Annotated in this window: 49 protein-coding genes and 1 pseudogene (1 of these 50 cut by a window edge); 27 read left to right on the top strand and 23 right to left on the bottom strand. The window is 64.1% G+C overall.

Annotated elements, in window-relative coordinates:
- Window positions 1-54: the 3' portion of a PDR/VanB family oxidoreductase gene (locus BTH42_RS08440; RefSeq protein ID WP_075297790.1), read on the top strand. Its footprint begins 912 nt before the window's first position; only the last 54 of its 966 coding nucleotides appear in the window; the start codon falls outside the window, past its left edge; it ends in the stop codon at window positions 52-54.
- A 35-nt stretch (window positions 55-89) separates the two neighbouring features.
- On the opposite strand, the gene BTH42_RS08435 is transcribed toward BTH42_RS08440, so the two are convergent.
- Genes BTH42_RS08435 through BTH42_RS08420 form a run of 4 tightly spaced genes read right to left on the bottom strand, consistent with a single transcriptional unit; the run spans window position 90 to window position 5,843 of the window.
- The gene (locus BTH42_RS08435) at window positions 90-2,135 is read right to left on the bottom strand and encodes an acetyl/propionyl/methylcrotonyl-CoA carboxylase subunit alpha (protein WP_075297788.1); all 2,046 of its coding nucleotides are present in this window, start codon (window positions 2,133-2,135) and stop codon (window positions 90-92) included.
- Between the two features lie 51 nt (window positions 2,136-2,186).
- Window positions 2,187-2,972 (bottom strand): enoyl-CoA hydratase/isomerase family protein, encoded by a 786-nt coding sequence (locus BTH42_RS08430; RefSeq protein WP_075297786.1) that lies wholly within the window; start codon window positions 2,970-2,972, stop codon window positions 2,187-2,189.
- Window positions 2,973-2,995: 23 nt separating this feature from the next.
- Entirely contained in the window at window positions 2,996-4,603 is a 1,608-nt protein-coding gene (locus BTH42_RS08425; RefSeq protein ID WP_075297784.1) for a carboxyl transferase domain-containing protein, read from the bottom strand.
- 58 nt (window positions 4,604-4,661) lie between these two features.
- The gene (locus BTH42_RS08420; RefSeq protein WP_075297781.1) at window positions 4,662-5,843 is read right to left on the bottom strand and encodes an isovaleryl-CoA dehydrogenase; all 1,182 of its coding nucleotides are present in this window, start codon (window positions 5,841-5,843) and stop codon (window positions 4,662-4,664) included.
- Between the two features lie 220 nt (window positions 5,844-6,063).
- Here BTH42_RS08420 and BTH42_RS08415 point away from each other — a divergent pair, with 220 nt between their 5' ends.
- From BTH42_RS08415 to BTH42_RS08405, 3 genes are all read left to right on the top strand, one after another.
- Window positions 6,064-6,876, top strand: a complete 813-nt coding sequence (locus tag BTH42_RS08415; RefSeq protein WP_178392135.1) for a TetR/AcrR family transcriptional regulator — start codon at window positions 6,064-6,066, stop codon at window positions 6,874-6,876.
- A 193-nt stretch (window positions 6,877-7,069) separates the two neighbouring features.
- Window positions 7,070-7,915, top strand: a complete 846-nt coding sequence (locus BTH42_RS08410) for a DUF72 domain-containing protein (protein WP_178392138.1) — start codon at window positions 7,070-7,072, stop codon at window positions 7,913-7,915.
- Window positions 7,916-8,166: 251 nt separating this feature from the next.
- Window positions 8,167-9,285, top strand: a complete 1,119-nt coding sequence (locus BTH42_RS08405; RefSeq protein ID WP_075297777.1) for a 3-deoxy-7-phosphoheptulonate synthase — start codon at window positions 8,167-8,169, stop codon at window positions 9,283-9,285.
- A 158-nt stretch (window positions 9,286-9,443) separates the two neighbouring features.
- On the opposite strand, the gene BTH42_RS08400 is transcribed toward BTH42_RS08405, so the two are convergent.
- A complete protein-coding gene (locus BTH42_RS08400) occupies window positions 9,444-9,722 on the bottom strand; it encodes an HU family DNA-binding protein (protein ID WP_013092091.1) in 279 nt (92 codons plus the stop codon).
- A gap of 350 nt (window positions 9,723-10,072) precedes the next feature.
- On the opposite strand from BTH42_RS08400, the gene BTH42_RS08395 reads away from it, so the two are divergent.
- Window positions 10,073-10,468, top strand: coding sequence for a hypothetical protein (locus BTH42_RS08395; protein ID WP_372237249.1), 396 nt, complete (start codon window positions 10,073-10,075; stop codon window positions 10,466-10,468).
- A 239-nt stretch (window positions 10,469-10,707) separates the two neighbouring features.
- Entirely contained in the window at window positions 10,708-12,681 is a 1,974-nt protein-coding gene (locus tag BTH42_RS08390) for a bifunctional diguanylate cyclase/phosphodiesterase (RefSeq protein WP_075297775.1), read from the top strand.
- A gap of 42 nt (window positions 12,682-12,723) precedes the next feature.
- On the opposite strand, the gene BTH42_RS08385 is transcribed toward BTH42_RS08390, so the two are convergent.
- Window positions 12,724-13,461: a DUF899 family protein gene (locus BTH42_RS08385; protein WP_075297773.1), complete on the bottom strand. Its 738-nt coding sequence runs from the start codon at window positions 13,459-13,461 to the stop codon at window positions 12,724-12,726.
- A gap of 212 nt (window positions 13,462-13,673) precedes the next feature.
- Here BTH42_RS08385 and BTH42_RS08380 point away from each other — a divergent pair, with 212 nt between their 5' ends.
- On the top strand, window positions 13,674-14,654 hold the full coding sequence (locus tag BTH42_RS08380; RefSeq protein WP_075297771.1) for a LysR substrate-binding domain-containing protein: 981 nt from the start codon (window positions 13,674-13,676) through the stop codon (window positions 14,652-14,654).
- 82 nt (window positions 14,655-14,736) lie between these two features.
- Window positions 14,737-16,080, top strand: coding sequence for an MFS transporter (locus BTH42_RS08375; RefSeq protein WP_075297769.1), 1,344 nt, complete (start codon window positions 14,737-14,739; stop codon window positions 16,078-16,080).
- A 64-nt stretch (window positions 16,081-16,144) separates the two neighbouring features.
- Here BTH42_RS08375 and BTH42_RS08370 read toward each other — a convergent pair whose 3' ends face one another.
- Window positions 16,145-16,750, bottom strand: coding sequence for a peroxidase-related enzyme (locus BTH42_RS08370; RefSeq protein WP_075297767.1), 606 nt, complete (start codon window positions 16,748-16,750; stop codon window positions 16,145-16,147).
- Between the two features lie 194 nt (window positions 16,751-16,944).
- On the opposite strand from BTH42_RS08370, the gene BTH42_RS08365 reads away from it, so the two are divergent.
- The 6 genes and pseudogenes from BTH42_RS08365 (at window position 16,945) to BTH42_RS08345 (ending at window position 23,325) form a co-directional block, all read left to right on the top strand.
- Window positions 16,945-17,361, top strand: a complete 417-nt coding sequence (locus BTH42_RS08365) for a cupin domain-containing protein (protein WP_075297765.1) — start codon at window positions 16,945-16,947, stop codon at window positions 17,359-17,361.
- Between the two features lie 197 nt (window positions 17,362-17,558).
- Entirely contained in the window at window positions 17,559-18,578 is a 1,020-nt protein-coding gene (locus BTH42_RS08360; protein ID WP_075297763.1) for a VTT domain-containing protein, read from the top strand.
- An 861-nt stretch (window positions 18,579-19,439) separates the two neighbouring features.
- A pseudogene (locus BTH42_RS34735) lies at window positions 19,440-19,583 on the top strand (gamma-glutamyl-gamma-aminobutyrate hydrolase family protein); the annotation flags it as partial.
- A gap of 33 nt (window positions 19,584-19,616) precedes the next feature.
- Window positions 19,617-20,951, top strand: coding sequence for a glutamine synthetase family protein (locus BTH42_RS08355; RefSeq protein WP_075297761.1), 1,335 nt, complete (start codon window positions 19,617-19,619; stop codon window positions 20,949-20,951).
- 49 nt (window positions 20,952-21,000) lie between these two features.
- Window positions 21,001-22,464, top strand: a complete 1,464-nt coding sequence (locus tag BTH42_RS08350; protein ID WP_075297759.1) for an aspartate aminotransferase family protein — start codon at window positions 21,001-21,003, stop codon at window positions 22,462-22,464.
- Between the two features lie 111 nt (window positions 22,465-22,575).
- On the top strand, window positions 22,576-23,325 hold the full coding sequence (locus BTH42_RS08345; protein WP_075297757.1) for a DUF2278 family protein: 750 nt from the start codon (window positions 22,576-22,578) through the stop codon (window positions 23,323-23,325).
- Between the two features lies 1 nt (window position 23,326).
- On the opposite strand, the gene BTH42_RS08340 is transcribed toward BTH42_RS08345, so the two are convergent.
- From BTH42_RS08340 to mdlC, 5 genes are all read right to left on the bottom strand, one after another.
- On the bottom strand, window positions 23,327-24,463 hold the full coding sequence (locus tag BTH42_RS08340) for a porin (protein ID WP_075297755.1): 1,137 nt from the start codon (window positions 24,461-24,463) through the stop codon (window positions 23,327-23,329).
- 170 nt (window positions 24,464-24,633) lie between these two features.
- A complete protein-coding gene (locus tag BTH42_RS08335; RefSeq protein WP_075297753.1) occupies window positions 24,634-26,046 on the bottom strand; it encodes an MFS transporter in 1,413 nt (470 codons plus the stop codon).
- Between the two features lie 96 nt (window positions 26,047-26,142).
- Entirely contained in the window at window positions 26,143-27,066 is a 924-nt protein-coding gene (locus BTH42_RS08330; protein WP_075297751.1) for a ketopantoate reductase family protein, read from the bottom strand.
- Window positions 27,067-27,091: 25 nt separating this feature from the next.
- Entirely contained in the window at window positions 27,092-28,543 is a 1,452-nt protein-coding gene (locus tag BTH42_RS08325) for an aldehyde dehydrogenase (RefSeq protein ID WP_075297749.1), read from the bottom strand.
- A gap of 92 nt (window positions 28,544-28,635) precedes the next feature.
- Entirely contained in the window at window positions 28,636-30,303 is a 1,668-nt protein-coding gene (gene mdlC, locus BTH42_RS08320; RefSeq protein WP_075297747.1) for a benzoylformate decarboxylase, read from the bottom strand.
- Window positions 30,304-30,408: 105 nt separating this feature from the next.
- On the opposite strand from mdlC, the gene BTH42_RS08315 reads away from it, so the two are divergent.
- The 5 genes from BTH42_RS08315 (at window position 30,409) to BTH42_RS08295 (ending at window position 35,732) form a co-directional block, all read left to right on the top strand.
- Window positions 30,409-31,326, top strand: a complete 918-nt coding sequence (locus tag BTH42_RS08315) for a LysR family transcriptional regulator (RefSeq protein WP_075297745.1) — start codon at window positions 30,409-30,411, stop codon at window positions 31,324-31,326.
- Between the two features lie 132 nt (window positions 31,327-31,458).
- Window positions 31,459-32,469 (top strand): DUF2891 domain-containing protein, encoded by a 1,011-nt coding sequence (locus BTH42_RS08310; RefSeq protein ID WP_075297743.1) that lies wholly within the window; start codon window positions 31,459-31,461, stop codon window positions 32,467-32,469.
- Between the two features lie 140 nt (window positions 32,470-32,609).
- Window positions 32,610-34,445: an ATP-binding protein gene (locus BTH42_RS08305; protein WP_075297741.1), complete on the top strand. Its 1,836-nt coding sequence runs from the start codon at window positions 32,610-32,612 to the stop codon at window positions 34,443-34,445.
- 181 nt (window positions 34,446-34,626) lie between these two features.
- Entirely contained in the window at window positions 34,627-35,232 is a 606-nt protein-coding gene (locus tag BTH42_RS08300) for a response regulator transcription factor (protein ID WP_075297739.1), read from the top strand.
- A 122-nt stretch (window positions 35,233-35,354) separates the two neighbouring features.
- Window positions 35,355-35,732: a response regulator transcription factor gene (locus BTH42_RS08295; protein ID WP_075297737.1), complete on the top strand. Its 378-nt coding sequence runs from the start codon at window positions 35,355-35,357 to the stop codon at window positions 35,730-35,732.
- Between the two features lie 79 nt (window positions 35,733-35,811).
- Here BTH42_RS08295 and BTH42_RS08290 read toward each other — a convergent pair whose 3' ends face one another.
- The 7 genes from BTH42_RS08290 to BTH42_RS08260 form a co-directional block, all read right to left on the bottom strand.
- Complete coding sequence (locus tag BTH42_RS08290; RefSeq protein ID WP_075297735.1) at window positions 35,812-36,273, bottom strand: YidH family protein; 462 nt, start codon at window positions 36,271-36,273, stop codon at window positions 35,812-35,814.
- Window positions 36,274-36,283: 10 nt separating this feature from the next.
- On the bottom strand, window positions 36,284-37,147 hold the full coding sequence (locus BTH42_RS08285) for a bile acid:sodium symporter family protein (protein WP_075297733.1): 864 nt from the start codon (window positions 37,145-37,147) through the stop codon (window positions 36,284-36,286).
- Window positions 37,148-37,233: 86 nt separating this feature from the next.
- Window positions 37,234-38,745: an arylsulfatase gene (locus BTH42_RS08280; protein WP_075297731.1), complete on the bottom strand. Its 1,512-nt coding sequence runs from the start codon at window positions 38,743-38,745 to the stop codon at window positions 37,234-37,236.
- Between the two features lie 97 nt (window positions 38,746-38,842).
- Complete coding sequence (locus BTH42_RS08275; protein ID WP_075297729.1) at window positions 38,843-39,760, bottom strand: formylglycine-generating enzyme family protein; 918 nt, start codon at window positions 39,758-39,760, stop codon at window positions 38,843-38,845.
- A gap of 78 nt (window positions 39,761-39,838) precedes the next feature.
- Window positions 39,839-40,366, bottom strand: a complete 528-nt coding sequence (locus BTH42_RS08270) for a hypothetical protein (RefSeq protein ID WP_075297727.1) — start codon at window positions 40,364-40,366, stop codon at window positions 39,839-39,841.
- A gap of 9 nt (window positions 40,367-40,375) precedes the next feature.
- Window positions 40,376-42,427: an alkyl/aryl-sulfatase gene (locus tag BTH42_RS08265; protein ID WP_083654697.1), complete on the bottom strand. Its 2,052-nt coding sequence runs from the start codon at window positions 42,425-42,427 to the stop codon at window positions 40,376-40,378.
- Window positions 42,428-42,584: 157 nt separating this feature from the next.
- Window positions 42,585-43,568 carry a hypothetical protein gene (locus BTH42_RS08260; protein WP_305954782.1) on the bottom strand — a complete coding sequence of 328 codons (984 nt, stop codon included), beginning with the start codon at window positions 43,566-43,568 and terminating at the stop codon, window positions 42,585-42,587.
- Between the two features lie 267 nt (window positions 43,569-43,835).
- Here BTH42_RS08260 and BTH42_RS08255 point away from each other — a divergent pair, with 267 nt between their 5' ends.
- The 6 genes from BTH42_RS08255 to BTH42_RS08230 all read left to right on the top strand — a co-directional run bounded on the left by BTH42_RS08255 (window position 43,836) and on the right by BTH42_RS08230 (window position 50,148).
- Window positions 43,836-44,687, top strand: a complete 852-nt coding sequence (locus BTH42_RS08255) for a hypothetical protein (RefSeq protein WP_143751997.1) — start codon at window positions 43,836-43,838, stop codon at window positions 44,685-44,687.
- Between the two features lie 37 nt (window positions 44,688-44,724).
- Window positions 44,725-45,819, top strand: a complete 1,095-nt coding sequence (locus BTH42_RS08250) for a transporter substrate-binding domain-containing protein (protein ID WP_075297723.1) — start codon at window positions 44,725-44,727, stop codon at window positions 45,817-45,819.
- 528 nt (window positions 45,820-46,347) lie between these two features.
- Window positions 46,348-47,454, top strand: coding sequence for a glycosyltransferase (locus tag BTH42_RS08245; RefSeq protein ID WP_256701882.1), 1,107 nt, complete (start codon window positions 46,348-46,350; stop codon window positions 47,452-47,454).
- Window positions 47,455-47,704: 250 nt separating this feature from the next.
- A complete protein-coding gene (locus tag BTH42_RS08240; protein WP_256701881.1) occupies window positions 47,705-49,090 on the top strand; it encodes a N,N-dimethylformamidase beta subunit family domain-containing protein in 1,386 nt (461 codons plus the stop codon).
- Between the two features lie 183 nt (window positions 49,091-49,273).
- On the top strand, window positions 49,274-49,807 hold the full coding sequence (locus BTH42_RS08235; RefSeq protein ID WP_075297717.1) for a MerR family transcriptional regulator: 534 nt from the start codon (window positions 49,274-49,276) through the stop codon (window positions 49,805-49,807).
- Window positions 49,741-50,148, top strand: coding sequence for a carboxymuconolactone decarboxylase family protein (locus tag BTH42_RS08230; protein ID WP_075297715.1), 408 nt, complete (start codon window positions 49,741-49,743; stop codon window positions 50,146-50,148). The genes BTH42_RS08235 and BTH42_RS08230 overlap by 67 nt, the downstream gene beginning before the upstream one ends.
- A gap of 127 nt (window positions 50,149-50,275) precedes the next feature.
- Here the strand turns inward: BTH42_RS08230 and BTH42_RS08225 are convergent, their stop codons facing one another.
- Both BTH42_RS08225 and BTH42_RS08220 read right to left on the bottom strand, forming a co-directional pair.
- Window positions 50,276-50,482: a hypothetical protein gene (locus tag BTH42_RS08225; protein WP_075297713.1), complete on the bottom strand. Its 207-nt coding sequence runs from the start codon at window positions 50,480-50,482 to the stop codon at window positions 50,276-50,278.
- Between the two features lie 106 nt (window positions 50,483-50,588).
- Window positions 50,589-51,461 carry a GyrI-like domain-containing protein gene (locus tag BTH42_RS08220; RefSeq protein WP_075297711.1) on the bottom strand — a complete coding sequence of 291 codons (873 nt, stop codon included), beginning with the start codon at window positions 51,459-51,461 and terminating at the stop codon, window positions 50,589-50,591.
- 132 nt (window positions 51,462-51,593) lie between these two features.
- Here BTH42_RS08220 and BTH42_RS08215 point away from each other — a divergent pair, with 132 nt between their 5' ends.
- Window positions 51,594-53,960: a DNA polymerase II gene (locus BTH42_RS08215; RefSeq protein ID WP_075297709.1), complete on the top strand. Its 2,367-nt coding sequence runs from the start codon at window positions 51,594-51,596 to the stop codon at window positions 53,958-53,960.
- A 118-nt stretch (window positions 53,961-54,078) separates the two neighbouring features.
- Here the strand turns inward: BTH42_RS08215 and BTH42_RS08210 are convergent, their stop codons facing one another.
- The gene (locus tag BTH42_RS08210; protein WP_256701880.1) at window positions 54,079-54,984 is read right to left on the bottom strand and encodes a dienelactone hydrolase family protein; all 906 of its coding nucleotides are present in this window, start codon (window positions 54,982-54,984) and stop codon (window positions 54,079-54,081) included.
- Between the two features lie 365 nt (window positions 54,985-55,349).
- Between BTH42_RS08210 and BTH42_RS08205 the strand changes: the two genes are divergently transcribed.
- A complete protein-coding gene (locus tag BTH42_RS08205; RefSeq protein ID WP_075297705.1) occupies window positions 55,350-56,042 on the top strand; it encodes an NnrU family protein in 693 nt (230 codons plus the stop codon).
- 57 nt (window positions 56,043-56,099) lie between these two features.
- Here the strand turns inward: BTH42_RS08205 and BTH42_RS08200 are convergent, their stop codons facing one another.
- A complete protein-coding gene (locus tag BTH42_RS08200) occupies window positions 56,100-57,575 on the bottom strand; it encodes an MFS transporter (RefSeq protein WP_075297703.1) in 1,476 nt (491 codons plus the stop codon).
- Window positions 57,576-57,671: the final 96 nt, after the last annotated feature.

Below are 57,671 nucleotides of genomic sequence, written 5' to 3'. Positions count from 1 at the left end.
ATTATGGTTTGTGTTTCCCGTGCAAAGTCACAAGAACTCGTCCTCGATCTCTAGACGGCGGCGCGAGCAAATCGGCCACCGCCCGCCCCTCACTCCACTTCAAGCACCAGCAACTGCGCGCCGTCGGCGACCTGATCGCCGACGCCGTACAGCACCTCGGCAACCTTGCCCGCGGCCGGCGCGCCGATCGTGTGCTCCATCTTCATCGCCTCCATCACCAGCAGCGGCGTGCCCTTTTCGACCACCGTGCCCGGTTCGACCAGCACCGCGATCACCTTGCCCGGCATCGGCGCGGTCAGGCGGCCTTCGCCGTGCTCCGCATCGGCCGCATGGGCGAGCAGGTTCTGCCATTCGAACGCGAGCGTTTCGCCGTGGCAGAACACATGGAAGCGGTCGCCGTCGACGAACACCCGGCCCGCCACGCGCGCATCGCCGATGGTCGCGCGGAACTCGTGTTCGCCCGGGCCTTCGGACCACGTGAAGCCGTCGCGCGCGCCGTCGTGTTCGAGCGTTTGCGCATCACCGTTGCGCGCGAATACGACGGTGAAGCCCGCCTCACTAGCGTCACTCGCATCGTCGCCGATCACGCGCCAGCCGAGCGTTTGCGTATAACCGCTGTTGAGCCGCCAGTGCGACAGCGCCTCCCACGGCGACGCGCCATGCGCGCTGCCGCCCTCGCGCGTGAGCAGCGCCGCGCACGCGAGCGCGAGCGCCTCCTTGAACGGCTTTTTCGCCGGCGCGAACAGCGCATCGTGATGCCGTTCGATCAAACCGGTATCGAGTTCGCCGCTCGCGAACGGCGCGCTCGTGACGATCCGTTGCAGGAACTCCACGTTCGTATGCGGCCCGACCACCTCGCACGCATGCAGCGCGCGCGAGAGCCGCGCCAGCGCCTCTTCGCGGGTTGCGCCGTGCACGATCAGCTTCGCGATCATCGGGTCGTAGAACGGCGTGATCGTGTCGCCCTCGCGCACGCCGCTGTCGATCCGCACCGGCGCCTTGCGGCCCGGCTCGCCGAGACCGGCCGCGTCGATTGCAAACTCGACGCCTTCCGGCATCCGCAGATGCTTGAGCGTACCGGTCGACGGCAGGAAGCCGCGCGCCGGATGCTCGGCGTAAATACGCGCTTCGATCGCGTGGCCGTCGAGCTTCAGTTGCTCTTGCGTGAGCGGCAGCGGCTCATCCGCCGCGACCCGCAATTGCCACTCGACGAGATCCTGCCCCGTCACCATCTCGGTGACCGGATGCTCGACCTGCAGGCGCGTGTTCATTTCCATGAAATAGAACTCGCCGGCCGGCGTCATGATGAACTCGACCGTGCCCGCGCCGACGTAGTTGACCGCGCGCGCGGCGGCCACCGCGGCCTCGCCCATCGCGCGCTTCACTTCGGCGTCGAGCCCCGGCGCCGGCGCTTCCTCGAGCACCTTCTGGTGACGGCGCTGCACCGAGCAGTCGCGGTCGAACAGATAGACCGCGCCGCCGTGCCGGTCCGCGAACACCTGCACTTCGACGTGGCGCGGCCGCATCAGGTACTTCTCGATCAGCACGCGGTCGTTGCCGAAGCTGCTCGCCGCTTCGCGCTTGCACGACAGCAGCGCCGCCGCGAAATCCGCGCCGCGCTCGACCACCCGCATACCCTTGCCGCCGCCGCCCGCGCTCGCCTTCAGCAGCACCGGGTAGCCGATCTCGTCCGCTTCGCGCTGCAACAGCTGCGGGTCCTGATCGTCGCCGTGATAGCCGGGCACGAGCGGCACCGCGGCAGCGTGCATCAGCGCCTTGGCGGCCGCCTTCGAACCCATCGCCGCAATCGCCTCGACCGGCGGGCCGATAAAGACGATCCCAGCCGCGTCGCACGCATGCGCGAAGTCTTCGTTCTCCGAAAGAAAGCCATAGCCCGGGTGCACAGCCTGGGCGCCGGTCGCGCGCGCGGCCTCGATGATGCGCTCGACCCGCAGATAACTTTCCGCCGCGGTCGAGCCGCCGATATGCACCGCTTCATCACAGGCGGCGACGTGTTTCGCGTTGGCGTCGGCGTCGGAATAGACGGCCACGCTCGCGATGCCGAGCCGCTTGCAGGTCGCCGCGACGCGGCAGGCGATCTCGCCGCGGTTCGCAATCAGGATCTTGTTGAACATGAGTGTCTCGATGTTATTAGGCGGTAGCGCGATGGCGATAGATGAGGCGCGTCAGTTGCGCCAGCCCGGCGTGCGTTTTTCGAGGAACGACGCGACGCCTTCGCGGCCTTCCGCGCCGGCTCGCGTCTGCGCGATGCGCGCCGCGGTGTCTTCGATCAGCGCGTCGCTCAATTCGCGGCCCGCGATGTCCTGCACGAGCCGCTTGCACGCGCGCACCGCTTGCGGGCCGTTCGCGCACAGCGTTTGCGCGAGTTGCGCGACCGTCGCGTCGAGCTGTTCCGCGCCGACCGCTTCGCTCACGAGGCCAAGGCGCAGCGCGCTCGCGCAGTCGAACGCCTCGGCGGTGACGAAATAGCGCCGCGACGCCTGTTCGCCGAGCGCGCGGATCACGTACGGCGCGATCGTCGCCGGAATCAGGCCGAGCCGCGCCTCCGACAGGCAGAAATGCGCGCTGTCCACCGCGACGACGATATCGCACGCGGCGATCAGGCCCATCCCGCCCGCGTACGCATCGCCGCTCACCCGTGCGATCACCGGCTTGTTGCAGCGATAGACGGCCGACAGCATGTTCGCGAGCCGCATCGCGTCGGCGCGATTTTCCGCGTCCGAGTAGCCGGCCATTTTCTTCATCCAGTTCAGGTCGGCGCCCGCGCAGAAGGCCTTGCCGTTCGCGGCGAGCACGACCGCGCGCACGTCGTCGCGCGAGTCGAGTTCGGTGAACGCGGCGGTCAGTTCCGCGATCATCGTCTCGTTGAACGCGTTGCGCACCTCGGGGCGATTCAGCGTGACGGTCGCGAGCGGGCCGGCGATCTCAAACTTCAGCGTTTCGTATTGCATGGGGTGGTCTCCGTTGCGACGCGTCACATTCTGAACACGCCGAAGCGCGTGTCCTCGATCGGCGCATTCATCGTCGCGGACAAACCGAGGCCGAGCACGTCGCGGGTTTGCGCCGGATCGATCACGCCGTCGTCCCACAGCCGCGCGCTCGCATAGTACGGATGGCCCTGATGCTCGTATTGCTCGCGGATCGGCTGCTTGAACGCGTCCTCTTCTTCCGCGCTCCACGAACCGCCCTTCGCTTCGATGCCGTCGCGCTTCACGGTGGCCAGCACCGACGCGGCCTGCTCGCCGCCCATCACCGAGATGCGCGCATTCGGCCACATCCACAGGAAGCGCGGCGAGTACGCGCGGCCGCACATCCCATAGTTGCCGGCACCGAACGAGCCGCCGATGATCACCGTGAACTTCGGCACCTTCGCGGTGGCGACCGCGGTCACCATCTTCGCGCCATTGCGCGCGATGCCTTCATTCTCGTATTTGCGGCCGACCATGAAGCCGGTGATGTTCTGCAGAAAGACCAGCGGAATCTTGCGCTGCGCGCACAGCTCGATAAAGTGCGCGCCCTTTAATGCGGACTCCGAAAACAGAATGCCGTTGTTCGCGACGATCCCGACCGGATGCCCCCAGATATGCGCGAAGCCGCACACGAGCGTGGTGCCGTAGCGCGCCTTGAATTCTTCGAATGCGGAATCGTCGACGATGCGCGCGATCACCTCGCGGATATCGAACGGCTTGCGCGTGTCGACCGGAATCACGCCGTAGATGCTCTTCGCGTCGTAGCGCGGCGGCTTCGGCTCCTGCAACACCAGCGGCGCCTGCTTCGCGCGATTCAGATTACCGACGATGCTGCGCGCGATCGCCAGCGCATGCGCGTCGTTCTGCGCGAGATGATCGACGACGCCCGACAGCCGCGTATGCACGTCGCCGCCGCCGAGGTCTTCCGCGCTGACCACTTCGCCGGTCGCCGCTTTCACGAGCGGCGGGCCGCCGAGAAAAATCGTCCCCTGGTTCTTCACGATGATCGATTCGTCGCTCATCGCCGGCACATACGCGCCGCCCGCGGTGCACGAACCCATCACGACCGCGATCTGCGGAATGCCCGCCGCCGACAGCGTCGCCTGGTTGTAGAAGATGCGGCCAAAGTGATCGCGATCGGGGAACACGTCGTCCTGATTCGGCAGATTCGCGCCGCCCGAGTCGACCAGATACACGCACGGCAGACGGTTTTCCGCGGCGATTTCCTGCGCGCGCAGATGCTTCTTCACGGTGACCGGATAGTAGGTGCCGCCCTTCACGGTCGCGTCGTTGCAGACGATCACGCATTCCTGCCCGGCGATCCGGCCGATCCCGGTGATCACGCCGGCGCCCGGCGCGTCGTCGTTGTACATCCCGTATGCGGCCAGTTGCGACAGTTCGAGAAACGGCGTGCCCGGGTCGAGCAGTTGCGCGACCCGCTCGCGCGGCAGCAGCTTGCCGCGGCTCGTGTGTTTATCGCGCGCGGCCTGGCCGCCGCCTTGCGCGATCTGTTCGATTTTCGCGCGCAGATCGGCGACCAGCGCGTCGAGCGCCGCCGCATTCGCGCGGAAGTCGTCCGAGCGCGGGTTCAGCTTTGATTCGATGATCGGCATGTTGTGGCTTCTCACGAGTGGCGTTTTTCAGGAGCTTTTAGCGTGTAAAAAGCTCGCCTCACATCGTTTCCGCAAACAGCTCGCGCCCGATCAGCATCCGGCGAATCTCACTGGTGCCCGCGCCGATTTCGTAGAGCTTCGCGTCGCGCCACAGACGTCCGACCGGATACTCGTTGATATAGCCGTTGCCGCCGAGAATCTGGATCGCCTCGCCGGCCATCCACGTCGCCTTCTCGGCCGTGTACAGAATCACGCCCGCGCAGTCCTTGCGCACCTGGCGCACGTGCTCGTTGCCGAGCGTGTCGAGCTGACGGCCGACCGCGTACAGATATGCGCGGCACGCCTGCAACGTGGTGTACAGATCGGCGACCTTGCCCTGGATCAGCTGGAATTCGCCGATCGACTGGCCGAACTGCTTGCGGTCGTGGATATACGGCACGACCGCGTCCATCACCGCGACCATGATGCCGGTCGGCCCGCCGGCGAGCACCGCGCGTTCGTAGTCGAGGCCGCTCATCAGCACCTTCACGCCGCCGTTCAACTGACCGAGGATGTTCTCTTCCGGCACTTCGACATCCTGGAACACGAGTTCGCCGGTGTGCGAGCCGCGCATGCCGAGCTTGTCGAGCTTCTGCGCGACCGAGAAACCCTTCATGCCCTTCTCGACGATAAACGCGGTGATGCCGCGCGAATTCGCTTCGGGATCGGTCTTCGCATAGACGACCAGCGTGTCGCAATCCGGGCCGTTGGTGATCCACATCTTGGTGCCGTTCAGCACGTAGCGGTCGCCCTTTTTCTCCGCGCGCAGCTTCATGCTGACCACATCCGAACCGGCGTTCGGCTCGCTCATCGCGAGCGCGCCGACGTGCTCGCCGGACACCAGCTTCGGCAGATACTTCTGCTTCTGCTGCTCGGTGCCGTTGCGATGGATCTGGTTCACGCACAGATTCGAATGCGCGCCGTACGACAGGCCGACCGACGCCGACGCGCGCGAGATTTCCTCCATCGCGATCATGTGCGCGGTGTAGCCCATGTTCGCGCCGCCGTATTCCTCGGCGACGGTCATCCCGAGCACGCCGAGGTCGCCGAACTTCTTCCACAGGTCCATCGGAAACTGGTCGGTGCGATCGATTTCCGCCGCGCGCGGCGCGATCTCTTTGGCCGCGAACGACGCGATGCTGTCACGCAGCATTTCGATTTCTTCGCCGAGCGGGAATTGCAAACCGGGCAGATTGGGCATTGCGGTGTCTCCAGGGTTCGGGGGCGGCCGTTCGGCTCTGGCCAGTCGGCGCGCGCATCATGAATCGTGTCAACGCGCATTTCACGCCAGATTGACGTAAGCGTCAATAGGTATTTTTGAGTGTTACTCATAAATCATACGGAACCGGCGTCCGGCGCTGAGTTTGGTGATAGGATCGCGTTCACGGGCATCGTCAGCCTTCCGCCGCGCCGTTATCGCCATGACAAATCTGACTTCGACTCATATTTCACCGCCGGAGCCTGCCGGACTTCCCGCATCGCGCCGCCAGCCGGCCGGACGCAAGTCGCAGCAGCGCGTGAAGGAGATCCTTCAGGCGGGGCGCGACGTGTTCTCCGAGAAGGGCTATGAACGCGCGACGACCGCCGAGATCGCGCAGCGCGTCGGCATCTCGGAAGCCACGGTGTTCAGCTACTTTCGCGGCAAGCGCGAGTTGTGCGCGCGCGTGATCGGCGACTGGTACGACGAGATCATCGACGCGATCGAAGCCGGCCTGCCGCGCGACGGCAGCGTGCGCCAGCAGTTCGCGTTCATCGTGCGGATGCATCTGCGGCTGATGCTGGTGAACGGCACCGATCTGTGCGCGCTGGTGTTGTCGGAGGGGCGCGCGCGGCATCACGAACTGAGTGAAGCGTTGACCGAATTGCAGCGCCGCTACACCGCGCCGCTGATGCGGGTGCTCGCGCACGGTCAGCAGAGAGGCGAGATTCGCGCGGACATGCCGCTGCGGCTGCTGCGCTCGATGGTATTCGGGCCGATGGAACACGTGCTGTGGGACGCGACGCTGACGAACCGGCAGATCGATATCGAGGCGACCGCGGATCGGCTGATCGACGTGCTATGGATTGCGCTGACGCCGCCGGATCTGGAGGTCGCCGCGTTGCAGCGGTTCCGGATGGAGGTGGCGGAGGCGAGCCGGCGGTTCGAGGAAGCCAGCGCGGCGGCCGATGAAAGCAAGGGTAAAGGCGGCTCAGCTGGCTCGACCAGGGCCGCGCGCCGCACGAAAAGCAGCTAATCTACGGGCTTCCCCGCCGCAGCGAAGGAGAGCCCAAGTGCCGGCAGCGAAAAGCGCGAAGCAGAGCAGAACGCGAAGCGAGAAGGTAGCCGACGAGCCGCTCAAGAAGCCCGTTGCCAAGCCGACTGCAAAGGCCGCAGCCAGGCCACCCGCGAAGAAGGCGCCGAAATCGCCCGCGAAGTCAGCCACAAAGCTGCCCGCAACGGCCGCCGCCAAGCCACCCGCGAAATCCGCCGCGAAGTCCCCTTCCTCCCCCCGCATCCTCATTGGCATCGGCGGCTGGACGTTCGCGCCGTGGCGCGGCCCGTTCTATCCGGACGACCTCACGCAAAGCCGCGAACTCGAATATGCGAGCCGGCAACTGACGTCGATCGAAATCAACGGCACGTTCTACGGTCTGCAAAAACCGGCCAGCTACGAGAAGTGGTACGCGGAAACACCCGACGACTTCGTGTTCTCACTGAAAGCCCCCCGCTATGCGACCAACCGCCGGGTACTTGCCGAAGCGGGCGAAACGATCGAACGTTTCTTCGCGAGCGGCGTGCTGCTGCTCAAACAGAAGCTCGGCCCGATCAACTGGCAGTTCGCGCCGACCAAGAAATTCGATCCCGACGATTTCGAAGCCTTCCTGAAACTGCTGCCGGCAAGCATCGAAGGACAGCCGCTGCGCCACGCGCTCGAGGTCCGTCACGAATCGTTCAGGACACCGGAGTTCATCGCGCTCGCGCGCAAGTATCAGGCCGCGGTGGTGCTCGCCGGCGACAGCGACTATCCGCAGATCGCCGACCTCACCGCGCCGTTCGTCTACGCACGCATCATGGGCACGAGCGACAAGGAAGCTAAAGGCTATTCGACCAAAGCACTGAACGCATGGGCCGAACGCGCGCGCCAGCTCGCCGCCGGCACCACGCCCGCCGATCTGCAAACCTGCGCCGAGCCGCCGGCAAAAAAAAGCGCGCGCGATGTCTATCTGTATGTGATCAGCGGTTTCAAGGAACGCAACCCGGCGGCAGCGATCGAGTTGATCCGCAAGCTCTGAGTACAGCGGCGCGCCCGGCACGCCGCGCGGGTGTCATAATCGCGCCAGCGCAGCCGTGCGCGCCCCCGCCAGCTTCACGCCGGGCTCCGTGTCCAGCCTCGTGCCGAGGCATCCGATCGAGCATCGCGCGAAATCCGGCGCAGCGAACGCACGGCCCACGTCAAACCCATGCAGCGCCCGCGCGCCCTCGTCGCGACGCAGTGCGCCAGCAGGCGGCCACGCCGCCCCAACCACCGATTGCGGAGATTATCTTGAGCGCCCTCGACAACCCGTTGCACGATCAGGAAGTCGGCTCGGCCGACGCCACCCAGGACACCACGCGCATCGACGACGTGCGCATCGGCGCGGTCCGCCCGTTGATTTCGCCGGCGCTGCTGCAGGACGAATTGCCGGTTCCGCCGGCGGTGCAAACGCTGGTCGAGAAAACCCGCGTTGAAATCGCCGACATTCTGCACGGCCGCGACGACCGTCTCGTGCTGATCACCGGCCCGTGCTCGATCCACGACCACGACCAGGCGATCGAATACGCGCGCAAGCTGAAGGCCGCCGCCGATCACTATAAGGACGATCTGCTGATCGTGATGCGCGTGTACTTCGAAAAGCCGCGCACCACGGTTGGCTGGAAAGGCTATATCAACGATCCGCGTCTGGATGGCAGCTTCCGTATCAACGAAGGCCTGCGTCTCGCGCGGCAACTGCTGATCGATATCAACGGTCTGGGGCTGCCGACCGCGACCGAATTCCTCGACCTGCTCAGTCCGCAGTACATCGCCGATCTGATCGCGTGGGGTGCGATCGGCGCGCGCACGACCGAGAGCCAGAGTCATCGTCAGCTCGCATCGGGTCTGAGCTGCCCGATCGGTTTCAAGAACGGCACCGATGGCGGCGTGCAGGTCGCGGCCGATGCGATCGTCGCGGCGCGCGCGAGCCACGCATTCATGGGGATGACAAAAATGGGCATGGCCGCGATCTTCGAAACGCGCGGCAACGACGACGCGCACGTGATTCTGCGCGGCGGCAAGCAGGGTCCGAATTACGACGCGGCGGCGGTGCAGGCTACCTGCGATTCGCTGCGTTCAGCGGGACTGCGCGAGCAGGTGATGATCGACTGCTCGCATGCGAATTCGAATAAATCGCATGCACGCCAGATCGAAGTGGCGAACGATATCGCGCGACAACTGACGCAGCACGAGCGCCGCATCATTGGCGTGATGCTTGAAAGTCATCTGGAAGAAGGCCGTCAGGATCTGAAAGCCGGGGTGCCGCTGCGTTACGGCGTATCGATTACGGATGCCTGCGTGAGCTGGGCGCAGACCGAACCGGTGCTGGCCACGCTCGCCGAGGCGACCCGCAAGCGTCGCGCGAACTGAGTTCATGCGACGCACACGCGCCGCGCCAACGAGCGGAAATCGTTCCGCCGACGTTGCGCAGCGCGTGATTCTTCACGCCCGACGCCTCGCTTGTGCACGCTTCGCAGCAGGCTGCGCAGCGCACCGCGAAGGCTCGGTCCGGCGTGAAGCGCGTTGCATTACGACGCGTTGACGGCTTCCTTGAACGCCTTGCCCGCGGTGAACTTCACCGTCTTGGCCGCGGCGATCTGGATTTCCTCGCCCGTCGACGGGTTACGGCCCACGCGTGCTGCACGCGCGCCGGTCGAGAAAGAACCGAAACCAACCAGTTGCACCGTATCGCCGCTCACGACGGCCTTGGTCACCGCTTCGACGATTGCGTCGATGGTCTGGCCGGTGGCCGCTTTGCTTTCGCCCGTCGCTGCGGCGACTGCATCAATCAGTTCCTGTTTGTTCATAGCACTTCCCGTATGGTAATCATGGAATCGGCGCCCTTCTGAGGCGCCGGGACCGACACACTAACGCATAGCCCCACCTTCGCGCAAACCCTTGGTGTAAGGCTTGTATCAACGGCGGGGCCGTGATTTGACGTTTTTGAGAAGCAAACTGCCATAAGAATCGCGGGCTTATGTGCGCACGAGGTCCCGCGCGCTTTTGCCGCGCATCACAATCCGTTGCAATTTCAGTGCTTTAGCGCGACTCGCGGCGAGCTATCGGCGGTTCCGGCAAGCCGCCAGGAAGCGGCGGAACACTCAGGCGCAATCTTTGCGCAGTGAAGCCAGGTTAACTTTTCGCAAGAAATAAAAAAGTGAAAATTCGCCGCTTTGCCTCGGGCGCGACGCTCGCGATGCTCGTCACCACTTTCGCGCCGCATGCCGTCCTCGCGGACGAGAACGCCTGTGCAACCCTGGTCGGTGCAACCCAATCCGGCGCATCGCAGGGCTTTGCGTTGCGCGCCGGCGAACCGGTCGATCTCGTCAAAGGCGCGCAAAAAATTCACGGCAAGCTGCTCGTGTTCGGCGACGGCAGCGTCTATCGCGCGTACTGGCAGCCGGAGAACAGCGCGGAAAAATACGTGCTCGCGAACGCGGGCGCCGATACGGTTCGGCTCGTTTCGACGCCGCCGCAAGGCACGCCCGCGCCCGACGGCCAGCCCGGCACACCGATGGCGCCGCAGCGCGTGCTGTCATGTCCCACTCTTTGATTCCGCGCACGGACGGAGTGCGGGACCCGATACGATCCGCGAGGATGCGCGGTCCGGCAGAAACGACTGACTGCCGCGCAGCTTCAATTGTGCGAGCCAGGTAGTACTTACCGATCTCGCGTCGACTCATTGAAATGATCGGCTTGCCGCGCTCCGGTCGTCCAATCCTGCTCAAGTTAATCCGCCATAAGCCGATATAAAAAGCTGCGCTGAGCGCGCAAACGTTTAAAGGGATGGAGATGGTTCGGCTACCAAGATTGAAGCGGATGCTAGCGGTTCCGGCAGTCGATCCCGAGCTGATGCGTGCGCAATTTCAGGCCTTCAGCCGGCAGGTCCCGCTGCTCTATTTCATTCTGCTGGTCAACACCGCGTCGGTCGCTATCACGCATCTCGCCAGCGCGCCATTCTGGTTGTCGCTGTACATTCCGCTCGCACTCGGCGGCGCATGCCTGTATCGCTGCGCGCGCTGGTGGCTGCTGCGCCGCCGTCCGCTGACGACCGAACGGGCCGTTGGAGAAATGCGCAGCCTCGTGTGGGTGGTCGGGCTTTTCGGCTTCGCTTTCAGCTGCTGGTCGATCCTGCTGCTGCCGTACGGCAGCGCGTACCAGCAGGCGCAGGTCGCGTTTTATATGGGCACCACGCTGGTGGGCAGCGTGTTCTGCCTGATTCATTTGCGAGTGCCCGCGCTGCTGTTGCTGTGCATCGTCATCCTAAGCTTCTGCGGCTATCTGATCAGCACCGGCTATCCGGTCTTCATTGCGATGGCGGTCGATATGGCGCTGGTCGGCGTCGCGCTCGCGGTCGTGATCCTGCAATACTGGCGCACCTTCACCGACGCGATCCAGGCGCAGCGCGAATTGCAGACGAGCCAGCTCAACACGCAGCGGCTCAGCGACGACAACTTCCGGCTCGCCAGCATCGACAGCCTGACCGACCTGCCGAATCGGCGCAGCTATTTCGCGTCGCTGCGCGCGATGGCGGAACAGGCGGCCGCGCGCGGCGGCAGTTTCAATGTCGGGGTGATCGATCTCGACGGTTTCAAGCAGGTCAACGACATCTATGGCCACGCGAGCGGCGACCTCGTGCTGCAGGAAGTCGGCGCGCGTCTGCTCGCGCTCGGCGAGCCGGCGCTGCTGTTCGCGCGCCTGGGCGGCGACGAGTTCGGCGTGCTGGTGTGCGAGAAGCTGTCGAACGATGCGCTGGTCGAACTCGGCCAGCGTATCTGCGATGCGCTCAGCCGGCCCTACCAGGTCGCGGACAACGTCGCGGAACTGACCGGCACGATCGGCTGGGCCGCGTTTCCCGACGCGGGCTCGACGGTCGAGCAGGTGTTCGAGCGCGCCGACGCCGCGCTGTATGTCGGCAAGGAAAACCGCCGCGGCAAGCCGGTGATCTTCTCGACCGAACATGAAACGCGGATGCGGCGCCTCAGTCTCGTCACCCAGGAGCTGCGCCACGCGGACCTCGAAGCGGAGCTGTTCCTCGACTTCCAGCCGATCTACGATCTGCCCGCGCATCGCCCGATCGGTCTCGAAGCGCTGGGCCGCTGGCGCAGCCCGCGGCTCGGCATGGTGCGGCCCGAGGAATTCATTCGGATTGCAGAGCGTACCGAGCTGATCCTGAGCCTCACCGAAGTACTGCTGCGCCAGGCGCTGCGCGAAGTCGCGCAGTGGCCGGCCGATCTGTATCTGTCGTTCAATCTGTCGGCGGTCGATATCTCGACGTCGGCGCGCGCGCGGCGGCTGATCGACATCGTCGCGGCGAGCGGGGTGTCGCCGCACCGGGTCACGTTCGAGATCACCGAGACCGCGTTGACGCGCGATTTCGAGCAGGCCGCCAGCGCGCTGACGATGCTCAAGCAGGCCGGCTGCCGCGTGTCGCTCGACGATTTCGGCACCGGCTATTCGAGCCTGAGCTACGTGCACCGGCTGCCGTTCGACGCGATCAAGATCGACCGCAGCTTCGTGACCGACGTCGATACGAACAGCGCGTCGAAGAAGATCATCAAGTCGGTGATCGATCTGTGCCGCAACCTGGGGCTCGAATGCGTGGTGGAAGGGCTCGAAACGCCGCTGCAGGCCGAGGTCGTGAAAGCGCTCGGCGCGCGCGCGGTGCAGGGCTATCTGTTCAGCCGGCCGATGCGGGCCGGCGCGGTCGGCGGTTTTTTGCGGACCGCGTTGGCGCAAGGGCAGGCGACGGAGACGCATTCGTAGCCCGCGGACCTTGCGGTGGCCGGCCCGCGCCGTCCGCCACGTTCAATACGCGAGTTTCGGATACCAATCGGTGCCGCGCCCGCCGGGCGTCATGTCGAGGATCGTCCACAACGGCATCAGATCGGGCGCGCCGCGCGGATCCTGGCCCGGGTCGGCGCTCGCTGGACCCATCTCCTCGGCCCAGAAGTGCCGCACTTCCCCGCCCTTGCGCGTGAATACGTTGACCGCGGGATTGTCGTCGCCGGCCGGGTCTTCGGCCGCGTAGTCGCGATTGAAGGTGTTGTCGCCCGACGAATAGATCCGCAGATGCCGCCAGCCGCGCTCCTGTTTGAACGCCAGCAGTTTCTCCAGCGGCGCGCGGCCGATCACCGCGAAGCCGACGCGTTGCAGGATGTCCGGCATTTCGCCGTCCCACGCGCTCAGCAGCGACGTGCACATCGGGCACGGCCGCGCGCGTCGCGGGCCGTACATCCAGTTGTAAGTGATCAGCGTGTCGTGCGCGCCGAACATTTGCGACAGCGTGACCGGTCCGGCTTCGCCGTCGAACCGATAGTCCTCGGGCACGAGACCGCCCGGCGGCAGTGCGCGGCGTTGCACCGCGACCTGCTCGATCTGGCGGCGCAACTCGATTTCCGCGGCCAGCAGGTCGTTGCGCGCGCGGCGATATCCGGCGCTTTCGCCCGGAAAGCGCGGCGGCAATTCGGCCAGTTCGCGGGCCGGTTTCAGCGTCTGCTTCTGCGTCTGAGTTTGCGTCTGTGTCGATGCGTTTGCGTCAGTCATCAGCCATCTCCTTGTGAGAAATCGGGTGAGAAATGAAGCTTTGTAAAACGGTGGGCGGGCGGTCGCCAAAGCGTGCCGTGCTCATCTATGACGACGGATGAAACGAGCGGAAATCGACACACGCGCGGGAAAATTCTTTCCCCGCCCCACGCGTCCAACCCGCGGCGCAGCACGGTATGCTTGCGCGACACGCCACCGCCACCGACACCCCCATGCCGCTCCGCCTGCCCCCGTTGCCCGCGCTGCGCTTTTTCGAAGCAGCCGGGCGGCATCAGAGTTTCAAGCTCGCCGCCGCCGAACTGAATGTCACGCCGAGCGCGATCAGTCACGGGATAGTCGGGCTCGAGGAAGCGCTCGGCGTCGAACTGTTCGTGCGCGAGCCGCGCGGCATTTCGCTGACCGCGAGCGGCGCCGACTATCTGTCGTACGTCTCCGAAGCGTTTTCGCTGATCGCGATCGGCACCCAGCGGCTGCCGACGCATCGCGCCGACCGGCCGATCGCGCTCAGTTGCGCGCCGACCTTCGCGTCGCGCTGGCTGCTGCCGCGCCTCGCCGGCTTTCGCGCGCGGTGGCCGAAGGTGAACGTCAGCGTGGATACATCGTCGCGGCAGGTCGGTTTCCCGGTCGACGGGTTCGACTTCGCAATCCGGATGAGCCGCGCGCCGGTCGCCGGCACCGCGTGGACGCGGCTCTTCGACGAGCAGTTCGTGCCGGTTTGCAGTCCCGCGTATCGCGACACACTGCGCGACGCGCGCGGCGAAATCGACCTGCGACAGGCGACGCTGATTCACGTGAACACCGCCGGCGAAGACTGGCAGGCGTGGCTCGACGGCACCGGCGCGAGCGGCATCGATGCCGCCGGCGGCCTGCGGGTCGACACGATCCAGCTCGCATTCGAGGCGGCCGGCATGGGTCTAGGCGTCGCGCTCGGCCGCAAACCGCTGGTCGACAGCGATCTGGCGAGCGGCGCGCTGGTCGAGGCGTGCGCGGGCACGGTCGCGTCGAGCACCGCGTACTGGCTGGTCAGCTCCGAGGACACGGACAGCGCGATCCGCCGCCCGGAACTGGCGGATTTCAAACGCTGGCTGGTCGGCGAGGCGGCGCCGTTCGCCGGGCGGGCGGCGAGCGACGGTAAAGGCAACGCCAACGCAGACAGCGACAGCAACAACGGCGACACCCACCCGCACAGGTGAGCCACGCTCACCTGTCAGCGAAGACTTTTCCTTTGCCGCGCGCGCGGCGCACTGCGACGATGGCGCTCAAGGAGAACCCGCCATGTCGACCATCCGCAGCAAGCGCTTCCCCCTCGCCCTTCATCCGCACACGACCACGCTGGTGATCGTCGCCGGCGCGCTGATCCTCAGCGCGGCGATGGGGATCCGCCAGACTTTCGGCCTGTTTATCGGCCCGTTCTCGTTCGACCGCGGTCTGCCCGTCACGCTGATCGCGTTCGCGATCGCGCTGCACAACCTCGTGTGGGGTTTCGCGCAACCGTTCGCGGGCGCCGCCGCGGACCGCTACGGCTCGGCGCCGGTGGTCGCGTTCGGCGCGACCACCTTCGCGGCCGGACTCGCGTTGTCGGCGGTCGCGCCCAGCGGCGCGTGGCTGGTGATCGGGATGGGCTTGCTGGTCGGGGTCGGCGTCAGTTGCACGACTTTCGGCGTGGTGCTGCCGGCGGTCGGGCGGATTGCGACGCCGGAACGGCGCAGCGTCGCGATGGGGCTAGTCAGCGCCGGCGGCTCGGCCGGCCAGGTGTTGATGGTGCCGCTGGTGCAGGGGATCAGGCTGCACGCGGGAATCGCGACGTCGCTGTTCGCGCTCGCCTTCGTGATGCTGCTGATCGCGCCGCTCGGCATCGTGCTCGACCGGCGCGGTCGGACGCGGGCTCAAGACCATGCTCAGACACGGGCGACGCCGCAAGCACGGGCGACGCCGCAAGATCAGTTGCCCGCTCACGCTCACCCGCCCGTCGAGCCGCAAGCGACACCCGCCGCCCCATTACGCGAGGTGCTGGCCCAAGCAACGCGCCATCGCGGCTACCGCCTGCTGACGCTCGGCTTTTTCACCTGCGGTTTCCAGCTCGCGTTCATCGCGACGCATCTGCCCGAATATCTGACGCTGTGTCATATGCCGCTCGGACTCGGCGCGACCGCGCTCGCGCTGATCGGCCTGTTCAACATGGCGGGCAGTTGGGCATGCGGCTGGCTCGGCGGCCGGTTCCGCCAGCAGCACGTGCTCGGCTGGCTGTATCTGCTGCGCAGCGCGACGATCGGCGTGTTTTTCCTGCTGCCGAAAAGCACCGTGTCGGTCGTGATCTTCGCTGCGGTGATGGGCCTCACGTGGCTCGGCACCGTGCCGCTGACGAGCGGGCTCGTCGCCAAGGTGTTCGGCGTGCGCCACCTCGGCAGTCTGTTCGGCGTGTGCTTTCTGAGCCATCAGATCGGCTCGTTTCTCGGCGCATGGCTCGGCGGCCTCGTGTTCGATCTGACCGGCTCGTACTCGCTGTTATGGGCGGCGACGATCGCCGCCGGCCTGCTCGCGGCGCTGCTGCATTTCCCGATCGACGACCGCGCGGTCGACACGCGTGAGCTTCGCGCGTCGAAGCCGGCGACAGCGTGAGCCGCACTATCGATACGCAGACCGAAGCAATCCTCGACGCGGCGACCGGTTCGCCGCGAGTTCGTTATGACTTCGCTTTCTCCGCCGCCGCCTTCGGCACCCGGCCCATCAGATAGAACTCGTCGTTCGGCCGCATCGAGATCACATTGGCCATCCGGTTCGACAGGCCGAAAAACGCGGTAATCGCCGCGATGTCCCAGATGTCTTCGTCGGTGAAGCCGTGGCCGCGCAACGCCTGGAAGTCGTTTTCGTCGACGGTGCCCGATGCGCGGCACACCTTCAGCGCGAAATCGAGCATCGCCTTCTGACGTTCGGTGATATCGGCCTTGCGATGATTGACCGCGACCTGATCCGCGAGCAACGGCGCCTTCTCGTAGATGCGCAAAATCGCGCCGTGCGCGACCACGCAGTACAGACAATCGTTGACCGCACTCGTCGCGACCACGATCATTTCGCGCTCGCCTTTCGTGAGGCCCCCCTCTTTCAGCATCAACGCGTCGTGATACGCGAAGAACGCGCGAAACTCGTCGGGCCGATGCGCGAGCGTCAAAAACACGTTCGGCACGAAACCGGCTTTTTCCTGCACTTCGAGAATACGGGCGCTGATATCGGCGGGCCACTCGCCCGGCTCGGGCACCGGGTAGCGGCTGATGGGCTGAAGCGTTGCCATTCGCTGTCTCCGTGATGGTTGTACGTGTATGCGGGTGATTGTAGCAACGCCGCCACGCTCGATAACGTCCGATATCCGCACCTCCAACGAGCCCGCCAGCGCCTACACTCGACTAGACCGGTGCGCGATTGCGATCCGGCCACTCTACCCGCCGCGCCGCGCCGCGCCGCGCGGCGATCCTCCGAGGAGCGAGCATGGCAAACGTCATTCACGACCCGCGCGCCGCCGTCGTCAAGGTGCGTCCCGACCGCGAAATGGCGACCGCGCAGCGGCTGCCGTATTTCGTCGGCATTTCGGCGAATAGCGCGGGCGCTACCGGGCTGTCGATGTACATGGTCGTGGTGCCGCCGGGCGGCCACGCGGAGCCGCACTTCCACGCCGACTACGAGACCGCGATCTATCAGCTCGAAGGCCGGGTCGAGACGCGCTACGGCCCGGGCCTGCGCGAGTCGGTGATCACCGAGGCGGGCGACTTTCTGTTCATTCCGCCGGGCGTTCCGCACCAGCCGTTCAATCTCGAACCGCACGCGGTCGCGCGGGCGATCGTCGCGCGCAATCACGCGGACGAGCATGAGCAGGTGGTGCCGTACGATCCGGCGGCCGATGCCTGAGCCACCGCACCCTTCAGCAACCTTACCCGCAGCCTTTCACGGTCTTTCACAACACCGACCCGCTACCTGTGCTTAAATCCGTCTTTCGCGCCGATGCGCACGGCTTGCCCCCGCATCGCCGTACGCGTCGCATGGCCGTCCAGCGGCTGGCGCAGACCGATTGCGTTTTCTCTCATTGCTTTCTCAGGAGCGCGGTAGTGTGGCATTTCCCGATTGCTATTCCAGCGTCTCTCGGCGTCTGGGCCGTCTTCATGAGCGTGCTCGTCACGCAGCTCGGCATGCCGATTCCTGCCGCGCCGATGCTGATCCTCGGCGGCACGATGGCCGCAATGGGGCAAACCTCGTATCTGAACGTGATCTTCGCGGCGGTCGGCGCGACGCTGCTGGCCGACTCGCTATGGTTTTTCACCGGCCGCGCGTACGGCCGCCGGCTGCTGAACTATCTGGTGCGCTTCTCCCTTTCGCTCGACACCACCGTGCGGGTCGCGCGCAATACTTATGAACGCTACGGCGCGCCGATCCTGACGGTCGCCAAGTTCCTGCCGGGTCTCGGCCTGATTTCCGCGCCGCTGCTCGGCACCACCGCGATCGGGGTCGGTGTGTTCCTGTGGTGGGATCTGGTCGGCGCGACGCTGTGGGCCAGCATGTGGGTGATCGGCGGCGGCGCGCTGCACGATCAGATCGTGCAACTGATCCTGGCCGTGCGGCACAACGGCGGCACGATCGTCGATACGTTCGCGGTGATCTTCGCGGGGGCTTTGCTGTATCGCTGGCTGCGTCGTTTACAGTTTCGCCGCTGGCTCGCGCATACGCGCATCTCGCCCGATCAGCTCGACGAGATGATGAAATCGAACGAACCGCCGCTGATTCTCGATGCGCGGCCGAGTATCGTGCGCGAAAAGGAATCGCACCGGATTGCCGGCGCGCGTCCGCTCGACCTCGAATCGCCCGAACCGATTCATCCCGAGTATCTGAAGCGGCCGATCGTCGTCTATTGCGTGTGTCCGAACGAAGCGACGGCCAAGCGCATCGTTAAACAGCTGCATCGCAAGAACATTCATCACGTTCGCGCGCTGAAGGGCGGCCTCGACGCATGGGAGAAGCGCGGTTATCCGGTCGAACCGTTGCCGCCCGACTTCAATACCGCGATGGCGCATATGCTCGAAGACAAGGGGCTCGAAGGCGAATACACGATCCGCGCGCGGCTCGCGAAATAAGCGCAATTCGCGCCGTATTCGCGCGCGAATTCGAGCGAATTTATCCGGCATCGCACGCGATGCCGGATTGCCAAAAAAATAAAAATAAATTGACGGCATTTATAGCTCGTATATGCTTCCTACAGGGCGATCGGTTTGAGCACGCCGCTTAAGCACTGAAATAAGTTCTGCAATACGTACCATCAGATGTTTGGCTGCGTAGCGAAACCGTCTCGCAGCGGTTCAATGCGATCGACCCGCGTGCTGTTTCCTCAGGATCCGCTACGGATTCGAAACAACGCGTTCAATACTTCCCTCAACAACGCAGTCGAGTGTCATCGTGAGAGTCCGAGGCCCTTTGGTGAACTGGAATCGCAGTCAGGCACGCAGTATGTGCATTGACGGCGCCAGCGCCGACGGCAGCAGCGGCAGCCTTGCGTTCCGCCGCTTTCTGTCCGTCATCACAGTCCTGTCGCGTCGTTCCGTACGGCGCCGTAACGTGCTGTCCGCTCGTGCGTTTATCGCCGTGCGCACAGACGAAGTCGCTTCGCTGCTGCCGTAGCGCCTCCCTTCCGTCATCTCATTCGCGGTTCGATTGATCCGTTTGCACGCGTTGGCTCGCGAGCGAATGGCTTGCGCCTGCGCGCTGCCGACCGATAGCCGTACATCGCGGACTACGGATTAAATCGCATCCGTTTCCAATAAGCGCTGCGCGTTATTGCGTCGATTTGCGCTGGCTTTGACTCGCCTGCGCGTTTTCCGATAACGCCGCACGTTATTCCGAACGCCGCCGACTCGACCGCCGGCGCGGAATCGACACGTCTATTCGTTATGCAAAACAAACCCGTCGTTGCTATTACCGCAGATAGAACGATGCTCGGCGCGCTTGCCGTGCAGTGGCATCCGGAATGGAAACAGGCGCAAGACCCGTTATCGAACGCAATCTTTCGCGCATTCGGCGACGCCTGTCGCCGGCGCATGGCCACACGAAACAACGCCGGTGCCTTCGCAGCCCTGCCCGCCTGACCGGCTCGCGCATCAAACATAGAGAGAACAACCATGCATGACATCGACGAATTTCTGAAAAAGCATCACGTGACCGAAATCGAAGCGATCATCCCGGATATGGCCGGCATTGCGCGCGGCAAGATCATTCCACGCAGCAAGTTCGAATCGGGCGAGTCGATGCGTCTGCCGCAAGCGGTAATGGTCCAGACCGTGACCGGCGACTATCCGAAAAGCGATTCGCTGACCGGCGTCACCGACCCCGACATGGTGTGCGTCCCCGACGCGAGCACGATCCGGATGATTCCGTGGGCGGTCGATCCGACCGCGCAGGTGATCCACGATTGCGTCCACTTCGACGGCACGCCGGTCGAAATTTCGCCGCGCTGCGTGCTGCGCCGCGTACTCGACCTGTACCACGCGCGCGGCTGGAAACCGGTGATCGCGCCGGAACTCGAGTTCTATCTGGTCGATATGAACCGCGATCCCGATCTGCCGCTGCAACCGCCGGTCGGCCGCACCGGTCGCGCGGAAACCGGCCGCCAGGCGTATTCGATCGAAGCGGTCAACGAATTCGACCCGCTGTTCGAAGACATCTACGAGTACTGCGACGTGCAGGAACTCGAAGTGGACACGCTGATTCACGAAGTCGGCGCCGCGCAGATGGAAATCAACTTCATGCACGGCGATCCGCTGAAACTCGCGGACAGCGTGTTTCTGTTCAAGCGCACGGTGCGCGAGGCGGCGCTGCGTCACAAGATGTATGCGACGTTCATGGCCAAACCGATGGAAGGCGAACCGGGCTCGGCGATGCATATGCATCAGAGTCTCGTCGACGTCGAAACCGGCCGCAATCTGTTCACCGCCGCGGATGGCGAACCGACCTCGCTGTTTACCGGCTATATCGCCGGCTTGCAGAAGTACACGCCGGCGCTGATGCCGATCTTCGCGCCGTACATCAATTCGTACCGTCGACTATCGCGCTTCATGGCCGCGCCGATCAATGTCGCGTGGGGCTACGACAACCGCACGGTCGGCTTCAGGGTGCCGCATTCGGCGCCGGTCGCGCGCCGCGTCGAGAACCGTATTCCGGGCGTCGATTGCAATCCGTATCTGGCGATTGCCGCGACGCTGGCCGCAGGTTATCTCGGCATTACCCAGCGACTCACCGCGACAGAACCGCTGGCGAGCGACGGCTATGCGTTGCCATATCAATTGCCGCGCAATCTCGAAGACGGTCTGTCGTTGATGAGCGCATGCGAGCCGATTGCCGAAGTACTCGGCGAGAAGTTCGTGCGTGCGTATCTCGCGCTGAAAGAGACCGAATACGAGGCGTTTTTCCGCGTGATCAGTTCGTGGGAACGCCGGCATTTGCTGCTGCACGTCTGAGCATTGGCAGCTATTCAGAGCAGAATCGCAAACGAACACCGGAGGCTATATGAACTATAAGACCGAGGAAGTCGCATTCGCAACGACACAGGACGCTGAGCAGATCACGGGCACGAGCACGAGCACGCAGACACTGAAAACTACCTCGCGCAGCACCGCCGACTACCGCGCGCTGGATGCCGCGCATCATCTCCATCCGTTCTCGGATATGGGCGCACTGAACCGCGCGGGCAGCCGCGTGATCGTCAAAGCGCACGGCGTGTATCTGTGGGACTCGGACGGCAACAAGATCATCGACGGAATGGCGGGACTGTGGTGCGTGAACGTCGGCTATGGCCGCAAGGAACTCGCCGACGCCGCTTATAGGCAGATGCAGGAGCTGCCGTACTACAACACGTTCTTCAAGACCACCCACCCGCCGGTGATCGAACTATCGGCGCTGCTCGCCGAATTGACGCCTGAGCCGTTCAAGCATTTTTTCTATTGCAACAGCGGTTCGGAAGGCAACGACACGGTGTTGCGCATCGTCCACCAGTACTGGGCGACGCAAAACCAGCCCGCGAAGAAGTTCGTGATCGCGCGCAAGAACGCTTATCACGGTTCGACGATTGCGGGCGGCACGCTTGGCGGAATGGCGTATATGCATGAGCAGATGCCGTCGAAAGTCGAGAACATCGTGCATATCGATCAGCCGTATTTCTTCGGCGAAGCGGCAAGCGGTCAGACGCCGGAAGAATTCGCACTGGAGCGGGCCAGACAACTGGAGCAGAAGATTCTCGAACTCGGCGCGGACAATGTCGCCGCGTTTATCGGTGAGCCTTTCCAGGGAGCGGGCGGCGTGATTTTCCCGGCGGCAAACTATTGGCCGGAAATTCAGCGCATTTGCCGCAAATACGACGTGCTGCTGGTCGCGGATGAGGTGATCGGCGGCTTCGGGCGTACCGGCGAATGGTTCGCGCATCAGCACTTTGGTTTCGAGCCGGATCTGATTACGCTCGCGAAGGGGCTGACGAGCGGTTATGTACCGATGGGCGCGGTGGGACTACATGAGCGCGTCGCGCGCGCACTGATCGAGCACGGCGAATTCAATCACGGGCTCACGTACTCGGGGCATCCGGTCGCGGCTGCGGTTGCCGTCGCGAATCTGAAGCTGCTGCGCGACGAGAAAATCGTCGAGCGCGTGAAAACGGATACCGGTCCTTACTTTCAGAACCGGCTGCGTGAGACGTTCGCCGGGCATCCCATTGTCGGCGAGATCAGCGGTGCGGGTCTGGTTGCCGGCGTCCAGCTTGCGCAGGCGCCGCGCACCCGCACGCGCTTCGAGAATGGCGGGGAAGTCGGGACGCTATGCCGCGATTTCTGCTTCAACAGCAATCTGGTGATGCGCGCGACCGGCGACCGGATGCTGCTGTCGCCGCCGCTGGTGATCAGCCGGCCGGAAATCGACGAGATCGTGAGCAAGGCGAAAGCGGCGATCGATGCGACCGCGCGGGCGCTTGGGATTATGCTGTAGCGCGGTGGCGGCCCGCGGATCGCGTACACCACCCCACCGCGGCACAGAGTTTGCGCGATCCGAAGCCGCCTCTATCCGCCATCGCTGCACCACGACCAGGATTGTCCAGCCATGAACGAATACTGCATGTTCAAAGGGAATTTACTGCGCGCCGCGCCTTTCAAGGATTCTTATGTAGGCAGTCCGCACTACGTGATTACCGTGACGGGCAACGACAATGGCAACGACAACAAGCCATTCAACCTCGTCGTAAATTCGGCATCGACGCAACCCGGTAAAAACGGCAGCGACGATGTGTACTTCTATGCGGACCTGAACTTCACCGATCCGCTGACCGCGAAACTGAAAGATCTCGCACCCGGTCTCTACACCAGCGGCTTTCCACGCCTCGATTACTTCCAGGACAGCAGCCTGCTCGACATCCGCAGAATGCGGCCGATTCCATACAAGGACGAGAACGGCAATCGCGCCGACGTCAACGACATCGTCAACGGCATTCTGAGCATCGACGAAACCCAGCCGTCCGAAAGCCTGCCGTACGACAACGGCAGCGGTCAGCTGCACAACCGCGACTTCTGGACCCCGACCAGCGCGGGCATCGTCGTCTACGGTTTCGGCTTTCTATTCCTGCCGAAAAAGGACGGCCTGCACGAAACCCACATGAATCAGGGCAATCCGCGCGGTCCGCACTACGACGAAAACGGCGCGTTCCAGGACGGCGCGGTGATCGTGCAGCGCGCCGACGGCTTCGCCGCGATGTTCACCGCGTTTCAGACCCAGTATCTGCCGACCAACGCGTCCGGCAATCCCGTGCCGAACGCGCTGGCCTTGCCGGATTACATCCGCGGCGGCGGCAGCTGAATCAGAAGCTATGCCGCAGCCCCGCCATCAAACCGAGTTGACCGGCGCCCGGCGCGGGCGTCGTGCCGCCGCCGCCCTGGCTCACCGTGTAGGCCGCCTTGTCGCTATTCCACAGATACGCGCCTTGCAGATACACGGCCGTGCTCTTCGAGAGCAGATAGGTAGAACGTAACGCGGCAATCGTGCCGCGCGTATCGTCGTGACTATTGATGATCCGGTACACGCCGCCGTCGACGATAAACGCCGGCGTCACGTTATACGACGCGGTCAGATAGTACTGGTTGGAATGCGGATTCGGCGTGGCCGGCGACACGGTATCGACACGCCGGCCGATCCAGCCGCCGCCGAGCCGCACAGGGCCGATATGGCCGTAGCCGTTCAACTGCATCCGCACGTCGGTGTCGTCCGGATTCGTGAACGCGAACGACGGCGTACCGTCGAACATGCTCGCCATCGCGCCCGGGCCGCCGTGCTGCTGATCGTACGCGGCGGCAACGCCATAGCCGTTACGGTCGTAGCGCAGCAGCGCCGACCATTCGCGGCAGGTCGGCCCGCTGCCGGCCGTCGGTCCCGCGCAGGTGCCCTGTCCCGGCGAATTGCCGGTGCCGGTCGAGTCGCGACCGAACGACCACGTCGCGCCGAGCGTGACGCCCGCATAACTGCCCTTGTAGACGACGGTGTTATCGCTGCGCGAACTCGGCAGGTACTGATCGAACGACGCGGTGCCGCCATAGATGTCGGGGCCCAGCAGGTCCGCGTCCGACAGCGCCCAGAACGTCATCGTGTACTGGCGGCCAAACGTCAGCGCGCCGTACGGCGAATTCACGCCGACCCACGCCTGCCGACCGAACAGCCGGCCGCCTTGATTCAGCGTGCCGTTGCGCATATTGAAGCCGCTTTCGAGCGCGAAGATCGCCGACATCCCGCCGCCCAGCGCCTCGGTGCCGCGCAGGCCCCAGCGCGACGGCAACTCGCCGGTAACGCCCGGCATCCGCACGACGCTGTCGCCCGCCGCGTTCGCGTGCGTCACGTATTCGATACCCGTATCGACGATCCCATACAGCGTCACGCTGCTCTGCGCACACGCAATTGTGCTGATACCGGCCAACACCAAACCTGCCGCGATTCTTGATTTCATAGTCTCCGCGATTTCCTGTTTATGGATTATTTGATTCGCATGCCTGAGCGAACGGGCGAACGTCACCCGCTCGCGGCGCGCGAGAAAATGGACGACAAAGAAGGGGAAATTCAGATCATCGAGGCCAGTCCCCCGCGTGACGAACGCCGCGCGAGGGACCGCCTTATCGCTCAGCGCGCGCTCGCGACGCCTCTACGCGGAATGTGCCGCTGCACCACCGCGAGCGCGATCATCACGACCACCATCGCGATGCCGAGCATCAACAGGTAGGCGGACGCGCCGCCCGCCGTAATCACCGCCGCGCCCGCGAACGCGCTGAGGATCGCGCCGAGGCGGCCGACCGCGAGCGCCGATGCGGTACCGGTTGCCCGCACGCCGGTCGTGTACACGTATGCGCACAGTGCGTACATCGTCGATTGCACCGCGTTGACGAACAGGCCATGCAGACCGAGACCGAAGATCATCAGCGTGGTGTGCCGGGTCGCGCTGACGCCGAGCAGCATCCACGCACTCGCGAAGCCGCCCGCGCAGCACAGCAGCAGCGGCCAGCGCGAACCGTAGCGGCCGATCGCGAGCGCGCACAGCACCGCGCCGATCACGCCGCCCAGGTTGTACGCGCTCAGCCCGTAGCCGGCCATCGCGACGCTCAAACCTTCGCTGGTCAGCATCGACGGCAACCAGCTGAACGCCGCGTACACGGCGAGCAGGCACATGAAAAACGCGCCCCAGATCGCAACGGTGTCGCGCGCGCGGCCGTCGCGGAACAGCGCGGTGAAGCCGACGTGTTTCTCCGCGCTCTGTTCACGGATGTCGGTGAAGCTCGCATCGGCCGACACGTCGCGCTGCATCCGGCGCAGCAGCTTCGCCAGTTCCGGCCAGCGGCGCGGACGGCGCGCGAGAAAGCGCGGCGACTCCGGCAGCGCGATCAGCAGCACGACAGCGAGCAGCAGCGGCAGCACCCCGCCCGCGACGAACAGACCGCGCCAGCCGTACACCGGCAACACCTGGCCCGCGAACAGCCCGGCGACCATGCCGCCCAGCGGCACGCACAGAATCGTCGCGGTCACCGCGAAGGTGCGAAAACGCGCGGGCGTGAATTCGGCGGTCAGCGTGGTCGAGCTCGGCAGCGCGCCGCCGATCCCCAACCCGGCAACAAAGCGCAGCGCCGCGATCGCCGCGACGTTCGGCGCGAGGCTGATCGCGCAGGTCGCGACGCCGAACACCAGCACGCTACCGATCACCGCCCAACGCCGGCCGAAACGATCGGCGAACAGGCCCGCGAACGCGCTGCCGATTCCCATCCCGACCAGCCCCGCCGCGACCACCGGCGCAAACGCGTTGCGCGTGATGCCCCACTCCTTGATCAGCGTCGGAATCGCGAAGCCGATCAGCTGACTGTCGAAACCGTCGACAACGATCGACAGCGCCGCGAGCACCACCGCGAATTTCTGCAACAGCGTGTACGGACCGTCGTCGAGTGCGTGACCGATATCGACCGCGCTGCCGCCGCGCGCGATGCCGGCGAGCGCCGCGTCGTGATGCGCGGTCGAGGCCTCGGCCGAAGCGGGAGGAACGTAATTCATCAGCTTGTCTCCATGTTTGCGCTGCGTGCGCGTTTATCGATTTTTTTTGTTATCGGTGTCGCCAGCGCGGCTTCGACGCGCGCTGGACTTCATGCTTCAACGCGGGCCGCGTGCGTCGACCAGTCGTACCAGTTGCAGCAGACATTCGGTGGTCGGTACGGCGACGCCCTTCGCGTGCGCGGCCGCGACGACCGCGCCGTTGATCGCGTCGATCTCGGTTTTGCGGCCCGCCAGCACGTCCTGCAACATCGACGGCCGATGCGCGCGGTGATTCGCGAGCGCGAAGCGCACGTTGTCGATCACATGTGCCTGATCGAAGGCGATGCCGTTCGCGCTCGCGACCGTCGCGACTTCGGCGACGATCTTCAGCGCGAGCGCCTCGCCTTCCGGCAGATTCGTCAGCTCGCCGACCGTGCATTGGGTCATCGCGCACAGACTGTTCAGCGCCGCATTGAACGCGACCTTCTCCCAGATCGCCGACCACACGTTCGGATCGGCGACGCTGTTCAGGCCCGCCGAATTCAATGCATCGACGGTGCGCTGTACGTGTGCATGCAACTCGCCGTCCGCGCTCATCAGACGGATTTCGCCGGCGCCGTGCGAGCTGACCTCGCCGGCGCCCGGCTTGTCGGCGGGCCATGTCGTCATGCCGGCCATCACGCGTTCGCGCGGGACGTGGCGAGCAATTCGTTCGACATTGCCGAGCCCGTTCTGCAACGACAGCACCGCAGTGTGCTCGCCGAGCAGCGCCCGCGCCGAAGCGAGCGCCGCGTCGGTGTGCATCGTCTTCGTGAAGACGATCAGCAGTTCGGGCGCGGCAGTGGCCTGTTCGGGGCGGCAGCCTTCAAGACTGCCAACCATTCGCGAGCCCGCGTCCGTCGTCAGACGCAAGCCTTCGCGGCGAATCGCATCGAGATGCGCGTCGTCGATATCGACGAGCGTGACGCGATGGCCCGCCTCCGCAAGCAGCCCGCCGAACAGCGAGCCCATCGCGCCCGCGCCGAGAATGGCGATTTCCATAGCGTCACGCATCGTGATCTCCGGATTAGAACGGGTAGTGACGCGGGGTCGTTTGCAGCGTGATCCAGCGCAGATCGGTGAATTCCGCGATCCCCGCCTTGCCGCCGAAATGGCCGAAGCCGCTCGACTTCACGCCGCCGAACGGCATCTGCGCTTCGTCGTGCACGGTCGGCCCGTTCACGTGGCAGATGCCCGACTCGATGCGTTTCGCGACGTTCAGCGCGCGCGCCGTGTCGCGGCTGAACACCGCGGCGGACAGCCCGTATTCGTTGTCGTTCGCGCAGGCAATCGCCGCATCTTCGCCGCTCACGCGCACGATCGGCTTGACCGGGCCGAACGATTCGTCGTGATAGATGCGCATCTCGGGCGTCACGCGGTCGAGCAGCGTGGCCGCCATCAGCGTGGTTTCGCTGCGGCCGCCGCACACCAGCGTCGCGCCCTTCGCGAGCGCATCGTCGATCAGCGCGTTGCAACGCTCGACGGTGCTCATATCGACCACCGAGCCGAGCACGACCGGACCGTTGCGCGGATCGCCGAGCGGCAGTGCGCGAGCGCGTGCGGCGAGCTTCTCGACGAACGCATCGGCAATGCTGTCGTCGACGATGATTCGTTCGGTGGACATACAAATCTGCCCGGAATTGGCGAACGCGCCGAACACGGCCCCGTCGACGGCCGCGCTGATGTCGGCGTCATCGAGCACGACGAGCGGCGCCTTGCCGCCGAGTTCGAGCACCGACGGCTTCAGATTGCGCGCGCAGGTCTCGGCGATGATGCGGCCCACGCGGGTCGAGCCGGTGAAGTTCACGCGGCGCACGGCCGGATGTTCGATCATCGCGTCGACGATGCGCGCGGCGTCGGCCGGCGCATTGGTCACGAAGTTCACGGTGCCGCGCGGCAAGCCGGCTTCCTGCATCGCTTCGATGATCAGCCCGTGAGTCGCCGGGCAGATCTCCGAGCCCTTCAGCACGACCGTGTTGCCGCACGCGAGCGGCAGCGCGATCGCGCGCACCGCGAGGATCACCGGCGCGTTCCACGGCGCCATGCCGAGCACCACGCCGGCCGGCTGGCGCACGCCCATCGCGAGACTGCCGGGCACGTCGGACGGAATCAGCTCGCCGGCAATCTGCGTAGTCAGCGCGGCCGCTTCGATCAGGCCGGCCGCCGCCAGGTGCACGTTGAAGCCGGCCCAGATGCCGGACGCGCCGGTCTCGGCGGCCATCGCCGCGGCGAATGCGTCGGCCTTCGCTTCGAGTGCATGCGCGGCCTTGGTCAGGAATGCGCGGCGCTCGCTCGGGCCCAGCGCGGACCAGACCGGGAACGCGGCGGCGGCGGCATCGACCGCGGCCACCGCGTCTTCGACGGTCGCGGCCGGCGCGCGCGTCGCGACTTCGCCGTCCAGCGGGTTGCGGCGCTCGAAGGTCGCGCCGTTGCGCGCCTGGACCTGTTCGCCGGCGATCAGCATCGAGACATTTTTCATCGTGTGTGTCCTTTGTCGGGCGCAGCGGGTGCCGTGGCACCGGCCGCGCTTCCATCTAACGTTGTCGGAAATTGCGCGCGAGGCGCTGCCCGTTACGCGACGACCACCTCGACCAGCGTCGGGCCATTGTGCAAAGTCCCGGCCGCGAGCGCGTCGCGCAACGCGTCGGCGAGTTTAGCCGCAGCGTCGACGCGCACGCCAGGGCAGCCCATCCCCGCGGCGATCGTCACGAAGTCGAGCCCCGGCAGATCGGTGCCCTGCACCGGCTCGTGCGGACCGAAACCGAACACCGGCGCGAAGTCCTGCAACGCCGCGTAGCGCGTGTTGTTCAGGATCACGAAGGTAATCGGCAGGCGCATCTGCGCGGCGCTCCAGATCGCCTGGATCGAGTACATGCTGGAGCCGTCGCCGATCAGCGCGATCACCCGCTCGCCGGGCCGCGCGAGCGCGACGCCGACCGCGGCCGGCATCCCGTAGCCGAGGCCGCCGCTGTCCATCGTCAGGAACTTGCCGGCGCGCGGGATCGGCAGATAGCGTTGCATCACCGGCCGCGAACTCGGCGCTTCCTCGACGACGATGCCGTCGGGATCGCGCACTTCGGTGAGCGTCTGCAACGCGAACGCGACCGACATCCGCTCGCCGGCCACCGGCGGCAGCGCGCGCGGCGGCACCTCGCGCGGCGCCGGCAACGCCCGTTCGGCGGGCGCGGCGCGCGCGAGCAGGTCCTGCACGCCGAAGCGCACATTGCCGACCGCGACGAGGCCTTGCGGCGTCCACGACGCGACCGCGGGATCGTCGATCAGCTGACACAGCTGCGCGCCCGGCGGCACGTGCGGCCCGTTGCCTTCGACGTGATAGGTGAACGCCGGCGCGCCGATCGCGAAGATCGCGTCATGCGCGCCGAGCAGTTCGACGATGCGCTCGCGCATCGCCGGCAGGAAACCCGCGAATAGCCGATGCGTTTCCGGAAAACTGCAACGCCCGGTCATCGGCGCGACGTAGACCCGCGCGCGATGACGCTCGGCGAGCCGCACGACTTCATCCGCCGCATCCGCGCGATCGACCGCGCCGCCGACCACGAACGCCGGCCGCTCGCACGCGTCGAGCAACGCGCCGATGCGCTCGAGCATCGCCGGATCGGGACGCGTCACGTGCGAAACCTCGCGCTCGGCCACCCGCTCGGCCGGCTGATCCCAGTCGTCGGCGGGAATCGACACGAACACCGGGCCGCGCGGCTCCTGCATCGCGATCGCATAGGCGCGCGCGATCGCCAGCGGCACGTCCTGCGCGCGCGCCGGCTCGATACTCCATTTCACATAGGGCTTCGGCAGTTCGCTCGCCTGGGTCGCGGCGAGGAACGGGTCGTACGGCAGGATCGAGCGGGCCTGCTGACCGGCGGTGACGACCAGCGGCGTGCGATTGCGAAACGCGGTGAAGATGTTGCCCATCGCGTTGCCGACGCCGGCCGCCGAGTGCAGATTGATCAGCGCCGCGTTGCCGGTGGCCTGCGCGTAGCCGTCGGCCATGCCGACCACCACCGCTTCCTGCAAGCCGAGCACGTAGCGGAAATCCGTGGGGAAATCGCGGAACATCGGCAGTTCGGTCGAGCCGGGGTTCGCGAAGATCGACGTCATGCCGACGCGGCGCGCGAAGTCGATGACCGCGTCGCGCACGGTCCATGGCGCGTTGCCCGGGCTGCCTGCCTGCGGGCGGGATTCGACTGCTTGCGTCTGATTCTGTTGCGGCGCGCTGCCTGTCATGTGGTGTCTCCTGTCTTGTGAGCGCCTGAATTCGATGGGTGATTATCTGGTCGCCTAGGGGTAACCGAAAATTGCCGAATCCGCAAAAAGGCATTACCTTTCGGCATGACTTACAACCTCCAGCAATTGCAGGCGTTCGCGACGATCGTCGCGAGCGGCAGCCTTGGGCGGGCCGCGGACGCGCTGCACATCACCCAGCCGGCGCTGAGCCGGACCATCCGCCGGCTCGAGGAACAGGTCGGCGCGCCGCTGTTCGAGCGGCACTCGCGCGGCATGCATCTGACCGCGGTCGGCGAGGCGCTGCTGCCGCACGCGATCCTGCTGCAACGCGAGGCCGAACAGGCGCGCGAGGAAATCGACGCGATGCGCGGGCTCGCGCGCGGCACGATCCGGGTCGGCGCGGTGGGCAGCATCGCGAGCCTCGTGCTGCCGCTCGCGGTCAGCGGCGTGCTCGACAAGTGGCCGAATCTGCGCGTGGAGATCATCGAGGGCGTGTGGGATCGGCTCGCCGATGCGCTCGTCAAGCGCGAGATCGATCTCGCGCTCAGCCGGGCCATGCCCGATACCGAGGAGATCACCGCGATCACCGATTGCCGCTGGGAAGACGCGAGCTACGTGGTGGCCGCGCTCGATCATCCGCTGCGCGCCAAGCCCGATCTCACGCTCGCCGATACGATGAACGAACGCTGGGCGATTCCGCCGCGCGGCACCGGCCCGTTCGAGCATATGCAGAGCGTGTTCGCCGAGCGCGGGTTGGGACTGCCGAATATCGTGGTCGAGACGCGGTCGGTGACGACGCTCAAGAGTCTCGTTGCGCGCTCGGGCTTTCTGAGCTGGATGGCCTCGACGATGTATGTGACCGAGAGCAAGGCCGGCGTGTTCGATACGCTGGCGGTGCCGGGGGTGGTCGGGCGGCGCACGCTGACCGCGTTTCGGCGCCGCCAGGGGATTCTGCCGAGTCCGGCGGTGAAGCTGCTGGAACAGTTGCGCTTGTTGACGGCGGCGGGGGCGGATGCCGGATAGCCTGATGCGCGCGCTTTACTATCCTGTTGCCTGTTCTATTACTTGCGCTGTTACCGCGCGCCGGCACCATACTGTCGTTCCGTTTGCTTCCCTCCTGCTTTCTATTTGCTTTCCGCTTGCGAGGATCTGCCGATGACCACCCTGCTCACCCGCGAATACGCGTCGAAATTCGCCAACCTCGCGCTCGCGCATCTGACGCGCGAATATCCGAACAAGCTCACGCACTCGCTCGCCGGTCCGCAGGACGTGCAAGGGCCGCGCGCGTTGCACCCGATCTTCTACGGCAGCTACGACTGGCATTCATGCGTGCATGGGTACTGGCTGATCCTGCATCTGCTCGAACGTTTTCCCGATCTGCCCGAAGCCGCGCGCATCGTCGCGGTGGTCGACGAACATATTACCGATGCGAACGTGGCCGGCGAGCGCGCGTATCTCGATCTGCCGCACAATCGCGGCTTCGAGCGCCCGTACGGTTGGGCATGGCTGCTCGCGCTGAGCGGGCAGTTGCAAGCGCTGAAGATCTCCGAGGCCGCGCGCTGGGTAAAAGCATTCGCGCCGCTGACCGATGCGTTTGTCGAACGCTTCGAGGAATTCTTACCGAAGGCGACTTATCCGCTGCGTGTCGGCACGCATTTCAATATGGCGTTCGCGCTTTCGCTGACACTCGATTTCGCGCGGCAGACTTCGCGCACTTCGCTCGATGCGTTGATCGTCAACACTGCTGAGCGATGGTTTCTCGATGACGTCGCGTGTCAGGCGTGGGAGCCGGCCGGGGACGAGTTTCTGTCGCCGTCGCTGATGGAAGCGGAGTTGATGCGGCGCGTGCTGCCGCCCGCGCAATTCACGGACTGGTTCGGGCGCTTTCTGCCGAACCTCGGCGCGAAACAGCCGGCGACGTTGTTCACGCCGGTCACCGTCAGCGATCGCAGCGACGGCAAGATCGCGCATCTGAACGGCTTGAATCTGAGCCGCGCGTGGTGTCAAAGGTCACTCTCGCGGGCGCTGCCTGCGGGCGATATTCGTGCGAAGGTATTGCTCGATGCGGCCGAGCTTCATTTGCAAAGCGCATTGCCGCATGTGGCCGGCGATTATATGGGAGAGCATTGGCTGGCGACGTTTGCGACATTGGCATTGGAGGCTTGATTAATTTGTTGATTAGTAGACAAGACTAATCTTCGGTGATATTAATTTTTGCCATATTCACGAGTTAGGGCCTGGCCGTGGCATATGGCAGATATTCGTTGGCTCGACCCGTGTGTCGGCTGGCTCTGCTTCTTCTACTCGTGTCGACCTGCGCCGCGGCCGGGGATCGATGGCGTGTCGTCATACTCCCGGGCGCCGACACGACCCAGCCGGCCGTTATTGCCCAGATCCTTGCACTGCGCAGTGCGCTCACCGCCGTAGCACCGGACGGCGTCGAGTTCTATACCGATTCGCTCGACGAACTGCGTTTCGACGACGCCGATCTGATGGCGCAGTTTCTGGCGTTGCTGCGGAAAAAGTACGAGCGTAAGCGGATCGATATCGTCATCGGCATTTCGGACTTTGCTCTCGAGTTCACAAAACGCTATCACGACGCGATCTGGCCCAATGTCCCGATTCTGATAACGAGCATCGACGAAAGCCGCGTTGAACGCCTGCCGCCGGAGTTTGCCTATGTCCCCTGGCACTACGACGTGGATGGCACGCTCGCTCTGGCCGAAGCACTGCAACCTCGCGCGACGCGACTCGTGGTGGTGGCCGGCAGCGGCACCTTCGACGCATTCACCGCGCAACTCGCGAAGGACACCGCCGTTGCGCGAAAAGCCAGGAACTGGACCGTAGAGCTCTGGACGGGTCTTCCGCTGCAAGACTTGCAGCAGCGGCTTGCCACGCTCGATCCCGCGTCCACGGCTGTTCTCTACACGACGATGTACCGTGACCGCGACGGCCGGACCTTTTTTCCTTTTGAAGCGGTCGCTCCAATGGCGCGAGCGTCGAACGCGCCGATCTACGGCTGGTTTCCGACCTACCTGTCGCACGGCATTGCCGGCGGCGCGGTGATCAATTACGAGGACAACGGCCGGCGGGTCGGCGAACTCGCGGCTGCGATCCTGCTCGGCAAGGTCGACGCCCACGGCGCAACACTGCCGAAACTCGGCTCACGCTGCGTCGTGGACCGCGCACAGATCGACCGACTGGGGATCAACGCCGGTCTGATACCCGTCGCTTGCGAACAGATCAACGTTTCGCCTTCGCTGTGGAATCAATATCGGTGGGCGGTCGTCGTCACTGTCGCGGTGTTGCTGCTGCAAGCGTTGACCATCGCCGCGCTGCTCTGGCAGCGCCGCAAAAGATATAGCGCCGAAGAGGCCGCGGCGCTGCGCGCGAACGAACTGGCACGCGCGGCACGCATCGCGTCGGCCGGCGAACTGAGCGCATCGATTGCGCACGAAGTGGGCCAACCGCTCGGCGCGATCCTCAGCAATGCCGACGCGGCGGGCCTGATTCTCGAACAGCACAAGCCCGAAGTCGGCGAGCTGCAGCAGATTCTCGCGGACGTGCGGCGCGACGCATTGCGCGCCAATCAGGTCGTGCACCGCCTGCGCGCATTGCTGAAAAAGCATCCGATCGAATTCGTGCGACTCGATCTGAATACCACCGTCGAGGAGACGCTCGTGCTGTTGGCGCCGGAAGCGCGGCGCCGCCGCATCGCGATCGAGACCGATCTGAATCGCCACGGTCCCGAAGTCGTCGGCGATCGGGTGCAACTTCAGCAGGTGCTACTGAATCTGGCCGTCAACGCAATGGATGCGATGGCAAACACCGCGGAGCCGCTTCGGCTGCTGACCATTGCGACGCGCCCCACCAACGACGGGGTCGAACTCACGGTCGCCGATCGTGGTACTGGAATCCGCGACGACGTGCGCTCGAAACTGTTCGATTCCTTTTACACGACCAAAGCGCAGGGGATGGGACTGGGGCTGTCGATCGTGCGCACGATCGTCGCGAGTCACGACGGCAAGATCTCCGTCGAGCCGCGTTGCGGCGGCGGCAGCACCTTCGCGGTGTGGCTACCGTCGGCCTCGGGGAGCAGCCTGCGCACCGCGCCGGCATCTTCCGCGGCGGGCCCGACGTAGTTCCGCCCGCTTGCCGCGGGCAACGGAAGATCCTCCAAACAGACACACCGGAGCCAGAAAGCTTGTGGTATTAGTTGAAGCACGTTGGCTTGACGACAATAAATTCATCGAATTTCAGCGCACACGGCCGCGCACGCATCGCGCGGCGCAGTGCGAGCATCGGGATACGAGGAGTTGACACGTGAGCGAACTTGCCGAGGCGGTCATCCATATAGTCGACGACGACGAGAGCATGCGTACCGCCTTGTCGCGTCTATTGAGGATTGCCGGGTATCGGGTGTATGCGTATGCGAGCGCGGGCGAATTTCTGGTGGCCGAGCCGATTCCATTGCCGGGTTGCATCGTGCTCGATGTGGAGCTGCCTGGGCCCAATGGACTCGAACTGCAGCACGCACTGCATCGCCGCGGCGATGCCACTCCCATTGTCTTCATCAGCGCCTACCAGGATATCCCCAAAACCGTGCTGGCGATGAAATCGGGCGCAAGCGATTTCCTGTTGAAGCCGATCGACGCGCAAGCACTGTTCGCCGCGATAGAGAGCGCGCTCGCCGGCCACGATCCCGCGCCTGAACCGCACACCACACTGCCGTACGACGCGGTCGCCCTCAGCGACCGCGAATGCGTGGTGCTGCGCGGGATCACGGCGGGCAGGCTGAACAAGCAGATTGCCGCGGATCTGCGACTGAGCGAACGAACCATCAAATCCTGTCGCGCGGAACTGATGCGTAAATTCGGCGCGCATTCGCTCGCGGAACTGGTGCGGTTCTCCGAACGCGCGAGCCGCTGAACGCCAATGTTCCAGATCAACGATCCCGGCACTTGCCCCGAAGGGCAACGCCGTTGCCCCACATCCCGATAGCGCCCGCGCGTTCCCCGCACGACACTGGAGGTATCACCCCGTGGCTGGCCATGAGCGATACCAAACCGATGGTCGTGCTGGTTGAAGACGACGATGGCATGCGAGGCGCGTTGCAGCGACTACTGAAAGTAGCCGGCTTTCAGACTCGCGCGTTCGAAAGCGCCGAGGCCCTGCTCGCCGCGGACGGCGCAAAGCACGCAAGCTGCCTCGTGCTGGACGTACAGCTTCCGGGCGTGTCCGGCACGGCGCTGTATGAAAGTCTTGCCGGCGAGCGGCCGCCGGTCGTGTTTATCACCGCCTACAACAACGCGACGGTACACGTCGCCGTTGCGGCATTCGCAGGCGCAACGCTACTCATCAAGCCTTTTCTCGGCACAGACCTTCTGGCCGCGATAGCGCGCGTGAGCGGGGCGAGCGGATCACCGTGATGCGCGCAGCCGGCCGCTATGCGACGCGTCTCTGATGAATTTCGATGAATTCGCGGCGCCCGCGCGCGTCGATCCCGCTTCAGTCCAGCACCAGCGAGCCCAACGCGAACGCGCCGAGCGCGGCGACCGCGATTCCGACCCAGTACGCGAGGTTCCACTGCGGCGCGAGCCCTTCGCGGCGCAGGATATTGACGCGCCGCCGATGCTGGAGGACCGCGCTCAGCAAAGCCACCGTGCCGATCACCACCATCGCCATGCCGACCATGCGGGGCGACCAGGTCGCGCCGAACCGGCCGACGATCGGCGAGCCGCGCTGGTTCTCCAGGTATTCGAAGAACTTCGCCAGCGTGAAGCCGAAACTGATCATCGACAGCGAGGTGCGCAGCCACGCCATCAGCGTGCGCTCGACGGCGAAGAAAGTCCGTTCGACCGCCAGCGCGGTGCGCGCGCGCGTCTGCAGCGTCGCCTCGTCGTGCTGCACCGGTGCCGCGGGATGGGTGTCCGGAATGAATAGCGGATCCTTGTCGTGCGGGTCGGTCATGGGCTCACCTTCAGCGGACGCCGGAACTCAGCGCCGAACGGCTGTGTTGCCACTTCACATACGGAATGGCCAGCATCGCGCACAGGATCAGATACAGCGCGAGCGTCGGCGCGAACTGTTCGCCGGGATAGTTGGCCGCCGAGATCATCAGCGCGATGGCGGGATGTCGCGACGCGCTCGAGAGCGCCAGCACCGATGCGTGCTCGCGCTCCGGTCCGCCGAGCCAGTGTCCGGTCAGCAAGCCGGCGAGCACGAAGATCACGATCGCAAGCACCGTCCAATGACCGGTCGCGGACCAGATCGCGCGCCACGCACCCGCCAGCAGTAGCAGCGCGCCCGCGATCAGCAGCAGCGTTGCGACGCGGCGCACCGGTGTGAGCAGTCGCGCCGCCAGTCGCGGCAGGAATCGAGCAAGCAGCATCCCGGCCAGCAGCGGCGCGACGATCATCGTCAGCACGACTTTCAGCAATGCGGCCGGCCCGACCGCCAGCGGCTGCGCGAACAGCCAGTTGAACAGCGCGACCGAGAGCGGCACCGTGACGATCGACACCAGTGCCAGCACGACCAGCAGACCGAGGCCATAAGGCGCGACCCCGCCGGCTTTACGGTGCTTTTTCGGCAATAGCGGCGGCACCGGCGAGATCGCCAACGCACTCAGCACGACGGCCGTCGGCTGCGGCAGGTCGAGAAAGTACACGGCCCCGACCACCAGCAACGGCATCAGCACCAGCATCGCGACCAGCGAGCGCAGCAGCAGCCACGGCCGCTGGACGATGTAGAGCAGATCGTCGCGGCGCGCCTCCAGGCCATAAGTGAATACCGTTCCCGCGATCGCGATCTGCAGCGCGAGGAGAATCAGCGCCTTGGCGTTCATAAACAGTCCTGACGATGAGCGGTGCCGGACGGTGCTCGCAACCGCACCGCCCGGCCAGCGCCGCCCGCACGCATGCGGCGCGAACGCTACCGTTGACCGCCGCCTGCCGCGTCCAGCATCTTCTCGATCACCTGATCCACGCCGAAGCTGGCCGCTTTCTGGCGCGGCGGGAAGGCCTTGAAGCTCTGCAGGAATTCGGCCACCCCCGCCTGCGCCGGCACCAGAATGAACACGTGATCGAGCAGCCAGTCGTAGTAGGTGTTGGACGTAATGTCCGCCCGCTCGTAAGGGTCCGTTCGCAAGTTGAAGATCTTCGGCACGCGCAGCGTGACGAGCGGCTCGGCCCAGATTCGCAGCGTGCCGGCGGTGCGCTGCTCCATGAAGACGACCTTCCAGTTGTCGTAACGCAGGCACGCGAGATCGCCGTCGTCGGTGAAATAGAAGAAGCCCTTGCGCTCCGGTTTCTTCGCTTTGCCGGTGAAGTACGGCATCAGGCTGAAGCCGTCGAGATGCACCTTGAAGTTCTTGCCGTTGGCCTTGGCGCCTTTCTGCAACTGGTCCTTGGCGTGCGCGTTGCCCGCGGCCTCGACGATGGTCGGCAGCCAGTCGAGGTGACTGACGATCTCGTTGCACACCGTCCCCGGCTCGATGACACCCGGCCAACGCACGAGACACGGCACGCGATACGCGCCCTCCCAATTGGAATTCTTCTCGTTGCGAAACGGCGTCATGCCGGCATCGGGCCACGAGTTCATGTGCGGACCGTTATCGGTGCTGTACATGACCATCGTGTTGTCGGCAATGCCGAGTTCTTCGAGCAGCGCGAGCATTTCGCCGATATGTTTGTCGTGCTCGACCATGCAGTCGTGATACTCCGACTGCCAGCGCCCGGCCTGGCCGCGGATGCGGTCCTCGATATGGGTGCGAAAGTGCATGTGCGAGGTGTTGAACCAGACGAAGAACGGTTTGTCCTCCTTATGCGCTTTCTGGATGAACTCCTTCGCGGATGCGAGGAATTCGGTGTCGATGGTTTTCATCCGCTCCCGGGTCAGCGGGCCGGTGTTGTCGATCTTCTGCCCGCCCTTGCCGTCCGACCAGCAATGCAGCACGCCGCGCGGGCCGTACTTTTTGCGGAAGTCGGGAAATTCGGCGGCGTCGGGATAGTCGGGCAGCTCCGGTTCTTCTTCGGCATTCAGGTGATAGAGATTGCCGAAGAATTCGTCGAAGCCGTGCATTGTCGGCAGATGCTCGTCGCGGTCGCCGAAATGGTTCTTGCCGAACTGGCCGGTGCTGTAGCCCAGATCCTTCAGCAATTCGGGAATATTCGGGTCCTCGGCCCGCATGCCGAGCGGCGCGCCCGGCAGGCCGACCTTGGTGAGGCCCGTGCGCAGCCCGCACTGTCCGGTGATGAACGATGCGCGGCCGGCCGTACAGCTCTGCTCGCCGTAGTAGTCGGTAAACACCATGCCGTCTTCGCCGATGCTGTCGATATTCGGCGTGCGGTAGCCCATGACCCCTTTGGTGAAGATGCTCAGATTCGACTGGCCGATGTCGTCGCCCCAGAGGATCAGGAAGTTCGGTTTCTTCGTGCTCGCCATGGAACACTCCTTTGCGTAGAGCTACCGAAGCCGGTAGCGGATCTGTGCGGACCCCGGCGTCGACGGGATTGCGCGAGGCCATCTGCGATGCCGGAATTCAGCCGCTCGCGTCATCGCGAACGACACAACGAAAACCCACGTGACAGGTGGACGTATCGAGCGGCTGCGCCATTCGCGCGGCGGGGCGGTAGCGTCGGCAGTAGTTCGGCGCGCACAGGTACGATCCGCCCTTCATCACCTTGCGCGCAATCCGCACTTGCGGGTTGCGCGCATCCACGCTCGCCTCGCGCGAGCCGCCGCGCGGATTGTCGAGCGTGCAACAGGCCCTTACGATCTTGCCGTGGTCCTGATACCAGTCGCAGGTCCACTCCCAGACATTGCCGGCCATGTCGTACAGTCCGTAGCCGTTCGGCGCGAACGAGCCCACCGGCGCGGTCCATTCGTAGCCGTCTTCCAGCAGGTTCTGCCACGGGAATTCGCCCTGCCACGTATTGGCCATCTGTTTGCCGTCCGGATTCAGTTCGTTGCCCCAAACGAATTCCGCGCCGTCGAGCCCGCCGCGCGCGGCGAATTCCCACTCGGCCTCGGTGGGCAGTTGCTTGCCGGCCCAGCGCGCATATGCTTCGGCATCCTCATAGGCCACGTGGACGACCGGGTGCTCCGCGAGACCTTCGAGCGAACTGCCGGGCCCGCGCGGATGGCGCCAGTCGGCGCCGCGCAGATACACCCACCAGTTGTAGTGATTGCGCAAATCGACCCGCCGCGCTGGCCTCTCGAACACCACCGACGACGGTTCGAGCATCTCCGGCAACGCGCCCGGATAGTCGGCGGGATTCGCCGGACGCTCGGCGCAGGTGACGTAGCCGGTGGCGGCGACAAAACGTTCGAACGCGGCGTTCGTCACCGCGTGAACGTCGATCCGGAAGCCGGCAACGCGCACTTTGTGCGCGGGGGCTTCCTCGGGATAGTGATGGTTCGAGCCCATCAGGAAGGTGCCGCCGGGAATGTGAACCATGTGTTCGCGTTGCGGCGTGGCGTGGACGCGGCATGCGTCGTCCAATGTTGCTGATGCCGGCTGGGACATGATCGGGCCTCAAGCGCCGAGCGCGAGCACCGCTTCGGCGCGGGCAAGCATCTGTGCGAGGCAAGCGGCGTCGGCGGCGGGCGCGTCGATCATGAACAGCGCATCGGCGAGCGCATGCGCGGCAGTGAAATCGGCGTCCAGCCAGCCGCGCAACGCGGCCTCGGACGTCACGACGATCCGGCTGCGTTTCGCTTCGTCGAGCGCGGTGAGATCCGGAATTTCCGGCACGATCTCCGGATCGAAACCGGCGCTCGTTGCATGGAAGAAGCCCCACGTATCGTTCTCGATCAGCAGCACATAGAAGTCCGGCAACGCCAGCAACGTATCGTCGCCGTGCGTTTCTTCGATGCGGGCTTGCAGCAGGTTCAACGCGTCGATCGCCGACAGGCGCGCGCGCGCCGCCGCCAGCGCGCCATCGCCGGCCTCCAGCGGAGCGATCAGTCCGGCCTCGATCGCGTTGCGGGTCGCGACGGCCACCGGCAGCGCCGACGGATGGCTCACGCCGAATTCGAGCTTGAAGTTGCAGATCGCGCACATGATGGCATCTCAAGGGGTCACGATGTTGAACCAGAAGTCGAACGTGTCGAGCCACGACACGAATTCGCCTAACTTCTGACTGTTGCCGTCGATCTTCGTATTGCCGGCCATCACGAGTTTCTGCATGTTGGTCTTGCCCATCATGATGTCGTTGAGGTCGGCGCGCGTCATCGTGATCGTGGCGTCCGCGTTCTTCGAAGTCTTGTCGCGCGAATAGTGCAGTGCGCTGTTCTCTACTCCGAGCAGATAATGTTCGTTCGTATTGGTCAGTACCAGATTGAACGAGGCCGTCTTGCCCGCCGCGCGATCGCCGTTCAGACGAATGCCGATGAAATCGAGGAACATGTCGAGCGGCATCGCCTGAATCGTGTCCGGACTTTGCGGCGCGGGCGCAGGCGCGGGCTTCACGCCATTGCGCAACTCCATCGCGCCGGTCAGATAGAAGTTGCGCCACGACGCGGATTCCGACTGGTAGCCGAGTTGTTCGTAAGCGTCGGCCAGCAACTGTTTTGCCGCGGTGTTTTGCGGTTCCGCGAACACGACGTGATTCACGACTTCCGCGACCCAGCGATATTCGCCCTTGTTGAAATAAGCATGGGCTTTGCCGAGTACGGCCGCCGAGCCGCCCATGAACTCGACGTAGCGCTTGCCCGCGTCGGTGGGCGGCAGCCGGTGTAGATTGGCCGGCACGCCGTCGAAGAATCCGAGCCGCAGGTTGTACTGCGCGACGGCGTCGTGATAGACGGTGCCGTAATAGCTGCGGCAATACCAGCGCTTCGCGAGGCTGTCCGGAAGCCGGATGCGCTCGCCGATTTCCAGCGGCGTAAGGCCCTGGTTCGCCATCCGTAATACCTGATCGTGCATATAGCGATACATGTCGCGCTGCGCGCCGAGAAACGAGGTCACGCGATCGTTTCCCCAGGTCGGCCAGTAGTGCGAAGCGAATACCACCTGCACGTCGTCGCCGAACATCTCCAGCGATGCGTGCAGATACTTGGACCACAGCAGCGCGTCGCGCACTTTCGCGCCCCGCAGCGTGTAAAGGTTATGCAGCGTATGCGTTGCGTCTTCGGCCGCGCAGAAAGCCTTGTACTTCGGCAGATAAAACATGAATTCGGACGGCGCCTCGGATTCGGGCGCCATCAGCACGACGAGTTCCACGCCGTCGAGCGTCAGCTTCTGGCCGGTCTTTTCCGCGAATATCGACGGAACGGCGATCGTGATCGTCCCCACCGAAGTCGTCTTGCCAAGGCCGCCATCGACGATGCCGGTGGCGCTGCGCGGCAGCAGCGAGCCGTACATGAAACTGGCGCGTCGGCCCATCGCATTTCCGGCGATCACGTTCTCGCCGACCGCCGCCTCGGTGAAACCCGTCGGCGCGACGATTTTCACCTTGCCGGATTTCAGGTCCTCGTCGCTCGCGAGTCCGCGTACGCCGCCATAGTGGTCCACGTGACTGTGCGTGTAGACGACGTGGGTAATCGGCTTGTCGCCGAGATGCGGAATCACCAGCTGCTTCCACACGGTGGATGCGACTTCCGTGGTGATAAACGGATCGACCACGATATAACCCTTGTCGCCCTGAATGATGCTCATCACCGACAGATCGTAGCCGCGTACCTGCCAGATGCCGTCGACGACCTTGAACAGGCCGTGATTCATGTTCAGCTTGGCATTGCGCCAAAGGCTCGGATTCACGGTGGACGGTGCGTTGTTCTCCGGACCGCCGCTGACAAACGCGAACTGTTGCAGGTCCCAGGCGACATTGCCCGACTCGCCCTTGATGACGACGGGTTCGGGCAGCGTCGCAACGAGCCCCCGCTTCGCGTCTTCGAAATCCTGACTGTCGGCGAACGAAAGAAAGTCCGCGTATTGCTGGTTCAGCGCGATGGTTGAGGATGTCGCCGGTTTGGCTGCCGGACCGGTCGGCGTTGCGCCGGCGGCCTGCGCGAGGGTCTCGCCGACTACGCCGGACAGGCCGGTCGCGACGCCGGTGACCGCCACGTTCTTCAGGAATGCTCTGCGTCCGCCCGACCTGGCCGCGTCATCCGCTTCAGACATACACACCTCCAGTGACTCGAAGAAGGACAGGCGCACCACGCCTGCGACTGTTATCGACCACCACAGAACAGCGTTTTCGCACAACGCCGCGCGCGCGGCCATAGGGAGTTGGGGCAACGCGTTTGCCCGCAGGGGCAAACGAAACGGCGCGGGCGCGTCATTGCGGACGCAGCGACTGCTGAAGGCTCAGCAGATTCTGCGGAACGACGCGGATCAGTCCGCCGCGCGGACTGTCGATATCGGCGATCAGCGCAAGCGACAGGGACACGGTCACCGGCAGGACGAACAGCAGCACCCGCCGCCCGGTCACGCCGCGCACGCCGTAGCCCTGCATCAGGTTGCTGAAGAAAGCGATCGCGATCATCAGCATCCACGCGGAAATGGGGATGCGATTGAGCCACGCGGCCTGGGTATAGCCCGCGGTGTTGAAAACGTCGTTCATACCGCTCACCGCCAGGGCCGTGATCGGCGTCGGGCGTGCGTCGGCCGCGGTAAGAGCCGTCGACCACAACCGGGCTTGCAGCAATGCGGTCTTGTCGTTGATGAGTTCGAGTTCGTGCGCGTTGCGCGTCTTGTAGAACTCGATGCGCAACTGCAGATACTCCGCCAGCAGCGCTTTCGCCTGGGCCGCGCCGGGTGCGCCGAGCAGGTCCGCGCGCAGATACTGGGTACCGATCGCGTTGGCTTCTTCCTCCTCGTAATTCTTGCGCTGATCGTAGCGGCTGACCGCCATCGACAGCGTGAAGCCGATCAGCAGCGCGAGCAGGGTCAGCGTGGCGCCCTGCACCACGTTGTAGTTGTCGCGCGCGTCCTCCGCAAAAGGGATCACACGTTGCATGACGATCGCGCCCAACGCCGCTGCAATCGAAAGCAATACGATCAGCACGATGAACAGAAAGGCGGGGTGATGGATCAGTTCGGTCATGAGCGCTCGCGGATGCGACGGGTTTAAGTTCAATGACTCATCACGGGATCTACCACCATGGCTTTTCTCATAGATCAGGTATGCGAACCATAGGGACTTCGGGCAACCGGATTGCCCTTTGGGGAAATCCGCGGCAATTTGCTTTCCTTCCTGCGAATCCGCCGCTAGATTGAATACCGCAGTTTCTTTTTCCGGATTGCTGACCGCATCGGGCATCGCCCGAAGGGGGACGCTCGCTGATCGACGTTGGGCCGAGGACCACGCATGCCAGTGTCGTTGGGACATCGTTGCGCGAGCTGGGCGGCAGCCTGTTGCGTGTCGGCCGGGCGGCCGGCTTACGGAGCCGGTTCACGGACAGCGCGCCGCGCCCGCGAACGGACCGCGCGGGTTAACCGCGCGCTACTGATCTTCGTCGCGCAGTGGCTCGTTGCCGGCACGGTCGCGGCGCAGGTCCCGGCGGCCCCGACTTTCACCGGACCGGATGTGCAACGCCGCGCCAACGCGGTGCTGGCGCTGCTGTCCTTCACGGTCACGCCGGACTTATCGGCAAGCACGCTCGGTATCCGCAACGGCGCCACCGACAATCCGTCGCTGAACATGACGCAATTCGGCGGCGGCTTTACGATGAGCCCGAACTTTCCGCTATATCTCGAAGGCGCGCTGGGCGGCTCGCGCTACGATCCGACTTTCATCGCGACCGACGGTCAGGTCTCGCGTGCGCTGCCCACGCGCTGGACGAACGTCGCCGCAACCGGCGGCATCGGCTGGGACTTTCCGCTCAACCAGAAACGCGATCTGGTCATTCGACCGATTTTCAACTTCTCGCTCGGCGAGGTATTGAGCGACGCAAGCGCGGCGCAATTTCTTCTCAACCGTAAAACCGACAGCAATATCGACTTCATCCGCAACGGTTCGCTGAGCGCCTATGGGTTGGGCGGCTCGCTGATGCTGGCCTGGTATCCGCGCATGGAGCCGTACGAATTCGATCTCGAACTGCGTTATACCGACATTTATCTACAGAGCTTCGGCTCGTCCAGTGCCGTGCGCGGCTCGGCCAATGCCGAATCGACCAACCTCTACGCGCGCTGGCGTGCGCCTACCGGCCTGCTGGCCCTACACCGCCCGCTGCGCTATGTGCTCGAACTTTCCCACTCGACTTATCTCGGCAGTCAGGCGGACATTCTCGGCTTCAATCAATTGACGTCGCTCGGCGTGGGGCTGGAGATCGATACCGGTGCGGTGACGAAGCTGTTTTCACGGTTGCGGTTCGTCGGGCGCTATGCGTTCGGCAGAAACGTGACAGGCATCTCGCTCGGCATTGCGCTGAGCTTCTGAAGGCATCGAAACATCCCGCTCGCTCCGGAGAGACGCGATGAAATTTCCCAGCCGTATTGCCGCCCTATTCGTGTTGACGCTGAGCCTGCTTGCCGTCGGAGTACCGGCGCTGGCCGCCGACGCGCCCGCCGGCGCGCCGACGCTGCGCGTCGCGATTGCGCCGATCGCGCCGTTCGTGCTGCCGCAAAGCGGCGAGCCGCAAGGCTTCAGCATCGATATCTGGAACGAAGTGGCGCGGCGCATCCGGATGGATTTCGTCTGGCGTCCATACCGGACCCAGACCGATTTGCTGTCCGCGTTGCAGCAAGGACAAGTCGACGCGGCGATCTCCGCGATCGCCATGACACCTGCGCGTGAGCGCAGCGTGGACTTCTCGGTTCCCTATTTCGATTCGGGGCTGCAAATCATGGTGCGCGCGAACAACGAGCGCTCGTTCCTCGAGTCGCTATCGACGGTGCCGTGGCTCGCAATCGTGCAACTCGTGGGTTTGAGCGCGTTGATTCTGTTCGGACTCGCCAACCTTGTCTGGCTGGTGGAACGCAAGCGCGATCCGGCTTTTCAGAAGCCCTATCTGCATGCGATCGGCGAAGGAGCATGGGTGACGATGCTGATCATCGCCACCGGTGAATATGGAGAACGCGGGACGGGCGGCTTGTGGAGACGCATGCTGGTACCCGCGATGTGGGTGGTCGGCGTCATCCTGATCGCTCAATTGACGGCGACCGTGACCTCTTCGCAAACGGTCGCGCGCCTTCAGTCCAGCATCCGCGGTCCGGACGATCTGCCGGGCAAGAAGATCGGCACGGTGCCGGCAACCGTCGCGGCCGAATATCTGACCGACCGGGGCTTGCCGTACGTTGACATCAGGAGTGCGGACCAGGGCTTCCAGGCGCTGATGCGCGGCGATATACAGGCAATCGTCTACGACGCGCCGACTCTGCAATACTGGGCGGCTCGCTTCGGCAGTCAGTCGCTGGCCGTTGTCGGCCCCGTCTTTCTGCCGGAAAAGTACGGCATCGCGGTGGCCACCGGCAACAACCTGCGCAAACCGATCAATGAAGCGCTGCTGGCGATGTATGAAGACGGGACCTACGAGCGGATTTACGGCAAGTGGTTCTCGCGGGGGAAATAACGCATTGCGACGGTTGCGCGCAAACGCTCGTTACGTGCAATTTGCCGAGTGGCACAGGTACTTCTTGCCGGACCGACGCGCGAACTTCTGACGGCGTCGTGGCCCCACCGGTCACTGTTACAGCCCCTGGCACAAAAGGCGGAGGTATTGGCCCCAGATATCCTCTCGACCTCGTTAGACTCTTCAATCAGGGCCAATCGCTCATAAGCTGCGATCTGGTCACTGCCCGGGATATCGGCAACGCCCGCGATTATTCGGAAGTATCTCCTGGCGGTAATCGTCCGCTTATTGCCGACGGCGAAGCGATATATGCCGGCCGCGCATCAAGCAAACGAACTCGTACTATCAATCGAACCAATCGAACCATATGCGAGGAGGCGCACTGAGAACATCGAATTTCTGTCGACTCGATCTGGCTTCATCTGCTTTACTTGGTAATCCAACCATAAGAGCGTCATAGCCAGATGCCGTCGACATGAAAAGCGGCCCATTCTCTCGTCCGGATGTGCCGCGTTGCTTTCCCGAATAATGGCTGCCAATTCGATCTTCAGCACAGCGCTGAACCGCCGATCTTTGCAACCTTGCATCAGACTAAAGACTATGAGCTTACAAGGCGAAAATCTCGTATCCGCGGAACCTCAAGAAGGTTGCGATCACAACGAGCAAGCCACGATTCGTACGACAGTTTCAGCGACGACGCCCTCCGTTACCGTCGTGATGGCCAACTTCAACGGCGCGAACTGGATCGAAGAAGCAATCCAGTCCGTGCAGAGACAAAGCGTGGCCGATTGGGAACTGATCGTGGTGGACGATGCATCGACCGACGCCAGCGTGGACATTGTCCGCGCCGCTGCCGCGATCGACCCGCGTATCGTTCTGCTGACTTCGAAAACCAACGCAGGACCATCGATCGCGCGTAACCGGGCGCTGGATCGCGCGCGAGGGCGCTGGATCACGATCCTCGACAGCGACGACCGGTTCTCGCCCGGACGCCTCGAGGCGTTGCTCGCAAAAGCCGGGGCCACCGGCGCGGGGATCGTCGCCGATGACCTGTTGATCATGAACGAAAGCGGCACCCTCACCGGGTATTCACTGCTCGGCCTGAGTAGCGAAAGAACCTTCGATGCGGTCGCGCTCGTCAATGCACCGAATCTCGGCTATCTGCAGCCGATGATCAAAACGGAACTGCTCACCGGGCTCCGGTACGACGCGCGGGTTCGCTCCGCCGAAGACTTCGATCTGCTGTTGCGCGTGCTGGTCGAACGCGATGCGCAAATGCTCGTCTTTCCGGCGCTGGGCTACCACTATCGCAGACGAGGCGATTCGCTTTCCACCGACAAATCCGCGGACCGGCGCGCGCTGCGCGGCATGCTCGATGCGAATGCGCGCTTCCGCGCGTCGCACGCGCTGTCCGGACGGTTAGCCGACGCGTGCGCGCATCGGCAGCGCACACTCGAAACCTCGCTTCGCTGGGTCGATGTCACCGAGGCCGTGCGCGAAAAGCGCTTCTCGGCAGCGCTCCGGCACACACTCGGTCACCCACGGGTGCTCGGTTGCGCCGCGCAATTCGTGGCGAAGCGCTTTCGCGCTCATGTACTCGGCAACAAGCGCCGCGCCGAAACGTTGGGGCTCTAGGCAGGAACACAGCGCACACCCGGACGTCGGCAAAACGTAAGGCGGCATTCATTCGACGCGCGGGCGATCACCTACGGTTTCCCTGGCACTGCGTAGCAGTTAGACGGACTTTCATCAGATAGATGTACGGACCAGTTTCCGCAGCTTCAGCTGGAAAAACGGCCGCTACGATAAAGATGTGAGGAGCCACCGAATGAGGTTATATCCGCTCGCGCCCGCCTACGATGCAGGCGGCGTATTCGAACTCGCCGTGGAGCCGGGCCGGCGCTTCTCGATCGCGATCTACCGGCAAGGCATCGAAGAAGCGCTCGTGTTTCACTGCGGCATCCGCGTAGAGGAATGCGGCGCGATCGCTTGCGATCGGGCGAGCGGGCAATGGGTTCTGACTTCGCCGCATGGACAAGCCGCACCGGATCGCGACGGCGTATGGCGCTGGCCGAGCTTCAGGTTTCGCTTCGATCGCGACGATGCGACGACCGGCGTGTATGTCGCGGTCGCTTACGAGGTGCGCGCTAACGGCGAACCGGTACACCCGCTCGGGCGGCGCTGTGCGATGCGCGAGCCGATAGACGGGCTGCCGCCGGACAGCAAAAGCATGGCGATGCTGGTTGCGCGCCCTCCGCGCCCCTGCGCATCGATCGCTTATATCGTGCCGATCGCGACGTATCACGCGTATAACTCGATCGGCGCCGGCGGCTTTTATCACGACCCTGTTCGCCGCAAGAAACGCGTCATGACCGTGACGCTGCTCAGACCGGGCGGCGGCTTCGGCGCCCAGTTCGGCGAGCCGGCCGACCCCTATGATCCTCGTTCCCCGCGTCAGCAGTTCGCCCATTGGGACGCGAAGTTCGTGCGCTGGCTGCAGACGAAGAACATCGCCTGCGACTTCTACACCGACCTGGATCTCGACGACGGTGAGCGGCTCGATCTGAGCCAGTATCGCTGCGTGCTGAGCGTCGGTCATCACGAGTACTGGAGCAGGCGCATGCGCGAGCGCACGGCCGGCTTTATTGCCGATGGCGGACATCATGCGATCTTTAGCGGCAACACCTGCTTTCGGCCGATCGAATTTTCGCGCGGCGGCGCGGCTTCATCCGATCTGCGTATGACCCGGCTTGCGGAAAATTGGCCCGGTCACGACGAAAGCGATCTGATCGGGCTGAGTTATGGCTATGGCGGCGGCTGGTGGGGAGAATGGCGCCTGCTACGGGGCGGCTGGATCAGGAAGGAACGTCCGGCGGTGGGTTTCCGGATCGAGGACGCGAGTCACTGGGCACTCGCCGGCACGCAGTTGAGGAACGGCGATATCCTGGGTGCCGAAGATCGGCTGGTCGGCTATGAAGTGGATGGTTTGCCGCCGACGTCGAATGGTTTTCACGTGCTTGGAAAGACCGCGGTGCTCGACGGCTGGGATGTCGGCGGACGCGGGGTGTTTGGTGTGCTGGAGAGGACGGTTGAGAGTGGCGTGCAGCCCGGTATCGTCTTTAATGCCGGCACGACCGACTGGGCTCGGGTTCTGATGGATTCGCGCGCGGAAAGTCAGACGGTTGTCGATCGGATTACCAGTAATGTGTTTGAACGGTTGGTGGGGAGTTCTAGTCATCACGGCAGGCGGTCTGTTGTGGCGCAGGTTTAGATGAGGGCTGACAACGTCAATGAACTCCGCAGCGAAATCGGGCTGTTGGATCGTCATTACTGCACTCTCTCTAATCACTTGTCTCGACATCTACCAGAAGGCCATCGTCGACGACCCAAAAAGCTGACACAACACATCCCCCTTGACTTAGAGTGCACTCTAACTCCTAACCTAGGGTCCGTCATGTCGAAATCGCTCACGATCGGTCAGGTGGCCGCGGCCACCGGTGTTTCCGCGCATACCCTGCGTTACTACGAGCAGGCGGGCCTGTTGCGCGCAGTCGGGCGCACCGATGCCGGACATCGCCTGTACTCGCCCGCCGATCTGGACTGGCTGCAATTCGTCATGCGCCTGAAAGCGACGGGAATGCCGATAGCTTCGATCAAGGCATTCTCCGAGCTACGTGCGCAAGGCGACTCGACGTACGGTGCGCGCCGCGAAATGCTCACCGGGCATCGCGACGCGGTTCTCGCGCATATCGCCGGACTGCAGGCCAATCTCGCCGCAATCGTGGACAAGATCGGCTGGTACGAGAGCGCGGCGAGAAATGCGCCGAAAAATGCGGCCAGAAATGCAGCGAGAAATGCGGCAACAAACGCGCCACGACATGACGACAGTTTCCAATCACCTCACCAGGAAAACGACCCGTCATGGATACCGGAATCAACACCACGCAAGCGAACCAGGACCGCTACGCACAGGGCTGGCAAAAACTGAAGCAGATCGACGGCGAGGTCGGCGAAAAGGTCGTCGCCGCGCTCGCGCCGATCGCTCCGGACTTCGGCCGCATGTTGATCGAATTCGGCTTCGGCGACATTTATAGTCGCCCGCAACTCGATCTGCGCGCCCGCGAGATTGCGACGATCGCAGCGCTAGCTGCGCTCGGCAACGCGCAGCCGCAACTGAAGATTCATATCGAGGCGGCGCTGAATGTAGGCTGCACGCGCGACGAGATCGTCGAGGTGTTCATCCAGATGGCGCTCTATGCGGGCTTTCCGGCGGCCCTGAATGCGTTGTTCGCCGCGCACGAAGTGTTTGCCGCGCGAAACATCGAATAGGCTGCGCGTGCGTGCCGCAACGCGCTGAACGGCCACGCGCGGAGACCGTCTCAAGCTCGTAATTCTGCCCTCGCGGTCAACTCGATCGCGAAGGCAGGACGGACCATGATGAAAACGTTCCAGAGGTCTACGAGTGGGCTCCCGACGAGCGACTCGCCACATCGACCGTGACGATTTCATAGCCGGGATCGGCATGCTCGTTCGCGACCTTGGTCGCCTCCTCATACGAGCGAAAGGACGTGGCTTCCTTGATTTCCGGCGCCATGCCGATATCGCCGTCCTCCGCGGTGCAGAGGAATTTCTCGCCGGTCTTCACGACATAGACGGTTGTCATGTTTGCCTCCATTCATCGATTGCACGGCAATTTCCAGTCTAGCAGCCCGGCAAAATCGCGCATGGTTCGCCAATTTCGCTTCCGCAGCATTGGCGCCGCGCGCCGCCTACACCAACGGAATATAGATATCGGTCTGCCACTGATCCAGCGGCGTCTCCGGAAAAACACTCAGATAGTGGAAAAACAGCGGCTGATCCCGCAGCTCTTCTCCGCTGCCGGGCAACCAGTCGCGGTAGATCGGATAGATCGTCTCGCCGATATGGTCGGTCGAGCCCGTATGCCGGACCACCGCGCAGCGGCCACCGGGAATCACGAGTTCGCGCACGCCGAACCCATTCGGCGCGACCGCTTCGCCGATCTCTCCGCAAATGTCGAAGCGGAATTGCTCTCCGGGGGTGGTATCCGGATTGCTGCGCGGAATGCCGAAGGATCGATTCGAAGCCGGCGGCGATTGCCCGCTCTGTTTGCGCCAATCGATAAACTTGCGCACGCTTTCATTGACGAGCCCGGGTGGCCCAACGTGCTCCAGTGCGGCGACACGCGTGTCGGCAAAATCGACGATTCGTACCTGCATGTTCAGTTTCCTCGAAAGATAAGGGACAACAAAGTTCGCACTCCAGACCTGCCAGTTCGGCTGACGCCGGAACGTGCTCGGCGCGACGCCGAATGCCCGCCTGAATGCGCGACTAAAAGCTTCGGGACTATCGAAGCCCGCATCGGCGGCCGCATCGAGTACCGTGCAGGCGTCGCGCGCGGCGAGCCTGCGGGCGGCTCGACGCAACCGCATCAGTTGCACGTAGCGGGCAACCGGCACCCCGACATACGCGGCGAACTGCCGGTGAAAATGAAACTTCGAGAAGTTCGCGACGCGGCTCAGCGCGTCGACGGACAGATCGCCCTCGAGATTCGCATCGATGTAGGCAAGCGTGGCCTCGAAGCGCCGGGTATAGGCGGTTACAGCATTGGCGTGAACTAGCATGGTCTGGTTCGTGTGAGTTGCGCTATGTTCGCCGATGGTTCGCGCCTCTGCCTAGCCGATCTTGCTCGATCTTCGTTGCGCGCCGCGGCGGTAAAATCCCGCCAAGCGATCAAGCGGCCTGAAAGGTACAAGTTGACTGAGTTTGAGCAGGGTTTCATTCTGACCCGACATTGGCGGGACACCCCCGCCGGCACCGAAATCGAATTCTGGCTGGCCACGGACAGCGGGCCGCGCCACATCCGTCTGCGCCCCCAGCCGTCGGTTGCGTTCGTCCCCGCCGAACATCGCGAGCGCGCGGAAACGATCCTGCGCCGCGACGCCCCGCTCGATCTGCGTTCTCTCGACCTGCGCGACTTCCAGCATCGCCCGGTGATGGGCCTCTACTGCCCGCAATATCGCCAGCTAAAGGGCTACGAAAAACGCCTGCGGGAAGGCGGTGTCGACGTCTACGAAGCCGACGTCCAGCCGCCCGAGCGCTACATGATGGAGCGCTTCATCACGGCGCCGGTGTACTTCGGCGGCGAGCCGCAACAGAATGGCCCGCTACTGAATAGCGAACTGAAACCGGCCAACGACTATCGGCCGCCGCTGAAGCTGGTTTCGCTCGATATCGAAACCAGCGCACACGCCGAGTTGTATTCGATCGCGCTCGAAGGCTGCGGCGAACGCCAGGTCTATATGCTCGGCCCGCCGAACGCCGAAGCCGGCGACCTCGATTTCAAGCTCGAGTACTGCGAAACCCGCGCCGAACTGCTGGAAAAATTCATCGCGTGGATGGAGCGGCATGATCCGGATGCGATCATCGGCTGGAATCTGGTGCAGTTCGATCTGAAAGTATTGCAGCAGCATGCCGAGCAGTACCGCGTACCGTTGCGGATCGGCCGTGGCGGCGCGGTGATGGAATGGCGCGAGCACGGCGTCACGCGCAACCACTTTTTCGCGGGCGCGGCGGGCCGGCTGATCATCGACGGGATCGAGGCGCTGCGCTCGGCAACATGGAGCTTTCCGTCGTTCAGCCTGGAATACGTGTCGCGTTCGGTGCTCGGCGAAGGCAAGGCGATCGACAATCCGTATCAGCGCATGGACGAAATCCAGCGCCGCTTCGACGAAGACAAGCCCGAACTCGCGCGCTACAACCTGAAGGACTGCGAACTCGTCACGCGCATCTTCGCGAAGACCGAGTTGCTGCGCTTCCTGCTCGAACGCGCGACCGTCACCGGATTGCCCGCCGATCGCAGCGGCGGTTCGGTCGCCGCGTTCACGCATCTGTACATGCCGCGCATGCATCGGCAAGGTTATGTCGCGCCGAATCTCGGCGACGTCGCCGGCGCCGCGAGCCCCGGCGGCTTCGTGATGGATTCGCGTCCCGGCCTCTACGATTCGGTGCTGGTGCTCGACTACAAGAGCCTGTATCCGTCGATCATCCGCACGTTCCTGATCGATCCGCTCGGCCTGGTCGAAGGAATGCTGCATCCGGACGACGAGCACTCGGTGCCCGGCTTTCTCGGCGCGCGCTTCTCGCGCACGCGCCACTGTCTGCCGTCGATCGTCGCGCAGGTGTGGCAAGGGCGCGAAGCGGCCAAGCGTGAGCACAACAAGCCGCTGTCGCAAGCGCTGAAAATCATCATGAACGCGTTCTACGGCGTGCTCGGCTCGACCGGCTGCCGTTTCTTCGATCCGCGCCTCGCGTCGTCGATCACGATGCGCGGCCACGAGATCATGCATACGACGCGCGAGCTGATCGAAGCGCAAGGCTACCAGGTGATCTACGGCGACACCGATTCGACCTTCGTGTGGCTCAAGCATGCGCATGACGAGGCCGACGCCGCGCGCATCGGCCGCGCGCTCGTCGAGCATATCAACGCGGCGTGGCGGGACAAACTGCAAACGCGTTTCGGCCTTGAAAGCGCGCTCGAATTGCAATTCGAGCGGCACTACCGGCGCTTTTTCATGCCGACGGTGCGCGGCACCGAGGAAGGCAGCAAGAAGCGCTACGCGGGTCTCACCGTGTTGCCGGACGGCAGCGAGGACGTCGTCTACAAGGGACTCGAAACCGTCCGCACCGACTGGACGCCGCTCGCGCAGCAATTCCAGCAGGAGCTATACGGGCGCATCTTCCGGCAGCAGCCGTATCAGGATTACGTGCGCGACTATGTGCGCGATACGCTCGCCGGCCGGCTCGACGACCGGCTCGTCTATCGCAAGCAGGTCCGGCGGCCGCTCGACGCGTACGAGCGCAACGTGCCGCCGCACGTGCGCGCGGCGCGCGTCGCCGACGACTTCAATCGCAAGCAGGGACGGCCGCTGCAATATCAGAACGGCGGCTGGATCAGCTACGTGATCACGGTCGCCGGACCCGAGCCGCTCGAAACACTGCGCTCGGCGATCGACTACGAGCACTATCTGAGCAAGCAATTACAGCCGGTCGCCGATGCGATTCTGCCGCTGTTGCGCGACGATTTCACGACGCTGATGTCGGGGCAGAAGCAGTTGTTTTGATGCTGGTCCCGCTCCTTCGCCCCGAGTAAAGGCCGCGTCGTGCCTACTACTTCTGCGCGGGCCACACGAACGGCGCGGGCCGTTTGATGCAATGCTATTTCCGCTGGTCTGGCCAGAATTACGGGGCACGTGCCGGGGCCGGCTTGAGCGTAGTGGCAACCAGATTGGCAATTGCCTTCTTCGTTTGCTCCGTCGCGTTCTCGTCGTACCCGATTATCACGCCTCGTTCGACGCAAGGGTCCGCATAGGAGAACGGCAGATTGCTTTTGACGTTAAGCAATTGCCCCGCACTGCGTTCTTCCCATGCACAGTTGCGTACGGTTTGCGCCTTTGGAAGCGGAGTTGGACGTGCGAAAGCGCGCGCATCGAAAATATGATTGACCCCGGCAAACTCGGTAAGCTCGACGTCCGCCCCCTTGGCCTTCAGCCGTTCTACATAGGCCTTGCACGGTGCAATTGGGTCGTAGTTGTCTGCGCTTCCATGGAATATGCGAATAGGCACCTTCGAGACGTTATCGTCGTCCAGGTAGTGAGCACTGCAGTCTGGGTACAGCGGAACATAGGCTGCGAATCCTGGCGTGGCCGCATCCGCATGCGCTTTCTGGAAGCGGATCATGCTCGCATAGAGCGTGCCTTGCCCACCACGAGAAAATCCCATCAGCATCACGCGGCTGGGGTCGACACGAGAATGTTTGGAAATAAGGCTGAGCGCGCGATACGCGTCTTCTATCTGGGCGAGTCTTCCAAGCTGACTCTGGTCATTGATTGTGGTTGCTATGCCTCGACCCGTGAAACTATCGACAACGAAAGTGGCAACGCCCAACGACAGAAACCACTGCTCCCAGTCCGCGACCTGGCCGCCAATACCCCCGGACGGGTGCAGCAGTATGACGGCGGGCAGTCTGTCGGTTCCAGGTCGAGGCAGCCGCAATTCACCGGCTATCGTCACGTGCTTGCCGTCTTCGCTTCCGGCGAGAAACGCCTCGTCTGTCAGCGTCATTGACTCGAATGGAATGACTTCCATACGCGCTACCTGTGCATAGAGGATGCGCGGAATACACAGGAGCACAAGGACTAGCCAAAGGAACCGAAAGCCTCTCACGATTGCGAACATGACCCTCTCCCTTGAGTACGGACAGAGTTATTTATGCAGCGTTATAGGCGCTCCGGGCAAGAATGCAATGCAAACGGCAGAATTGTCGTGATACGACAGACGGTGACGGCAGAGGGCAGGTACTTATTCGATTCGCCGGACGCGGGGTCTACGAAAAACGGGGATTCGAGTCACTTTTCGCCGTCCAGAGTCGCCTTGCGCAGTCGCCGCGCCCCCCAAAGTAGTATTCTCCCCAGCACCCCATCGACGACGATCTCACTCCAGGAGCCAAGCTAATGGGAAGCATCGACGCACTCATCGTGGCGGCAATCGCCTTTGTCGGCAGCCACTTTCTTCTGTCCCATCCGCTGCGCGCGGGCGTGGTCCGCGCGATCGGCGAACGGGGCTTCCAGGGTGTTTATTCGCTGATTGCGATCCTGACGTTCGGCTGGATGGTGATGGCGTTCCGCCGGGCGCCGGTATCCGCGCCGCTATGGGCGGTCGGTGACGCGCTCTGGGCAGTGGCGACCGTGCTGATGTTGCTCGCGTCGATCCTGTTGATGGGTTCGCTGATCCGCAACCCGGCGTTGCCGAGCGGCGGCCGCCCCGCCGCATTGCCCGACACGGCGCACGGCGTGTTCGCGATCACCCGTCACCCGATGATGTGGGCGTTCGCGCTATGGGGCTTCTGTCATATCGCCGTGCTGCCGACCTCCCGGAACATCGTGCTCGCGGGCGCGATCATCGTCCTCGCGCTGGCCGGCGCGGCGTTGCAGGACCGCAAGAAGCAGCAACTGCAACCGGAGTTGTGGCCCGCATGGGAGGCGAAGACGAGTTATCTGCCGTTCGCGGCGATCGCCGCCGGCCGGGCGCGGCTGGGCGGCTTCGGGATGCACACGCAGGCGGGCGGCGTGGTGGTGTGGCTCGTCGCGACGTGGGCGCATATGCCGCTCGCCGGATGGGCCGCCGGTATCTGGCGCTGGTTATAAGGTCTGCTTACCTACGTCAGGCAAGCAGACCCCGGTCGCCGTCACGCCCGCCGCTCGTTATTTGGAAATCCTCTCCAATTCGAGCCCTTTCGTGCGCGGCCCCATCAAGCCGATCGCCAGCATCACGATCATCATCGCGCCCGCGATAAACACGAACACGCCGGTCGTGCCGAAGTTGCGCAACACCGCGGCGATCATGAACGCGGTGAAAATCGCGGAAAAGCGGCTCCACGAATAGACGAAGCCCACTGCCCGCGCGCGGATGCTGGTCGGGAAAAGCTCGGTCTGATACGCATGGTAGCTGTACGAAATAATGTTGCCGGCCAGCGTCAGACATACGCCGAGACTCACCAGCAGCACCGCGCCCGACGCCTGGCTGAACCACAGCCCGCACACCACGTTCACACCGGCCATCACGACGATCACCGTCTTGCGTTCGAAGCGGTCGCCGATAAAGAGCCCGATGATCGGACCGATCGGCGCGGCCAATGCGATCACGCTCGAATACATCAGGCTCGTCGTGATCGTGATGCCCTGCTTGATCAGCAGCGTCGGCACCCAGTTCGCGAAGCCGTAAAAGCCGACCGTCTGGAAGATGTTGAAGATCGTCATCATCAGCGTGCGGCTGCGATACGGCGGCACCCACATGTCGCGGAAACTGCCGCGCGGCGCGACCGGTACCGGCGCCGCGGGCGGCGGCAATTCGCGGCCGTATTCGCGGCGCACTTTGGCTTCGAGCTCGCACATCACGCGATCGGCGTCGTCCAGCCGGCCCTGCTGCGCGAGCCAACGCGGGCTTTCCGGCAACGCGCGGCGAATCCACCACACGAACAGCGCGCCGTGCGCACCGATCAGCACGACCCAGCGCCAGCCGTCGAGACCGAACAGCGTGCGCGGCACGAGCAGATAAGAAAGAAACGCGACCACCGGCACCGCGGTGAAACCGACTGCCTGCTCGCACGCGAACGCGCGGCCGCGAATCTGTTTCGGTACCAGTTCGGAGATATATGTGCCGATCGTCACCAGCTCGACGCCGATCCCGACACCGGCGACAAAGCGCCAGAAATTAAGGCCCGTCGCGGTTTCCTGAAAGGCCATCACGACGTTCGCGGCGGTGTACCACAGCAACGAATACGTGAAGACCGCGCGGCGTCCGAAACGATCGGCGAGAAAGCCGCACGCAATCGTGCCGATAAAGAGGCCGCTGAACAGCGCGGCGATAAAGCTCGCGACACCGGTCGAGCCGAACAGACCATGCGTGGTCGCGGTCAGGATGCCGCTTTTCACGAGGCCCGGCGCGACATAGCCGGAGTACAGCAGATCGTAGAGTTCGAAGAAGAAGCCGAGGCTCAGCAGCACGACCAGCTTCCAGATCGAACGCGTCGCGGGCAAGCGGTCGAGGCGCGCGGAAATGCTGCCGGCGCCGAGTGCGGCGGCGTCGGTCATCGTGGCTGAGTGAGTGGACGCGCCGGTGGTGCGCGCCGCGTTGCCGCCGCTGCGCGCGACGGACGCCGCGTGATCTGGGGGTGCCATTGTGTTTGTCTCCTTTGTCGAAGCTGCCGATCGGAGCCGGTGCTTCAGCATGTCGATCGGGAGTTGGTGCTTTAGCACCTACTCCGGTCCCACGCA

Source organism: Burkholderia sp. SRS-W-2-2016, from assembly GCF_001931485.1.
Lineage (GTDB): Bacteria > Pseudomonadota > Gammaproteobacteria > Burkholderiales > Burkholderiaceae > Paraburkholderia.
The sequence above is the reverse complement of the archived record's forward strand: the minus strand, read 5'-3'. Positions and strand labels throughout refer to the sequence as shown.

Excerpts from the sequence above, each read along its gene's own strand:
- BTH42_RS08425 (WP_075297784.1), bottom strand. The coding sequence starts at position 4,603 with ATGCCGATCATCGAATCAAAGCTGAACCCGCGCTCGGACGACTTCCGC.
- BTH42_RS08200 (WP_075297703.1), bottom strand. The coding sequence starts at position 57,575 with ATGGCACCCCCAGATCACGCGGCGTCCGTCGCGCGCAGCGGCGGCAAC.
- BTH42_RS08325 (WP_075297749.1), bottom strand. The coding sequence starts at position 28,543 with ATGAAAAATGTCTCGATGCTGATCGCCGGCGAACAGGTCCAGGCGCGC.
- BTH42_RS08220 (WP_075297711.1), bottom strand. The coding sequence starts at position 51,461 with ATGCTAGTTCACGCCAATGCTGTAACCGCCTATACCCGGCGCTTCGAG.
- BTH42_RS08225 (WP_075297713.1), bottom strand. The coding sequence starts at position 50,482 with ATGACAACCGTCTATGTCGTGAAGACCGGCGAGAAATTCCTCTGCACC.
- BTH42_RS08245 (WP_256701882.1), top strand. The coding sequence starts at position 46,348 with ATGGCTGCCAATTCGATCTTCAGCACAGCGCTGAACCGCCGATCTTTG.
- BTH42_RS08370 (WP_075297767.1), bottom strand. The coding sequence starts at position 16,750 with ATGGCAACGCTTCAGCCCATCAGCCGCTACCCGGTGCCCGAGCCGGGC.
- BTH42_RS08380 (WP_075297771.1), top strand. The coding sequence starts at position 13,674 with ATGCCGCTCCGCCTGCCCCCGTTGCCCGCGCTGCGCTTTTTCGAAGCA.
- BTH42_RS08270 (WP_075297727.1), bottom strand. The coding sequence starts at position 40,366 with ATGTGCGCGATCTGCAACTTCAAGCTCGAATTCGGCGTGAGCCATCCG.
- BTH42_RS08295 (WP_075297737.1), top strand. The coding sequence starts at position 35,355 with ATGAGCGATACCAAACCGATGGTCGTGCTGGTTGAAGACGACGATGGC.
- BTH42_RS08385 (WP_075297773.1), bottom strand. The coding sequence starts at position 13,461 with ATGACTGACGCAAACGCATCGACACAGACGCAAACTCAGACGCAGAAG.
- BTH42_RS08420 (WP_075297781.1), bottom strand. The coding sequence starts at position 5,843 with ATGCCCAATCTGCCCGGTTTGCAATTCCCGCTCGGCGAAGAAATCGAA.
- BTH42_RS08290 (WP_075297735.1), bottom strand. The coding sequence starts at position 36,273 with ATGACCGACCCGCACGACAAGGATCCGCTATTCATTCCGGACACCCAT.
- BTH42_RS08375 (WP_075297769.1), top strand. The coding sequence starts at position 14,737 with ATGTCGACCATCCGCAGCAAGCGCTTCCCCCTCGCCCTTCATCCGCAC.
- BTH42_RS08345 (WP_075297757.1), top strand. The coding sequence starts at position 22,576 with ATGAACGAATACTGCATGTTCAAAGGGAATTTACTGCGCGCCGCGCCT.
- BTH42_RS08435 (WP_075297788.1), bottom strand. The coding sequence starts at position 2,135 with ATGTTCAACAAGATCCTGATTGCGAACCGCGGCGAGATCGCCTGCCGC.
- BTH42_RS08235 (WP_075297717.1), top strand. The coding sequence starts at position 49,274 with ATGTCGAAATCGCTCACGATCGGTCAGGTGGCCGCGGCCACCGGTGTT.
- BTH42_RS08265 (WP_083654697.1), bottom strand. The coding sequence starts at position 42,427 with ATGTCTGAAGCGGATGACGCGGCCAGGTCGGGCGGACGCAGAGCATTC.
- mdlC (WP_075297747.1), bottom strand. The coding sequence starts at position 30,303 with ATGACAGGCAGCGCGCCGCAACAGAATCAGACGCAAGCAGTCGAATCC.
- BTH42_RS08205 (WP_075297705.1), top strand. The coding sequence starts at position 55,350 with ATGGGAAGCATCGACGCACTCATCGTGGCGGCAATCGCCTTTGTCGGC.
- BTH42_RS08430 (WP_075297786.1), bottom strand. The coding sequence starts at position 2,972 with ATGCAATACGAAACGCTGAAGTTTGAGATCGCCGGCCCGCTCGCGACC.
- BTH42_RS08260 (WP_305954782.1), bottom strand. The coding sequence starts at position 43,568 with ATGCCCGATGCGGTCAGCAATCCGGAAAAAGAAACTGCGGTATTCAAT.
- BTH42_RS08355 (WP_075297761.1), top strand. The coding sequence starts at position 19,617 with ATGCATGACATCGACGAATTTCTGAAAAAGCATCACGTGACCGAAATC.
- BTH42_RS08340 (WP_075297755.1), bottom strand. The coding sequence starts at position 24,463 with ATGAAATCAAGAATCGCGGCAGGTTTGGTGTTGGCCGGTATCAGCACA.
- BTH42_RS08415 (WP_178392135.1), top strand. The coding sequence starts at position 6,064 with ATGACAAATCTGACTTCGACTCATATTTCACCGCCGGAGCCTGCCGGA.
- BTH42_RS08210 (WP_256701880.1), bottom strand. The coding sequence starts at position 54,984 with ATGGAAGTCATTCCATTCGAGTCAATGACGCTGACAGACGAGGCGTTT.
- BTH42_RS08310 (WP_075297743.1), top strand. The coding sequence starts at position 31,459 with ATGACCACCCTGCTCACCCGCGAATACGCGTCGAAATTCGCCAACCTC.
- BTH42_RS08275 (WP_075297729.1), bottom strand. The coding sequence starts at position 39,760 with ATGGTTCACATTCCCGGCGGCACCTTCCTGATGGGCTCGAACCATCAC.
- BTH42_RS08330 (WP_075297751.1), bottom strand. The coding sequence starts at position 27,066 with ATGGAAATCGCCATTCTCGGCGCGGGCGCGATGGGCTCGCTGTTCGGC.
- BTH42_RS08400 (WP_013092091.1), bottom strand. The coding sequence starts at position 9,722 with ATGAACAAACAGGAACTGATTGATGCAGTCGCCGCAGCGACGGGCGAA.
- BTH42_RS08285 (WP_075297733.1), bottom strand. The coding sequence starts at position 37,147 with ATGAACGCCAAGGCGCTGATTCTCCTCGCGCTGCAGATCGCGATCGCG.
- BTH42_RS08365 (WP_075297765.1), top strand. The coding sequence starts at position 16,945 with ATGGCAAACGTCATTCACGACCCGCGCGCCGCCGTCGTCAAGGTGCGT.
- BTH42_RS08250 (WP_075297723.1), top strand. The coding sequence starts at position 44,725 with ATGAAATTTCCCAGCCGTATTGCCGCCCTATTCGTGTTGACGCTGAGC.
- BTH42_RS08350 (WP_075297759.1), top strand. The coding sequence starts at position 21,001 with ATGAACTATAAGACCGAGGAAGTCGCATTCGCAACGACACAGGACGCT.
- BTH42_RS08390 (WP_075297775.1), top strand. The coding sequence starts at position 10,708 with ATGGTTCGGCTACCAAGATTGAAGCGGATGCTAGCGGTTCCGGCAGTC.
- BTH42_RS08315 (WP_075297745.1), top strand. The coding sequence starts at position 30,409 with ATGACTTACAACCTCCAGCAATTGCAGGCGTTCGCGACGATCGTCGCG.
- BTH42_RS08335 (WP_075297753.1), bottom strand. The coding sequence starts at position 26,046 with ATGAATTACGTTCCTCCCGCTTCGGCCGAGGCCTCGACCGCGCATCAC.
- BTH42_RS08230 (WP_075297715.1), top strand. The coding sequence starts at position 49,741 with ATGGATACCGGAATCAACACCACGCAAGCGAACCAGGACCGCTACGCA.
- BTH42_RS08280 (WP_075297731.1), bottom strand. The coding sequence starts at position 38,745 with ATGGCGAGCACGAAGAAACCGAACTTCCTGATCCTCTGGGGCGACGAC.